Genomic DNA, 56,854 nt, shown 5'->3' with positions numbered 1-56,854 from the left:
ATGGCTTGCCCTCCGTCGCAGGTGCAGTGACGGTTGCCTTCTTTTCCTTCTTCCTGAACATCTCCAGCATCCGCCGCGTGACGAGGAAGCCGCCGAAGATGTTGACCGCCGCTAGCGCGACGGCCAGCACGCCCATGCCCTTGGCGAACGGCGTCTCGGTCAGCGCCGCGGCCATCATGGCGCCGACGATGACGATGGCCGAGATCGCGTTGGTGACGGCCATCAGCGGCGTGTGCAGCGCGGGCGTGACGGTCCAGACGACGTGGTAGCCCACGTAGATGGCCAGCACGAAGATGATCAGGTTGATGACGGTGTGATCGACGATTTCCATCTTCAGCTCCGGGTCACTTGACCGTCTTGGGTCACGCGGCAGGCCGCGACGATGTCGTCATCCAGCGGCACGTTGAATGTGCCTTCCTTGGTGATGACGAGCTTGAGGAAGTCCAGCACGTTGCGTGCATAAAGCGCCGACGCATCGGCCGCAACCAGCGCCGGCAGGTTGGTCTCGCCGACGATGACGACGCCATGCTTGATGACCGTCTTGCCAGCCTCGGTCAGCGGGCAATTGCCGCCCGCGGGCGCCGCGATATCGACGATGACCGAGCCCGGCTTCATCGCCTTGACCATCTCCTCGGTGACCAGCACCGGCGCCGCGCGGCCGGGGATCAGCGCTGTCGTGATGACGATGTCGGCCGCCGCGACGCGCTTGGCGACCTCGGCCTTCTGCCGGTCCAGCCAGCTCTGCGGCATCGGGCGGGCATAGCCGCCCACGCCTTCGGCCGCTTCCTTCTCCTCGGCGGTCTCGTAAGGCACGTCGATGAACTTCGCGCCGAGGGACTCGACCTGCTCCTTCACCGAGGGCCGCACGTCGCTGGCCTCGATGACGGCGCCCAGGCGCTTGGCGGTCGCAATCGCCTGGAGGCCAGCCACGCCCACGCCCAAGATGACGACACGCGCCGCCTTCACGGTGCCCGCCGCCGTCATCAGCATCGGGAAGAAGCGCTGGTACTTGTCGGCCGCGATCATCACGGCCTTGTAGCCGGCGATGTTGGCCTGGCTGGACAGCACGTCCATGCTCTGCGCACGTGTCGTGCGCGGCGCGGCTTCGAGCGCGAAGCTCGTCAGCCCCGCCGAAGCCATGGCGGTGAGGCCGTCGCGGTCGAAAGGGTTGAGCATGCCGACAAGGGCCGTGCCGGGCTTCATCAAGGGCAGCTCGTCGGCGCCGGGTGCGCGTACCTTGAGCACCAGTTCACTGCCGAGTGCGGCGGCCTGGTCGACGATCTCGCAACCCACCGCCTCGTAGGCCGCATCGGTCACGCTGGCTGCCACGCCCGCGCCCGACTCGATGCGCAAGCTGTGGCCTTGGGCCTTGAGTTTCTTGGCCGTCTCGGGCGTGACGGCCACGCGGGTCTCTCCGGCCGCGCGTTCGCGCGGTACGCCGATCTGCATGGAATCTCCTCCGGGGACAGGGTGCGCGGCAGCTTACACAATGCTTGCGCCCGCCCACTGCGGGAATGCGCGAGGAGGTTTCATGAGTGCCACAGATCGTTTTCGTCCCAGCGTCACTGTCGCCGCGGTGATTGCCCACGCCGGGCGCTACCTGCTGGTCGAGGAGGAAACCCCCGAGGGCCTGATGCTCAACAACCCTGCGGGCCACCTGGAGCTGGGCGAAACGCCCATCGAGGCCGTCGTGCGCGAGGCCCTGGAGGAGACGATGCGCGACTTCGTGCCGACGTCTTTTCTCGGCGTCTATCTGGCCCGCTTCGTGCGGCCGGCGCGATTAGAGGATGTCACCTATGTCCGGCTGGCCTTCAGCGGCTCGGTCGGCGAAGAGATCGCCGGCCGCACGCTGGATGAGGGCATATGCCGCACGCTGTGGATGAGCGAGGCGGAGCTGGCCGCCTGTACCGACCGCCACCGCAGCCCGCTGGTGCTGCAATGCGTGCAGGACCATGCGGCCGGGCGGCGGCTGCCGCTGGAGACGGTGTTTGCGCACGCGTCGCTGCAATCGCCGCTGATGAAGGGCTGAACCGGCAGGTCAAACGCCTGTTCGCGCCGGCTGAAGATGCTTTGGGACAATCGCCCCCATGAGTTCCCCCAAGAAGCACCGTGTCGTCGTTGGCCTGTCCGGCGGCGTGGACTCGGCCGTGACCGCCCACCTGCTGAAGCAACAGGGCCACGAGGTCATCGGCATCTTCATGAAGAACTGGGAAGACGATGACGACGACGAGTACTGCTCGACGCGGCAGGACTTCCTGGATGCGGCGTCCGTCGCCGACGTGCTGGGCATCGAGATCGAGCACGTCAACTTCGCCGCGGAATACAAGGACCGCGTCTTCGAAAGCTTTCTGCGCGAGTACCAGGCCGGCCGCACGCCCAACCCGGACGTGCTGTGCAATGCAGAGATCAAGTTCAAGGCCTTCCTCGACCATGCGATGCGTCTGGGCGCCGAGAAGATCGCGACCGGTCACTACGCACGCGTTCGCGAACTCGACGGCGAGTTCCAACTGCTCAAGGGCCTGGACCCGTTGAAGGACCAGAGCTATTTCCTGCACCGGCTGTCGCAGGCGCAACTCAGCAAGACGATGTTCCCGGTCGGCGACCTGCCCAAGACCGAGGTGCGCCGCATCGCCGCCGAGATCGCGCTGCCAAACGCGAAGAAGAAGGACTCCACCGGCATCTGCTTCATCGGTGAGCGGCCCTTCCGCGAGTTCCTGAACAAATACCTGTCGCACCAACCCGGCCCGATCAAGGACGAGCGCGGCCGCAAGCTCGGCGAGCATGTGGGCCTGAGCTTTTACACGCTGGGCCAGCGCCAAGGCCTGGGCATCGGCGGCGTGAAGGACAAGGGCACGCCACGCGGGGGCGGTGAGCACGAACCGTGGTTCGTCGCGGCCAAGGACCTTCCGAACAACACGTTGATCGTCGTGCAGGGCCATGACCATCCCCTGCTGCTCAGCCCGGCCCTCGTTGCCGATGACCTGAGCTGGATCGCCGGCCGCGCACCGTCGACAGGCCAGGCCGCGGCCAAGACGCGCTATCGCCAGACAGATGCGCCGTGCAACGTGAGCTTCGGCAGCAACGGCGATCTGACGCTGCGCTTCCCCGCTCCGCAGTGGGCCGTCACGCCCGGCCAGAGCGCCGTGGTCTATGACGGCGATGTGTGCCTCGGCGGCGGCGTGATCGCGACAGCCGTTGCTGAATGACGAAGTTCGACCGGCTGCTCGCGCGCCTGGCCGAGCCGGGCGTCGTTCTGCGGCTGGCAGCCCTCGTGTTCTGCGCGATGGAGCTGGTCAGCGCCGGTGCGGCGCTGCTGGGCGTGCGCACCGAGCCCTACGACGGCCTGGCCGCGTGGGTCTGGCGCCAGCTCGGCGGCGACGTCAACGACCGCGGCCTGGTTGTCGTCTGTGTGCTGCTGCTGCTGGCCTTCGTCGCGTTGATCTTCCTGCTGGCCCGCCAGGGCCAGACCGCCGTGCCGGTGAATCAGCGCCTGGCCTGGCTGCTGCTGGTGGACCTGCTGGCTTTCGGCGTCACGCCGGGCCTGCCCTTCCTCGTCACCGCACTGGCCGCCGTCGTGCTGCCTGCGCGGCTGGCGCTGGGCTTCGCGTCGGCGCAGGTGCTGCTGAACACCGGCATCTATGTCTATGCATCAACGACCGCCTGGCTGGACCAGTTCGGCATGCTGTTCGCGATGCTGGCCCTGCACGGCCTGGCCTTCGGTCTGGGACGCATGGCCGCGGCCGAGGGCGAAAAGCGCCGCTGGCTGCAGGCGGTGCTGGCCGAGCGCATGTCGGGCGAGCACCTGCTGGCCGAGCAGATGCGCTACAGCGAGCGCATGCAGATCGCCCGCGAGCTGCATGACCTGATGGGCCACCACCTGACCGCGCTCAACCTGCAGCTGCAGCTCGGCGGCGCGCTGCTGGCACGGGCCGACACGCCCGGCGCCGGCCAGGCACTGGGCCGTGCCGAGGGGGTGGCCGCCCAGTTGCTGGCGGACGTGCGCGATGCGGTGTCGCAACAGCGCAGCTCGCAACGCATTGACCTGTCCGCCGCGCTGCAGGCGCTGGCCGAAGGCATTGGCAGCACGCGCATCGAGCTGGCCCTGGACGAGGCCGCCCGCGACCTCGGCCCGCGTGCTGCGCATGCGCTGCTGCGCTGCGTGCAGGAGGGCGTGACCAACAGCGTGCGCCATGCCGGCGCGCGTCGCGTGCAGGTCGAACTCAGGGGTGATGGGGATGAGGTCAGCGTCAGCATCGACGATGATGGGCGCGGCGCGCCGGCCTGGCAGCCGGGCCGTGCCGAGGGCTTTGGCAACGGCCTGTCGGGTATGGCCGAGCGCATGACGGAACTGGGTGGGCAGATGCGCGTGACGCGCACCTGCCCGGGATTTCGAATCGAGCTGAGATGTCCGCGATGGATGTGATCAAGATCCTGCTGGTGGAGGACCAGCAACTGGTGCGTGAGGGCCTCAAGGGCCTGCTCGCACTGCACGACGAGCTCAAGGTCGTCGGCGAGGCCAGCGACGGTGCCGAGGCGCTGGAGTGGCTCTCCGCCGCCCCGCCCGACGACCTGCCCGACGTCATCCTGTCCGACATGCGCATGCCGCGCCTGGACGGCATCGGCCTGATCCGTGCGCTGGCCGCGCGGGCGCTGCGCCTGCCGGTCGTGTTGCTGACGACCTTCGATGACACGGCGGCCTTCGACGAAGCCGTGCGCGCCGGCGCCCGCGGCTTCCTGCTCAAGGCCATCAGCCCCGAGACGCTGGCCCAGGCCCTGCGCGACGTGCACGGCGGCAGCACGGCGCTGCGCCCGTCGCTGACGACACGCATGGAAGCCAAGGGTGGCGAGCGCGCCTTCACGGCGGCCGACCACCCCGACCCGCTGTCCCCCAAGGAACTTCAGGTGCTGCGCCTGGTCGCCAGCGGCCGCAGCAACACCGAGATTGCCGGCCTGCTGGGCAACAGCGAAGGCGTCATCAAGAACCACTGCTCGGCCATCTTCTCCAAGATGGGCGTGCGCGACCGCACGCAGGCCGTTCTGCGCGCTATCGACCTCGGCTGGATTTAGCGGGCCGGGCGCCGGGCCGCCCCGAGCCAGGCCGCCTTTGGCGATGTGCTTGCCGGTCGAGCCGGCAAGCATCGCCATCTCCTGGGTAGACCGGCCAAGGTATTCCTTGGACGACAGGCCTCACTTCTTCGCCTGCGGTGCGGCGAGGTGCAACACCCAGTAGTGCCTGAACTGCCCAGGCCCGGACACGCAGGCCAGACCGAACTCCTGGAACTCGGCCAGCATCAGGTTCTCGCAATGCGCCGGGCTGTCCAGCCATTGCGCCAAGGCCTCATCCAGAGTTTCCGGGCCGCCGGCCAGGTTTTCGCCCGACACCTTCATCGCATAGCCCGCCTCGCGCAGCCGCGTGCGCAGGGAAGAGCCGGCCGCGCCCGTGTGATCGATGCGGTCGCGCGCGGCCAGTTCCTGCGCGTAGCGGCGTGCCGCTTCGGCCAGCACAGGGCTTGCGCGCAGCCCGGTGGCGGCCGGCCACAGCCGCTCGCCGCACTGCTGGGCGCGGGCGCGCACGGCATTCAGCGCGGCCCCCGTGGCGTCAACGGACGGCTGGCAAACCGGCTCGGCCAGCGCCGGTGGTGAAAGCAGCGGGACGAGCAGCAGGGCCAGGCAAACACGCATGGTCACATCCTAGTTGCCAAGCAGCGGCCGGGCGTCGCAACATCGGCCGCATGAAATCACTGCACAGCTTGCTCGCCGCCGCACTCGCCACCACCGCCTTGGCCAGTTGCGCCCAGCCCCCGGCCGAGCCGGAATCACAACGCTTGAGCCGGGAACTGCGTGCGCTGATCGGGCCCGCGGCCTGCACCTCCGACAGCCAATGCCGCAGCCTGGCCGTCGGCGCCAAGGCCTGCGGCGGACCGGCGGGCTATTGGGCCTGGTCGACACAGGGCGTCGATGTCCAGCGTGTCAACGAGCTCGCTGCCCGGCAGGCCGAAGCTGCACGCAAAGAGGTTGAGGCCAGCGGTATGCGCTCCAACTGCGCTGTGACAGTCGACCCAGGCGCCATTTGCGTGGCCGAGCGCTGCCAGCTCGTCACCCCGGCCACCGCTCGCTGAAGCCATGAAAAAAGCCGCAGGCTTTGAGCCTGCGGCTTGGGTCGCGCTTACCGCCCGGCGCACCGGGCGGACAGCGCGCGGCTTACTGGCTCACAGCGGTTTCTGCCACCTTGGCGGGCACGTTGCTCGGCTCGTTCTGGACCGGCACGCTGCCATCGGTCGACACGCGCAGCACCGTCGTGGACTGCACGGTGCCACCGGCATCCAGCAGCTGGAAGCCGCCCATGTAGCGCTTGCCGGTGGCCAGGCCCGACCAGGCCAGGCCGACCGTCGCCGTGCTGCCGGCATAGACCGTCGACGGCACAGCCGCCCGCATGGTCGTGCCTTCGCCCGGGTTGACGATCCAGCTCGACAGCTGGTGCGTCATGGCTGCTCCGCCGTCGTAGGCGACCACGCAGACCTTGTAGGTGCCGGCAGCCGGAGAGCTGACCTGCACGGCTTCGGTCGAGCCACCGTTGCCCGAGTACACCGAGGTGGTGTTGTTCGGGTAGAGCAGCATCAGGTCGTTGTCGTCGCCTGCACCATTGACGTCGGCATCACGCAGCGCGAAGCGCGCGACGATGGCACCGGCGGGAACGGCAAAGCTGTAGACCTTGACGCTAGGCGTGTCAACGCCCGCCTGACAGATGATCTTGAGTTGGGCGCTGCTCAGGGGCTGGGGCGCCAGCGTGACGGTGTTGCCCATCGTCACTTCCTTCATGCCGCCGAACTTGACGCCCATGCGGCCGCTGAAGCCGGTGCGCACCGTGATCAGGCGGCTGCCCGACACCGTGGTAGCGGTGAACTCGGCCGGTGCCGTGATCGGCTTGCCGACGCGGGCCTGGACCGGGGCGCGGACGCTGCGCACGCCATCGCTCCAGACCAGCTGGCCATAGTTCCACACGCCTTCGGCAGCGGTCGACGCCGTCAGCCTGACCGTGAACGAAGCGGAAGCACCCGGCGCCAAAGTCAGCGAGGACGGGGTCACCGTGGTGGTGAAGCCCGGCACGTTGGCAGTGGCGGTGAAGGTTGCCGTCGTGGCGCCGACGTTGGTGACCGTGCGTGGGACGATGGCGGTGCCGAGGACGGTGCCCACTGTGATCGACGGCAGGTTGAGCTCATAGGTCTCGTTCAGCGTGCCAATGGTCGTGCAGTCGGTGGCCGGCAGGACGGCGGGGCGGTTGACCTTGCACTGGTACTTGACCCAGTCGTTCTTGCCCGCGTTGTAGACCAGGCCCGGATTGACAGCCTTGTTCGGGTCGATGTGGCCGGCGCCTTGAGACCAGGGAAGCAGGCCGTTGGACAAGCCAGCCACGCCATCGTCGAGGGTGCTGAACGCGGTGGTCATCAGCGCCGACTTGATGGCTGCCGGGCCCCAGGTCGGATTGGCCTGCTTGAGCAGCAGCGCCACGCCGGCCACATGCGGGCTGGACATGGACGTGCCCTGGTACGACGACCAAGCCGGCGGCGGCACCAGCGTGCCAGCGGCAACGGCGTCGCGCTGGGCCGGCGACAGGTCAGGCGTGACCTGGGCCAGGATGTCCACGCCAGGCGCGGTGAGGTCGGGCTTGAGGACGTTGCTGTCGCCCATGTTGGGGCCGCGCGACGAGAAGCCGGCCATCAGCGGCGCCGGCTTGGTCGTCAGGACCGCCTGCGCAATGCTGCCCTGCGCGCCAGGATTGCCAGCCACGTAGCCCTTGATGGCTGCGCCGTCGGCTGCGCTGACCTGCACCGTGGGCACCGACTGGAAGTCCGCATCGATGGTCTGGCCAGCCGCGGCATTGGCCAGGATCATGCCGACGCCGCCCGCGTTCCGGACGGCATCGCCCTTGTCGACACGTGCGTTGATGCCACGCGTGCAAACCACCAGCTTGCCAGCGACCTTGGCGGGGTCGAGCAGCACTTGGCCGGCCGGCGGATTGGCGCTGAAGCACAGGCTGGCGTCACCGCCACCCAGGCCGGCGTTCTCGGCCAGGACCATCGACGTCGGCGACAGCAGGCCGGTCTGGGTCGTCGAGCCGCCGCTGAAGGCTTGGCCATTGCCGAGCGTCACGCTGCCGGCATAGGCGCGGTCATGCGTGGACGCGGCCACGGTCGTCACCCAGGGGCTGATGTGGGCCACGGCATTGCCGGGGCCGCTGTTGCCCGCAGAGGTAGCGACGAAGACACCGGCCAGCGCGGCGCGGTAGAAAGCCTGCTCGACGGGATCGTTGACTGAGGTCTGCGAGCCGCTGATCGAGAAGTTGATGACGTTGACACCGTCCGCCACAGCGCGGTCGATGGCGGCCACCGAGTCGGAGTTGTAGCAGGTGTTCTGGCTGCCGGTGCCGTCGGTCGCGTTCGGGTTCACGAAGGTCCAGCAGACCTTGTAGGCAGCGACGCGGGCGCGCGGCGCCATGCCGGAGCCGGTGCCGACCGAGGCGCCGTTGATGTTGACCGAGACATTGGCATTGCCGGCCGCCGTCGAGGCGACGTGGTTGCCGTGGCCGCCATGGCCGAAGGGACCTGAGACTGAGTCACGGCCCGAGTCGTGAAAATCTGTCCAGTGCGGCGGCAAGCCAGAGGCCTTGAAGCCGGCGTTGTAGTGGCGGATGCCGATCAGCTTATTGTTGCAATGCTTGGCCGGGTCAATGCCGGGGCCTGGCACGCACGTACCCAGGAAGCTGGCCGGTGCCGGGCCGAAGACCTGGGTGTCGGCCGGGTTGTTGCTGGGCACGCCGTTGGCGTCGACGCGGTCGAAGAAGGCGGGGTTCTCCGGCCAGATGCCGCTGTCGACAATGCCGACGACCATGTTCTCGCCCTTGATGGCCGTGCCGCCCGCGGTCTGCGACCACAGGCCGCCGGCTTCGCTGAGCTTGAGGAACTTGGCGGTGGAGACGGTGTCGAGCTGGCGGGCTTCGTCCTGCCAGAGGCCGACCACTTGGGCGTTGGTGCTCAGCGAGAGCGCCTCTGCCTCGGTCAGGCTGGCCGCAAAACCGTTGAAGACGGTGTTGTAGGTGGCCAGCACGGGGGCGTTGCCCACCGAGGAGATCACGGTGCTCTGCTGTTGGCCCAGGTAGCTCACATAGGCCTGCACGGCAGTGCTGCCGTAGCGGAAGGTTTCGCCTGCGGCCGGCCGCGTGGCGGCGAGGCCGGGAACCGTGCCCTGGTAGGAGGCGGCGGGTTCATCCTTGAGTTGGACGATGTAGGTCTTGCGATCCTGCGCAAAGGAGCTTGTGGCCAAACCCGAGAGCAGAACCAGCGCCGCCAGTGCGGCGGGCTTGAGTGTCTTCTTCATCAATCGGTCCTTTCGATGGAAGCGGGGGGTCAGGCAGCGCGACGGCGGCTGGCGCTGAAGGCGGCAAAGCCTGCCAGGCCCAGCAGAGCGAGGCTGCCCGGCTCGGGAATGTGCTCGATGGTGATGTCGTCGAGCGTGAACTGGGCACGGTCGGTGGAGAAGGCGGAGCAGGTCGTGCCGCCACCCGGCGTCGCACAGGCGAAGCCGAAGGCGTAGACGAAGTCAAACTCGGTATTGCCGAAGGCGCCGGTGTTGATGGTGGTCTGGTTCAGGCGGCCGGAGCTGTCCAGGCCGGTCAACGCAAAGGTGGCCGTGGTCGACATGCCGCCGCGAACGCCTTGCAAGCGCACAAAACCAGGCGTGGACTGGAGCGGGTCGCCGTTGCCGAGGAAGCTGGCGTTGAAGCTCTTCACCGAGAAACGGAAGCCGTCGGTCGAGCCGAATGCCATCACGCCGTCGTTGAGCATGCCCACGTAGTTGGTCGCGTTGTTGGACGGGCAGAGGACGTTGCCGCAGGAGTCGGGAATGCTGCCGTCAATCAGGTCGCCGACCAGATCACCGGTCTGCGCAGTGGCTGCGTTGGAGAACGGGCTGAAGAACATCGTGCGACCCGCCAGGCCGGCCTGGTAGAACTCATCGCCTTGCAGCAGCAGCGGCGGGAAGAACACGTTGGTCGTGTCGACGGCTTCGAAATCGAGGACGGTGCGCAGCACGCCCGCCTGGGATGCCATCGGCGCCGTCAGAGCGGCCACGGCCAGCGCGGCCGAGGTCAAGTACTTCTTCATTTCACTACCCACTTTCTTTGCAAAGTTGATCCACGCCGCGCAGCAAGGTTGGCTGCGGGGCCCGGCAACATCCGTTTGGGATGTCGTGCATGGGCCAAGGCATTGAAGCGACCGATTCTGGGTGAGCAAAAAATCACGGCTATCCCCAGTTGCCCGAGCACTGAGGCAAGGGGGGGATGGGTTTTCACCGACGCATCAGACTTGACTGCCTCGTATGACTTTCGTCCGAATATTCACCTTGACGCGGCGCTGGCTGCCGACGCGGGCATGTCGGGGCTGGGCTGGGGACGCGCATTGACCGCGTAGTCGCGCGCCGCAAACACCAGATCTCGCGCCACCCTGACCTGGCTGCCATCGAGCCAGAACTCACGCAGCAAGGGCCGCTCGGAACGGCTGCGCACGGCGCTGAAGCTGGCTGGCTGGCTGGGCTCAGGCATCAGCTCCCAGTCCGCCTGGCCGGTGAACGGGTCCACATAAGCACGGCGCAGATGGTGTCGGGGCCGGCCGGCACGGTTGTCGGCGAGCAAGTCCTCCAGGCTCTCGGGGTATCGCTGCGGCAGGCCGGGTGACGCCTTGGCGTAGGCGTCGATCGCCCGTGCCATCTCGCCGCCACGAAAGGCCAGTTCCCGCTCGCGCTCGCGCTGCGCCGCTGTGCTCCAGGCCTGGCCCAAGGCCGCGAGGCCGGCGGCTGTCAGCGCCACCAAGAAAAGTACGGCCAGATAGCTGTAGCCGCGTTGCGCAGGCGCCATCGCAGGCTACCAATCGGCGTAAAGGCGCCCGTCGGCGCTGCGCCCCGCGGCACCGCTGCGCACATCCCAGACGCGGCCTGTGACCTGCATCTCGGTCGGGGGTGGCAGTTCGATCCAGGTCTCGCGGCTGGTCGTCAGCGGGTCTTCGGGCACACCACGGATATAGCGCGCCGTCGCCAGTTCCTGCAGCGACTCGGGGTAGCGGCCCTTGTCGGCGGCGTACTGGTCGATGGCGTCGCGCATCGTCGTCAGCGACGTGAGCAGGGCCGTCTCCTTGCTCTTCTGCAGCGAATTGAAATAGCGCGGCGCGGCAATCGACGCCAGCAGGGCCACGATGGCCATCACGACGATCAGCTCGATGAGGGTGAAGCCGCGCGGTTTGGGCACTACCAGTCCTTCAGCCTGCTGCCGTCCAGCGCCTTGCGCTCCGAACGCGAGAACACGTCGAACACATCCTTGCCGGCCCGGGGGCTGTCGGGCGGGCTGTCGTAGGCGCGCAGGCCCCAGGTCTCCGCAGCCGGCAGCTCGGCCGGCGCAAACGGGTCACGCGGCAGGCGGCGCAGGAAGTAGAGCTTGCGGCCGTTCGGTGACTTGGCGTCGGCCACGCCGTCGACCAGTTGCTCCAGCTTCTGCGGGTAGCCGCTGTCCTCGGGGCTCTGCGCGATGCTGCCGGCTTCGACGGCGCGCTTGTAGCCATCCAGCGCCTCGCGCAGCGTGCGCAGGCTCTGGCGCAGCTCGTGCTCACGGGTGCGCTGCACCGAGAGTTCGAGCAAGGGCCGGGCGGCGGATGCGAGCACGCCCAGCATCGCCAGAACGACGAGCATCTCGATGAGCGTGAAGCCTCGCGCCCGCATGGTCGGCCTTACTTCACCGCCTCGACGGTGAGAAGGCCGGAGCCGTCGACGCGCACCGGGGCCGATTCGCCGTTCAACCCGGCGGCCGACAGGCCGCTCAGGTTGATGTTGAGCACCTGGCCGGCTGCCGGTGGCAGGGCACGCAGGGCGACGACGCGTTCGCCGCGTGGCGGCAGCTCGACGGGATAGCGCCCCGGCGACGCGCCGGCCATCGGCTGGGCGGGTGTCAGGCGACTGGCGTCGTATTCGATCTCGCCCTTGACCTGCAGGCCGCTGTCGTTCTTCAGCGCGACGGACACCGTGCCGCCCGCGGGCACCTGCGGCGTCACGTCGAGCTTGAGCACGGCTTCGGTCGGCGCAGCGGGTTGCGGCTGCACAGTCGCGGCTTGCGCAGCCGGTGTGGTGGACACCGTACCGGCATTGCCACTGGGCGCCACGCCCACCCGGGCCTCGCGCCTGAGCAGGCTGCTGTAAGCCCCCGGGCTGCCGTCGGTGCCACTGGCCAAGCGCGTCAGCGACGCATCCGGCACGGCCAGGTTGCGCACCACCCGCGGCGTGATCAGCAGCACCACCTCGGTCTTGGCGCGCGTGTCGGTCGTCGTGCCGAACAGCCGGCCCAGCACCGGGATGCGCGACAGGCCGGGCACGCCGGCGGCGCTCTTGCGGTCCTCGTCGTTGATGAGGCCGGCCAGCACCTGCGTCTCGCCATCGGCCAGGCGCAGCACGGTGGAGGTGTTGCGCGTGCCGATCTCGTAGGCCGTCGTGCCGCCCGGGCCGGTGACCTGGCGGATGAGGTTGCTGACCTCCAGGCCGATCTTGATGACGACGTCGTTGTCGAGCTGGATGGTGGGTTCCACGTCCAGCTTCAGGCCGATGTCGAGGTAGCTGACCGAGGCCGCCACCGAGGTCGAGCCGGTGAAGTTGGTCGTCGTCGTGAACACCGGCAGCTTCTGGCCGATGTGGACCTTGGCCTTGTCACGGTTGCGCACGCGGATCTTGGGGTTGGCCAGGATGTTGGAGTTGCCGTTGGTGCCCCGCAGCGTCGCCACGACGGTGGGGTTGGCGATGCTGGCGCGGAAGTTGACCGGGTTGTCGCCGCCGATGAAGACCCGGCTGGGGATGTTGCCCGCCGCATCGCTGATGCCGACCTGCAGCTCCTCAGGCCACTTCAAGCCCAGCGTGTCGACCTGGTCTGTGGCCAGCTCCATCACCTCCACCTCCAGCATCACTTCGGGCTCGGGCAGGTCGACCGAGGCGATCAGCCGCTCCACCAGGCGCAGCACCTCGGGCGTGTCGCGCACGACCAGCAGGTTCAGGCGCTCGTCGATGTGGATATCGCGCACCTTGGCGATGGTGCGCACCATCGCCTGCACCTGCTTGACGTCGGCATTGGTCAGGTAGAGGGTGCGCGTGACCAGCTCCTGGTGCTCGCGCTGCTTGGCGGCCGTGTTCGGGAAGATCAGCACCGAGGTGTCGTTGAGCAGCTTGCGGTCCAACTGCTGGGTGCCGAGGATGACGCGCATGGCTTCGTCAAGCGTCACGGCGCGCAGGAAGACCGTCACTCGCGCATCGGCGCGCACGTCCTTGTCGAAGACGAAATTGATGCCGCTGGAACGCGCCAGCGCCTCGAAGACCTGGCGCAGCGGCGCCTCGCGGAACTCCAGCGTGACCGGCTTCTGGAAGGCCGGGCCCAACTCGCCGACGGCCGACTCCAGCGGCCGCGCCTGCGCGACCTGGCTGGCCAGCAGCCGTGCACCGGGATGCTGGGGCGACTCGGCCAGGATCTCGCGCGTGACGGCGTCGGCGCGTTCGATACGGCCCTCCTTCAGCGCCGCGCGGCCGGTGATCAGCTGGGCCGCCTGGCGGCGGCTGCGCTCGACCTCGGCCGTCAGCGCGGCCAGGCGCGGGTGCTTGGCGTCGGTCAGCGCCAGCTGGCTGAGCAGCGCGGCCGCCTCGTCCCAGCGCCCGGCGCCGCGCAGTGCCTCGATCTGCAGCACGAGTCGCGCCGAGGTCTGCTCGCGGGCGCGGACATGGGCGGCGCGCAGCTGCGGATCGGTCGGCTCCTTGGCGAGGGCGTCATCCAGCACGCGCAGCGCCGCCGGCCACTGGTTGCTGCGGCCGAGGTCTTCGGCCTGGCGCAGCGCCGGGTTGGCGCAGGCCGCAAGCAGCACCACGCTGAAAAGAAGGACGAGCTGCTTCATGGGATGGGCCTGAATGCGATGTTCTGGGGAAGCTGCCCGGGCAGCCAGGTCAGGCGCACGCCGCTGTCGGAAACCTGCTCGACACGCCACTGGCCGTCGATGACGTCGCCACGCTTTGCGCTGAGCGCCTTGTTCGGGCCGGTCAGCAGCGCGACTTCGACCGCCTTGGCGCCCTCGCCTTCGACGACGCGGCCGATCATCTGGTACGGCGGCGGTGGCGCCACGGGTGGCGGGGGTGGTGCAGCGGCGACCGGCGGCGGTGCGGGCGGCGCGGGTGGCGGCGGTGGCGGCTGCCAGGCGGCAAGCTGGTCGGCCGGCGCCTCGGCCCAGGGCTGGCGGTCGGCAGACGCCGGCAACGGGGCGGCGGCAGTGGCGGCTGAAGCCGCGACGCCTGACCGACGCGTCGGCGCGGCGACGGGGGCGACCTCCTCGTCGGGCCGTGTGGCCAGCCAGGCGGTCGCCGTCAGCGTGGCCACCAGCGCGCCGCCCAGCACGAGCTGTCGTCGCTGCGTCATGAGCCCGCCTTGCCATGCAGCGACCACTGCAGCTCGGCATCGACGTCTGTCGCCATGGGGCTGACGCGACGCAGCTTGAGGGCGTCCAGGCTCAGCGCAGGGTCATGAGCCAGCGCCGCGCTGATGAAGCGGCGCACCTGGGCGTAGCTGCCCGTGACCGGCATGGTCACGCGCAGCCGCTCCAGGCCTTCGCTTGTCGCCAGCCGATGCTCGGTGCGCGCACCGCTGACGTCCAGGCGGATGCTCAGCTCCAGCAGGTCGGCCAGGCGCTGCTGGCGGCTGCCTGCTGGCGGCAGCGTGGCCTGCCACTGCTGCACGCTGACCGGCACGGCCGCCACGACGGCGGCCGGCCGCGCCTTGGCGCGCAGCTCACGCGCCTCGGCCTGCAGTGCGGCGGCCCGCTCGTCCCAGCGCTGGCCGAGCACGACCGCGGCCACGGCCAGCAACAAGGCGGCGATGCCGACGAGGCCGGGCCAGCCCAGCAACCTGGCGACGCGATCAAGGCGCTGCTTCAAGAGCCGCCTCCTGTCGCCACGCGGGCGTTGATCTCGAAGCGCTGGCCGACGAGGCCCGTCTCGGCGGCCGAGAAGCGCGACAGCACGACCTGACCCCAGCCCGGCGTCATGCCCAGCTGCTCGGCCAGTTGCAGGGCCAGCAGCTTGTCGGGCGTCAGGCCTTCCAGCCGCACTTCACCGCGGCCGGCGCTGGCGTCCAGGCCCAGCCAGGCGATGGTCTTGGCGTCGGCGCCCGCCGTCTCGATGCGCGTCAGCAGCGGCTCCCAGGGCATGGCCAGCAGCGCCCGCGCTTCGCTGGCCGAGCGGTTCTCGACCGGTGCGGCCGCGCGGCGCGCCTGCGGCTTGAGCGCCGTGGGGCGCAGCTGCGCGACCCGGTCGCGCGCGGCCTGGGCGGCGTCCAGCAGACGGTAGCTGTCCACCGCGCTCCAGGCGGCGGTGGCCAGCACCAGCGCGCCCGTGGCGGCCAGCGGCCAGGCCAGCGGCGAGCGCGCACTGCGGGGCAGGAAGTCGGGCTGTGGCGTGGCCGGACCGGCCTGCGGCACGAGTTCGTCGGCGGGCGTGCCGACGGCGAGCGGTGTCTCGGCGCCCAGGTCGGCGAGGCTTTGCACGCGGCGCGACTGCAGGGCGGTGACGCGGCCTCGGTCGAGCTGGATGACGACGGCGACGTCTTCCTCGTGCCAGACCGCGCGGCCCGAGCCCGCGCGTGCCGCGACGGGCAGCGAGGCCAGCCAGACGGCCCAGGCCGGGCGCACGGCGACGAGACGCACGCGAGCGGCATCGGCCTGCGCCCGCAGCGCCGCGAGCTCCAGCCCGTGCAGCGCCGACGCACCGGCCGCATCACCCAGCCGCCATGGCGCGAGCGCGAAGCGTTGCGCCGCCGCGCCGAAGTAGTGGGCGAACTGCTGCTGCGCATAGGCCTGCACGGCATCCAGGTCGGCCAGCGGCAGGCCGGGCTCGATCATCAGCTCGTGCAGGGCCTTGGCGCTCACCACCAGTTCGACCGCCGTGCCGGGCATGTCGCGGCACCAAGTGGCGAACTCGTCACCACCGGGCGTGACGAACAGGCGCCGCGGCTTGGCCAGCCGCGCGCTCAACTGCTGGCGCAAGCGCTCATTCATCGAGGGTGACACGTTCCAGCTCCTCGAAGGTGGTGTCGCCACGGCAGACGGCCGCAAGGGCCATGTCTCGCAAGGACTTCATGCCGCGGGCTTTCGCGGCGGCCTTGATCTCGGACATCGGCGCACGCGCGGCGATCAGGTCGCGCAGGCCGTCGTCGAGCTTGAGCAGCTCGGCCACCGCGCGGCGGCCCTTGTAGCCGGTGCCACGGCAATGTCCGCAGCCCTCGCCCTTCAGAAAATTGCCGTTGATCACGCCGTGACGGGTGAGTGTGGCGGCATCGGGCGCGAAAGGCTGGGCGCAGTGCTTGCACGTCAACCGGACCAGGCGCTGGGCCAGCACCGCGTTCAGCGCCGAGACAACGTTGTAGAGGTCCAGGCCCATGTGCATGAAGCGGCCGATGACGTCGAAGGCGTTGTTCGCATGCACGGTGCTGAAGACCAGGTGGCCGGTCAGCGCGGCCTGCACGGCGATCTGCGCGGTCTCGGCGTCGCGGATTTCGCCGACCATGACGCGGTCCGGGTCGTGGCGCAGGATGGAGCGCAGGCCGCGCGAGAAGGTCAGGCCCTTCTTCTCGTTGACGGGGATCTGCACGACGCCGCTGAGCTGGTACTCGACCGGGTCTTCGATCGTGATGATCTTGTCGGCGCCGGTGTGGATCTCGGCCAGCGTCGCATACAGCGTCGTCGTCTTGCCGGAACCGGTCGGGCCGGTGACCAGCAGCATGCCGTGGGGCTGGCGCGCCTGGTGGCGGATGGCGGCCCGCTCCTCGTCGCCGAAGCCCAGTGAGTCCAGCGTCAGCGAGCCGGCGCGCGCGATGGCCGCACGGTCGAGGATGCGGATGACGGCGTCTTCGCCGAACACGCTGGGCATCACGCTCAAGCGGAAGTCGATCTCGCGGCCCTGCACGCGCAGCTTGAAGCGACCGTCCTGCGGCAGGCGGCGCTCGCCGATGTCGAGTTCGGCCATGACCTTCAAGCGCGACACCAGTTGCTCGGCCACCTGCGGGCTCTCGACCTGGCGCACCACGGCCATCACGCCGTCGACGCGGAAGCGGATCGCCGCGCCGCGGGCGGTGCATTCGATGTGGATGTCCGACGCGGTGTCCTGCAGCGCGTCGTAGATGGTCGCGTTGAGCAGGCGCACGACCGGGCTGGCCTGCTCGCTCAGCGCCAGCGCCGACAGCTCCTCGGTGTGGTCCTCGACGGCGGTCAGCGCATCTTCAACGTCGGACAGCGCGCGGAAGTCGGCCTCTCCCGCGCCGAGGAAATGGGTCACGGCTTCGGTCGACGCACGCTGCCAGCCGACCGGCGCGTTCAGGCGCGACTCGACGCTCTGCAGCAGCATCGCGTCCTCGTCGCGCTCGGCGAGCAGCACGCGCTTGTTGCCCGCGCCAATCGCCAGCACAGCACGCCAGCGCTGGGCCTGGGCCTGCGGCCATTGCTCGAAGTCGAGATGCCAGGGGCCCTGCTCGGCCGGCAGCCAGTCGGCAAGCGTCGTGCTCATTGCACCTGCTCCACCAGCTGGAAGATCGGCAAATACATCAACACGATGATCCCGCCGATCAGCACGCCCATGATCAGCATCAGCGCCGGGTTGACGAGGCGCGACAGCAGATCGGTCAGCCGCGCGGCCTCCTCATCGTGGAAAGCCGCCGCGCGCTCCAGCATGGCCGCCACCTCGCCGCTGCGCTCGCCGACGCGCAGCATGCGGCGCGCAACCGGCGTGGCCAGGTCCTGTGAATCGAAGGCCGCGGACAGGCGCTCGCCGCGCTCGATCTGTGCGGCCGCGGCCTGCACGGCAGCGCGCCAGGGCGCTGCCACCACATCGACAACGATCCGCAGCGCGGCCAGCGCCGGCACGCCCGACGCCAGCAGCATGGCCAGCGACCGATACAGCCGCGCCAGCGCCAGCACGCGCAGCCGCGGGCCGAGGCCGGGCAGCGTCCACAGCGCAGCCTGCGCACGCTGGCGCACGGCCGGTTGGCGCAGCAGCGTGAAGATCGCGAACCCGACCGCCGCGATCCCGCTGATCACCAAGCCCGGATGCGCGCCGGCGGTCTGGCCGAACTCGATCAGCACGCGAGAGGCCCAGGGCAGGTCGGCGCTGGTCGCCTCCAGGATGCCGGCGAAGCGCGGCAGCACATACAGCAGCAGGAAGAGGATGACGGCGCCGCCCACGCCCAGCAGCATCAACGGATAGACCAGCGCCGCGACGAGACGCGAGCGCAGCGCATCGACCCAGCCGAGATAGCGCGCATGCTGGGCCAGCGCCGTGGACAACTGGCCGGTGCGCTCGTTGGCCGCGACGATGGCGCAGATCAGCTCGTCGAAGGCCTGCGGCTGCTGGCGGAGCGCGACGGACAGCGGCTGGCCCTGCTCGATCTGGCCGATGACGGCGTCCAATGCCGCGCGCACACCGGGCTGGCCTTCCTTCTCGCGCAGCGTGTTCAGCGCCTCCAACAGCGCGATGCCGGCGTCCAGCAGCACGGCCAGCTCCTGGCTGAAGAGCTGCAGCGGGGATTTGCTGTTGCGGCGCCAGGGCTTGCTGTCGCCCGCCACGGTGACCTCGCGCACCTCCAGCACATGCTGGGGCGGCACGCCAAGCACCGCGGCGACGGCCGTGCGGTCGGGCGCTTCGACCCGTTCGGTGCTGACGGTGCCCGCGCGCAACACGCGGGTCTGGAATTGGGCCACGGCCAGGGTCACCAGCTCGTGAGGTCGGCGTCTTCGCCCTCGCCGCCCGGGCGGCCGTCCTTGCCGAGGCTCAGCAAGTCATATTCGCCATGCTCGCCGGGGCTGCGGTACTGGTAGTCATTGCCCCAGGGGTCCTTGGGCACGGCCTTGCTCAGGTAGGGCCCGGCCCACTTGGGTTCGTCGGCCGGCTTGGTCACCAGCACGGCCAGGCCCTGCTCGGTGCCGGGGTAGCGGCCAACATCGAGGCGGTACTGGTCCAGCGATTTGGTCAGCGCGTCGATCTGCGCGCGGGTCGCCTTGACCTCGCTCTTGCCGATCTGGCCGAAGAACTTCGGGCCGACGTAACCGGCCAGCAGGCCGATGATGACCATGACGACGAGCAGTTCAAGCAGCGTGAAACCGCGGCTGGCGGGAGAAGGACGGCACATGGTCTGGCAGGGTACAGCGGGAGGGCGACTGTTCAACGACGGGCGGCGCCGGGCAATCGGGATTTGACCGACCCGCATTCTCAGGGGGCCGTCACGGCGACTGGGCCAGCGTACAGGTACTCGCCACGTTGTCCGGACAGGGCCCTTGCCAACGGATGCGCGTGGCCGCGGCCGGCGGCAACGGCGCACGGCCATCGAGCGGCTGGCCGCGCACGCCGGTGAAGCTGGCCAGCGTCGTCCATGTCGATCCCTGCAGGTATTGCAGGCTGTAGGGGGCGCCAGGTCGCAAGGCCCTCGTCTTGATCTGGTATTCGCCCGCCACGATGGCAAAGCTCGGGCTGTCGCGGAAGGGCTGCGCCAGGGGCTCACCGACGAACAGGCCCTGGCCGGGCCACTGCACGGACTTCCAGTAGGCCTCGATGGCGGTCGCGCCGCGCCAGTACTGGTCGATGAGTACCGAAGCACGCGAGAACTTCTGCTGCAGGTTGCAGGGCTCTTCGACGGTGCCATAGCTGGCCGTCGCGCCCGCGTCCAGCCAGGCGGTGATGGGCATCTGGCCGGCGCCATTCGGTAGCAGGCCGCCGCTGGAAGTCAGCGTGTCGGCCAGGGCGCCCGGGCGGAACTGGATCGTCGATAAGTGGTCGACGCTGCTCAGGCCGGTCAGGTAAAAGAGCACGCCGCTTTTGCCAGACAGAGAGTTGGCGCTGGCCGGGCCGGCGCTGTTGTCGACATAGTTCAGCGTCAACGCGCTGCCCCATGCCGCCGGCAGGCCGTTGAAGTTTTCCCAGCGCACGGCACGGTTGGCATCCGTCGTGCGTACCAGCCAACCGTCTCCGGATGGGTAGGTGGCATCCGCCGCCACACCGCGGCTGATCAGTGCCTGTGCCGCCACCAGCGTGCGAGCGCCCAACAGCATGGCGGGCCGCACCTGCGCGTCGGCCTGCGGTCGTCGGACTTCGCTGTCGTACAGCGGCGACGCCGTCGTCGTCGCGCAGGCGTTGGTGGTCGGGTTGACGTTGCAGTAGCGTTCGTCGTAGCCGAAGGCCATCGCGCTGGTGATGCCCATGTTGCAGTTGCCGACCACTCGGCTGGGGGCGGCCCAGGTCAGCAGCGTGGCCTGGGTGCCGGCCGGCAATTTTGAGTCGATGTCGGTTTTCAGCAACGCAAAATCGGCCGCTGAGATAGCCTCGTTGGCCGTATTGACCCGAACGCGAACCAGGTTAGCCGCCGGCACGCCACGCGCGGCCAGGTAGGCCGCGCCGACCGCTTCGCTGAGCGGATCGCCCTCGGCAACGACAACGGCGAGATCGGTCGGCGACAGGCCGGTCGACGGCAGGCTCAGGGTGAGCGTCTGCCCTATGCCACCGCTCCCGCCGCCGTCCCCACCGGGGCTGCCGCCACCGCCCCCGCCGCAGGCGCTCAGCAGGGCCAACAACAGCAGCGATAGTCGTCCGGTGAGGCAGCGCATGGGGTGATTCTGACCGCCTCCGCGAACCGGTCGGATGCACAAAAATGGGGCGGAACGCACCTTTCGTGGACCGCGAACCCGGACTTACCCCAGTGACATGCACCGCGGCGGGGCAATACATTCTCGGCACTCGACGCGGTTCCGGGCTCCGGTCCAGGACCGCCGGGCGGGTTGTGAGGAGACAAGACAAGCGGCAAGCGCACAAGGTTGCTTCGTAACCCCGAAGACAATCACACCGGCCACCAAGGCACCCCTTGGTGGCCGTTTTCTTTGGGCCCCTCGCCCGGCTTGCCGCGCTGGACGCGGGCAAGGCCAGTCGGCCCCCCGAGGGGGCGGCGATGCTCGCGGGGCGTGCCCCACTCGCACATCGCCAGACGGCCCGGCTTGGGAGCGGCCCGGCGCTCGGCCCGCGCAAGACACTACGTCCGCGCTTTTCCGTTTTCAAAGACATGCTTGACCTCGTTACCGTTGCCCTCGCCTCCCTGCTTGCAGGCTTTATCGATGCCGTGGCGGGTGGCGGCGGGCTGGTGCTGGTGCCGGCCTTGTTCAGCACCTTCCCTAGCGCCTCGCCGGCCACGCTGATGGGCACGAACAAGGGCGCGGCGATCTGGGGCACGGGTTGGGCGACGCTGCAATACGTCAAACGCGTCAACCTGCCCTGGAAGCGCCTGATGCCAGCGGCAGCGATGGCGGGGCTGGGGAGTTTTGCAGGGGCCTGGGTGCTGACCGTCGTCAGTGCCGACGGCTTGCGCAAGGCGCTGCCGCTGGTGCTGGCGGCCGTGCTGATCTACACGCTGGCCAAGAAGGACCTGGGCCGTGAGCACAAGCCGCGCTTTGCAGGACGGGCCGAGGCGTGGGTGGCTGGCGGCATCGCGCTGGCGGTGGGCTTTTACGACGGTTTTTTCGGCCCCGGCACGGGGAGCTTTTTCGTCTTCCTGTTCGTGCGGTTGCTGGGTTACGACTTCCTGCACGCATCCGCCACCGCCAAACTGATGAACCTGCTGACGAATGCGTTCGCGATCACGCTTTTCGTCAGCAAGGGGCATATCTGGTGGCATGTCGCGGCTGTCATGGCGGTGACCAATGTGGCCGGCAGCCTGCTGGGCACGCGCCTCGCGCTCAAGCACGGTGCCGGTTTCGTGCGCGGCGCTTTCGTCATCGTCGTCAGCGCCCTCATCCTCAAAACAGCCTGGGATGCCTTCTTCCGCTGAACTACGATCACGCACCCACCAGAGACAACATCACCATGCCCGTCGATCCTCAACTGCGCAATCTGGACATCGAGATCCCGACCCAGCCCGAGGTCCTGGTCAAGCTCTCGCTGCTGATGGCAGCCGAGGACATTGACCTGCAGGCCATGTCCTCCCTGGTCGAGACCGACATGGCCCTGGCGGCCGCCGTCATGAAGGCGGTCAACTCCTCGCTCTACGGCCTGCGAGGCCGCGTCCAGACCGTGCACCAGGCGCTGACCTACCTGGGCATGCGCGAAGTCGCCGCCATCACCTTCGAGATGGGCCTGCGCGCCGCCTTCCCCGCTGCGGCCGAGCTGGAATCGGTGTGGTCGCGCGCCTCGCAGCGCGGCCTGCTGATGGGCCGCATGGGTCAGATGCTCGGCGTGGACCCGTGGGCTGCCCACTCGGCCGGCCTGTTCGAGGAATGCGGCAAGGCGGTGCTCTACCGCCATGCGCCCACCCACTACCCGGCCATGCTGCGCGCCGCGACGCGCGATGCCGAACTCGTCGAACTCGAGCGCACCGCCTTCGGCGTCAGCCATGACGCGCTCGGCGCAGCGCTTTGCGAGAGCTGGGGCCTCGCGCCGGCCGCTGTGGCCAGCGTGCGCCATCACGTCGAGATCCAGACGACGCTGACGATGCCCGAGAGCCTGGCGCGCCGCAGCGTCGCCGCGATTTCGACCGTCGCCTGGGCGCTCTTGACACTCCCAGAGCAGCTTGACGAAATCGCCAGCCAGATCGCGCCGCAGGCGCAGCTGGATGAGACGCTGGTGCTGCGCGCCGCGCGCCGCGTCAACGAACAGCTCCTGGCTGCCCAGGAACACGGTCGCTGAATTTCAGGCCGCCAGGCTGAGGCGGTCTCTTCCGGCGTGCTTGGCGATGTAGAGCGCCTCGTCGGCAGCCTGCAGCAAGGCCTGCGCACTCAAATACGGATGCGCCGGACTGGCCGCCGCCAAGCCGACGCTCAACGTCAAGCTGCCTTGGCCGTCGGGCAGGCGCAAGGCGCGCAGTTCGTCGCGCAGTGACTCCAGCACGCCCTGGGCCTCGGCCATGCCGAAGCCGGGCAGCAGCGCGACGAACTCCTCGCCACCCAGGCGGGCGACGACATCGGTGTCGCGCTTGAAGCGCTCGCTCAGCAGCACCGCGACGCGCTGCAGGGCCGCATCGCCGACGGCCATGCCGTGGACGAGGTTGAACTGCTTGAACTGGTCCAGGTCCAGCACGGCCACGGCAAGCAGGCCGCGCTGGCGCTGGGCGCGCTTGAACTCCCGGCGCAGCGCCTCGTCGAAGGCGCGCTGATTGGCGATGCCGGTCAGCGCATCGGTGCGCGCCAAGCTGGCCAGTTCACGCTGGTTGGCCTGCAGCGCGGCATGCGCCTCCTCCAGCAGATGGCGCTGCTGGGCCAGCTCGCGCCGCAGTTCGCGCGCGTCCTGGTCCTGCTGCCACAGCGAGCCGCGGGCGCGCTGCATCGCATGACCGATGCGGTCCAGCTCGGCAGCAAGGCCGGACCTTGGCCCCACCGCTTCGGGCGTCAAGGGCACCGGGGCAGATTCCATCGCCTCGCAGCCGGCCGCGAGCTGGCGCAGCGGCCTGAGCAGCAGCGATTCGATGAGGACCAACTGGGCGGCACTGATCAGCAACACCTGCCACGCCGTGCGCGCCAAGCCCTCGCGCAGCGGCTCATAGCCGCTGGCGCTCCATTCGAAAACCGCGACGATGACGGTGGTCAGTAGCGGCACCGCCAAGCTCAGCCGCAGCCGCAGCGACCCCAGCCGCCGTGGGCTGACACGGTCCAGGGGTTCGGCGAGGGAATCGGTGCTCATGGGTCGGCGCTGACTGTGCACAAATTGTCACGGCCGCGCCGAGTGCCTTCGCTCGGGGTTTGTCTGGGCGTTCCCAGTGCCGAGAAGCTGGCGCAGCCTCCAGGAGCTCAGTACGGCACCTGGTCGGACGGGTACTTCCAGAAATCCTTGAGCAGGTAGTTCATCGGCAGGTTCAGCGCCGTGTTCTTGGGCGGAATCGGCTTCATGAACCAGCGCTCGTAGATGGCATGGGTCTCGCGGCTGGCGATGAGGCGTTTCATCTCCTCGTCGACGATGGCCTTGAGTTCGGCATCGCCCTTGGGCAGCACGATGGACAACGGCTCGATGGTCAGGAACTTGCCGACGACACGGAACTTGGCCGCGTCGGGGCGGCCGGCGACGATGCCATAGAGCAGCACGTCATCCATGACGAAGCCGTCGGCCTGGCCGGAAGCGAGCATCTCCATCGCCTTGGCATGGTCGGGCGCCTCGACGACGTTGATGCGCAGGGCGCGCTCGGTGTTGGCCTGGGTGATGGACTTCAGCGGCGTCGTGCCCTTGGTTGACACCAGGGTCTTGCCCTCGAACTGCGCCAGCTCGGCAATGCCGCTGTCGGTCCTGACCAGGTAGCGCGCGCCGGTGATGTAGTGCGGCACCGTGAAGGCGACCTTTTCACGTCGCTCGGCATTGTTGGTGGTGGAGCCGCACTCCAGGTCGGCCTTGCCGTCGGCCACCATCTGGATGCGGTTGGCCGGCGTGACCAGCAGGAACTGCGGGTTCAGCGTGGCCATCTTCAGCTTCTTGCGCAGGCCTTCCGCGATCTTGAGGCAAAGGTCCACCGCATACCCGACAGGTCGGCCGTCGGGCAGCAGATAGCTGAAGGGGACGGAAGATTCCCGGTGGGCGAGCACGATGCGGCCACTGGCCTGGATGCGGTCAAGCGCAGGCCCGGCATGGGCGGTGGTGACAAGACCCAGGGCAAGAAGGAGTGGCGGCAGGGTTTTCATGGCGGTTCATTGTGGGCCAGCGGCCCAGGCGTCTGCAGCGTAGCGCGATCATGTGTCGCCCAGGGGTGCACACCGTCGCTGCATGCCACGGGCGCCGCCGAGCCGGTGTATTCAGCCGGCGGCCAGCATGGCGGCGCTGTCGGCCGCGACCGTGCGGTTGCGGCCCGCGCGCTTGGCGTCGTAGACGGCGCGGTCGGCCGCCGACAGCAGGTCGGCAAAGCTCGTCGCTTCAGCCGGCAGCATGGCCAGGCCGACCGACAGGGTCGCGTTGATGGTGCCGCCCTCGGGCGTCACGAAGGGCGCGTCCTGCACCATCAGCCGAATGCGCTCGGCCACCTCGCAGGCGCCCACCATGTCGGTGCGCGGCAGCAGCACGACGAATTCCTCGCCCCCATAGCGCGCGGCCAGGTCGCCGGTGCGCAGCGAGCGCAGGATCAGCCCGCCGACCTGGCGCAGCACCTCGTCGCCGGTAGGGTGGCCGTGGCGGTCATTGATGGCCTTGAAGTGGTCGATGTCCAGGAACAGGCAGGCCAGCGGGTAGCGGTGCCGCACCGCCTGACTGAACTCGATAAGGCTGCGGTGGTCGAAATAGCGGCGGTTATGCACGCCGGTCAAGCCATCGGTCATGCCGGCGCGGCGCAGGCGCTCGCGGTTGAGCATGCTCTCGATGGCGATGGCCGCGATGGCCGACAGCCGGTCCAGAAACTTCGTGCCCGATGCCGTGTCATAGCGCTCGGGGTCCCGCGAGCCCAGGTGCAGACTGCCGATCAACAGACCCTGGCGGATCAGCGGCAACAGCGCGGCCGAACGCACACCGGCCTCCGCGCTGAAGGCCCTGGCCAGCAGGCTTTCGTCCGGCCCGGGGCCGATAAGGCGCGTGGTGCGTGCGGCGCCGAACAGGTCCTTCAGCGGGCCGTGGCTGTCCAGCAGCTTGGGCGCCTTGACCATCGGCAGCGCCGGCAGCGCGCGGCGCAGCTCTTCCTCAGGGTCGAGCAGCCACAGCTCGGCGGCATCCAGGCCGAAGTCGTCGCGGCAGTCGACCAGCAGCAGGTTGACCAGCTCCTCCATCGACGTCACGGCCATCAGGCGGCGCTCCAGCGCGTCGAAGCGGTCCAGCTTGCGCTCGTTGGCCGTCGCGGCGTCGAGCAGGGACTGCAGCTGGCGCCGCAATTCCTGGACCTGGGCTTGAGGGTCGGGCGCGTTCATGACGGCGGGATTGTGAGGGCGGCGCGCTCGAAACTCCTGCGCAGGCCTGTCACCGGGTCGGTGAACGCAATCGCGCGGGCCACCAGCTGCAGCGGCGCATCGAAGCGCGGCGGGCTTTCATGCGGCTGCAGCACGGGGTAGATGCGGTCGCCAACGAGCGGCAGGCCGATGGCGCTCATCTGCGCACGCAGCTGATGCTTGATGCCGGTACGCGGGCGCAGCTCGTAGCGCGCGAAGCCGTCGGGCAAGGTGTCGACCAGGTCGACCCGCGTCTCGGCATTCGGCTCGCCATCCACCGCCTGCATCTGCATGAAGGCCTCGCCGTCGCGTTCGGCCAGACGGTGGCGCAGCAGGCGCGGCCACGGCCCTTGCCCGAGCGGCGCCATCGCCTCATAGACCTTGTCGACGGCACGATCCCTGAACAGGTTCTGGTAGGCGGCGCGTTCCTCGGGCCGGACGCTGAAGACGACGAGCCCCGCGGTCTCGCGGTCCAGCCGGTGGATGGGGCTGAGGTGAGGCAGGCCGGTCGTGCGGCGCAGCCGCGTCAGCAGCGTCTGCTGCACATAGGCGCCGCCGGGCGTGACGGGAAGGAAGTGCGGCTTGTCCGCCACCAGCAGGTGCTCGTCCTCGAAGACGATGCGCTCCGCGAACGGAATCACGGGCTCGGCGTCCAGCTGGCGCCAGTAGAACGCCCTGCGGTTGGGCTGGTAGGGCGCGTCGACCAGCGGCCGACCGGTCTCGTCGACGACGTCGCCGCGGGCGATGCGGCCCGGCCAGTCGGCCACCAGCGGCAGGCGCTCGGCCAGGAAGACCGACAGCGTCGCCCAGGGCCCGGGCGCGCAGAAGACGGCACTGGCGCCCACGCCGTCGCGCAAGGGCAGCGCCGGCTTGCGCGCCCGGCTCACTCGACCCGCGCGCTGCCGCGGGCGCGCTCGTCCATGTAGGCGTTCAGGCGCTTCATGTCCTGCGGTTCGGCGCGGTCGGCCCGCCATTCACGCACCCAGGCCTCGCGGTTCGGATCGCGCGCCAGCGCGCGCACCGCGGCGTCGATGGCCTCGATGTGGCGCCGCCCCTCGGGCGTGCGGCTGCAGGACACCGTGGCCAGCAGCGTGCTCAGGCCCTCGGCCACCGGCAGCGCCACCAGCGCGCCCGGCTCACCCACACGGGCGAGGTAATCCTTGACGACGGCCGGGTACTCCAGCGTGTAGTCCATGCGGCCGGCACGCAGCATGTCCAGCAACTGCGTGCTGAGCTGCGCGCCGACGGACTGTCGCGGCACGGGCCGCTGGGCCAGCAGCTTGTCGATCTGCGCCCCGAAGGCCCGGTCACGGGCGAGCAGCGGGCGCAGGTCCGGGCGCTTCAGCAGCTCGGCCAGCAGCAGGCGCCCGTCCTGCGGACGCGCACCGTCGGATAACCTGGGCAGCAGGTCGCGGCGCACGATGACGTGAATCTCACGCGAGGCCAGCGGCGGGTAGAGATGGGAGAAGTACAGCCACTTCATGCGCTCGGGCGTACGCACATGCAGGGTCGAGCACAGCGTCTGACCGCGCAAGCTTTCGCGCTCGTAGCGCGCCGTGCTGGCCTCGATGAACTCGTGCCGATAGCCGGGCATGCGCGCCAGCAGCACGCGCATGAAGCCGTCCACCTCGCCACGGCCGAGCTCGGCAACGGACTGCGGCGCCCGGCCCTGAACGAAGCTGAAATGAGGCGGCACGTCCTGCGCCACCCAGCGAATGGTCTCGGCGTGCGCTGCGACAGCAGCCATCCAAGCCGCCAGCAACCAACCTGCGCGCATTCAGCGCCCCCGGTATTCGGGCCGAGCGCCGGGCCGCTCCCAAGCCGGCCCGGTGGGCGATGTGCGGGCGGGGCATTCCCCGCGCGCATCGCCGTCCCCTTGGGGGACCGGCTGGACTCGCCCGCGTTCAGCGGCGAGAGACCGGACGAGGGGCTTCACGTTCTAATCGCCCTCGACCCATTCCATGCGCGCACCCAGCTCGCCGATGTGCTCGACGAAATTCGGGTGGGCGCGGCGGATCGGCGTCGCGTTCTTGATCACGCTCTTGCCCGGGATGCTGGCCGCCACCATCAGCAGCGCGATGGCCACACGGATGATGTAGGGGCTGTCCACTTCGGCCGGACTCAACGGCTTGCCGCCGAAGGTGATCATGCGATGCGGGTCACTCAGGAAGGCATGCGCGCCAAACTTGGCCAGCTCGCTGGTCCAGCCCATCGCGCCGTCGTAGATCTTGTTCCAGAACATCACGCTGCCCTCGGCCTTGACGCCGAGCGCGACGAAGATGGGCAGCAGGTCCACCGGCACATACGGCCAGGGCGCGGCTTCCACCTTCTGCAGGATGTTGCGGGTGAACGGCTCCTTGACCTTCAGCGGGCCGTCGGTGACGCAGCGGCTCCAGCCGTCCTCGTGCACGATCTGCACGCCGAACTTGGCGAACGTACGGTCCAGCAGCGGGAACATCTCCGGCGCGCCGTTCTTGACCTGCACATTGCCACCGGTGATGGCGCCCAGCGCCAGGAAGGTGACGATCTCGTGGAAGTCTTCGGTGAAGGTGTAGTCGGCGCCGCCCAGCTCGTGCACGCCGGTGATCTTCAGCTTGGACGTGCCATGACCTTCGATCTTGGCGCCCAGCAGCGACATGAAGTTGCAGAACTCCTGCACATGCGGCTCGCTGGCGGCATTGGTCAGCGTGGAGACGCCGTCGGCCAGCGCCGCGCAGAGGACGAAGTTCTCGGTCGTCGTGACGGAGGCGTAATCGGTCCAGTGGTCGTTGGATCTCAGGGGCCGCTTGACATGCAGCACCAGGCCATCGGGCAGCCGCTCGACATCGGCGCCGAAGCGCTGGAACACCTCCACGTGCGGGTCGATCTCGCGCGCGCCCAGCGTGCAGCCCTTGACGTCGTCCTCGATGCGCGCCGCGCCGAAGCGTGCCATCAGGCCGGGCACCAGCATGATGGAAGAGCGCATCTCCTCGGGCAGGCGGTCGGTGGCCGGGTCGAAGTGGGTGTCGCGGTGGTGGACGTCGAGGATGCCGGTCTTGAAATCCAGCTCGACCATCGAGCCGAGCTTGCGGAAGACCTCGACGATCTTCTTCACGTCGGTGATCTCGGGCACGCCGCGCAGGCGCACGGGCTGCCTGGTCAGCAGCGTGGCGCACAGGATGGGCAGGACGGCGTTCTTGTTGGCCGAGGGGGTGATGCGGCCCGAGAGGGGCGTGCCGCCGTGGACGATCAGGTGGGACATCGAATGAGGGGTTTCGGTGCACGCAAGCGGCGCGCAGTGGCATTGTCGACGTTTGCGACACGGCACAGGCGCCAGGGCCCGGAAGCTTTGTTCCGCGATGTGGGAATCAATCTTCCGCAGTGCTCGGCGGCGGTCCGGTTCGACCGGCGCGGCCACGTCGCGTCCCACGGATCGCGTTGTTATGCTGGTGCGGCCCGTCCGGGCCATTTCAGAGCCCGGACCATAGGGAGGTGATCCGTGCGCCAGCCAACTGACGAGGACGATCCTTGCCCCATCCACCGCCGGGCTGGCGGTGGCGTTGCGTTGCTCGCGCTGCTGGCGCTGCCGGTCGCCCCAGTAGCGGCGCAGGATCTGAGCGAGCTGTCGCTGGAGCAGCTGTCCAACATCGAGATCAGCTCCTTGTCGCGGCGCCGCGAGAAGCTCGCGCAGGTGCCGGCTGCGCTGTATGTGATCAGCGCCGATGCGATACGCCGCGCCGGTGCGCGCACCCTTCCTGAGGCGCTGCAGCTGGCGCCGAACCTGCAAGTCGCGCGGGTCAATGCCACCCAGTACGCCATCAGCGCACGCGGGTTCAACAATGCCATCGGCAACAAGCTGCTGGTGCTGATCGACGGCCGAACGGTCTACGCGCCCTATTTCTCCGGCGTGCAGTGGGACCAGCAGGACGTGCTGCTGGACGACGTCGCCCGCATCGAGGTCATCAGCGGGCCAGGTGGCAGTGTCTGGGGCACGAACGCGGTCAATGGGGTGATCAACATCATCAGTCGGCCGGCGGCAGACGCCGGGCCGATGCTGCGCGTGGACGCGGGCACCGACGAGCGCGCCGCCGCGCTGCGCCACGGCGGCGCGCTTCCCCTGCAAGGCCACTGGCGCGCTTATGCCAAGCTGCAGCAGCACGACGCGAGCGAGACCGAAGCCGGCGCGGTCCTGAGGGACAAGTCGCGGCGCTGGCAGCTGGGCTGGCGCGCCGACTGGCTGAGCGGCGAGGACGGGCTGACCGTGCAGGGCGACGTCTACCGCGGGGACACGGCCGACCGCATGAGCGGCGCACAGAACCTGGGCGGCGTGCGCACGTCCGGCGAGAACCTGCTGGCGCGCTGGACCGGCCGGCTGAACGGCGGCTCGCGCCTGCGCGTGCAGGCCTACTACGACCATGTGCGGCGCGAGGACGCGATCCTGTACAGCCCGCGCTTCACGGTGGTGGACCTGGAGGCGCAGCACAGCCTGAGCTGGGGTGCGCACAACATCGACTGGGGCGGCGGCTGGCGGAGTTCGCGCGACCACATCGCGCCTGGGCTGCTGTTCGGCTTCGTGCCCGAGCGCGCGAGGCAGCAGTGGCAGAACCTGTTCGTTCAGGATGAGCTGCGCCTGGCAAACGGCTGGCGGCTGACGGCCGGCACGAAGTTCGAGCACAACGACTACACGGGCTGGGAGACGCTGCCTTCGCTGCGCCTGGCATGGTCGCCATCGGCGCGCTGGCGATGGTGGACCTCGCTGTCGCGGGCGGTGCGCGCGCCGGCCCGGCTGGACCGCGACCTGCGCCTGCCGTCGAAGCCGCCGTTCATCATTGCGGGCGGCCCCGGCTTCGTGTCGGAGGTGGCGCGCGTCATCGAGCTGGGCCACCGCGGCCAGCCGAGCGGCACGCTGAGCTACGCGCTGACGCTCTACCACCACGACTGGCGACGGTTGCGCAGCGGCCAGCCGCCGCCGAACGCCATGGTGCAGAACATGATCGCCGGCAACAGCTGGGGACTGGAAGCCTGGGGGCACTGGCAGCCGCTGCCCTGGCTGCGCTGGAGCGCCGGCTTTAACCGGTTGCAGCAAGACCTGGCCGCTCAGCCAGGCAGCACCGACCCGGTGGGGCCGTCCGCGCTGGGCAACGACCCGCCGCAGCAATGGCAGCTGCGCGCCGCGCTGCAGCCGGCGGACCGACATGAGCTGGACCTGACGCTGCGCCGCGTCGCCGCACTGCCACAGCCGGCCGTGCCCGGCTACACGGTGCTGGACGTCAACTATGGCTGGCGCGCCACCCCGCAGCTGGCGTTGACGCTGGGCGGCCGCAACTTGCTGCACGGCCGTCACGCCGAGGCCAATGCCGCGCCGGGCCGCAGCGTCTTCGGACCGGAGGCCTACGCGCAGCTGCGATGGACGCCGTGACGGCAGCACAGCGCCGGCCGCTGCTAAAACTCGGCAGGTTGCTGGCCGGCATCGCTCGCCGCCAAACCGATGATGCCGGCTGCTCTGAGCCTGTCAGGCCGCGCCGTCTTCGGGATCCAGCCGCCGCGCACGCGCCAGCCGCCAGACGTCGGCCGGGTCGGTGAAGACGTCCTCCGCCGTCGTGCCGGTCTCGCGACCCATGGCATCGATGGCGATGCGCTTGTCGAAGACATAGCACTCGCCCTGCCAGTCGGTCGCGGCGTCGTCCGGAAAGGCTTCGAGGAAGCCCAGGATGCCGCCGTCGAGCTGGGCGACGTTGAGGCCGCGCTGCTGCATCCACGCCGCCGTCTTTTCGCAGCGGATGCCGCCGGTGCAGTACATCGCCACGGTCTTGCCCTGCCAGACCTCTAGGTGCGCTTCGACATAGGCCGGGAAGTCGCGGAAGTGCGCGACGCCGGGGTCGACGGCGCCACGGAAGCGGCCGAGCTTGAACTCGAAACTGTTGCGGTTGTCGAGGACGACGGTGTCGGGGTGGGCCAGCAGTTCGCGAAAGCGCTGAGGGCTGACGTGAGTGCCCGTGTCTTCTCCGCTGACGCCCGGCACGCCAAAAGCGACGATTTCGCGCTTGACGCTGACCTTGAGGCGGCTGAAGGGCCGGCGCTCGCAGATGTTGTGTTTGAAGTGCAGGCCGGCCAGACCCGGCTGCGCCCGCAGCTCGGCCTCGAAGGTGCGGACCGCATCCGCTTCGCCGGCGATGGCTGCGCTCAGGCCTTCTTGTGCCACCAGCACGACGCCACCGAGGGCCAGCGCCGCGCCGCGTTCGCGCAGCCATTCGGCAGATCCGGGTGGGTCCGGCATCGGGGTAAAACGGTAGAAGGAGCTGTGCAGCAAGGCCATGCCGCGAATTGTCGGCTCGTACACTGGCCCGCCTATGTCCCGCCTCAAAGTCCTTCCCCAATACCTGATGCCCAAGGGGGCGATGACGCGCCTGGCTGGGCGCATTGCGAGCAAGCCGCGCGGCGGCATGACGACGTCGACGATCCGGCGCTTTGTCGCGCGCTACGGCGTCAACATGGCCGAGGCGGCCGAGCCCAACATCACGGCTTACGCCACCTTCAACGACTTCTTCACGCGCGCGCTCAAGGCCGGCGCCCGGCCGCTGGCCGACGCTCCGCTGATCTGCCCGGTGGACGGCGCGATCAGCCAGGTCGGCCGCATCCAGGGCGACCAGGTTTTCCAGGCCAAGGGGCAGGCCTTTTCGACAACGGCCCTGGTTGGCGGCGACGCGCAGTTGGCGGCCAAGTTCCAGGACGGCCTGTTCGCCAACCTCTACCTCAGCCCGAAGGACTACCACCGCATCCACATGCCCGCCGACGGGCGCCTGGTGCGCATGGTTCACGTGCCGGGCGCACTGTTCTCGGTGAACCCGACAACGGCGCGCGGTGTGCCTGGGCTGTTCGCGCGCAACGAGCGCGTCGTCTGCGTGTTCGAGAACGACACCTTGGGCACCTGGGTGCTGGTGCTTGTCGGCGCCACCATCGTCGGCAGCATGACGACCGTCTGGCATGGCCCCGTCAACCGGCGCGGGCCCGTGCGGGAGTGGGACTACCAGCCCGGCCAGGTCACGCTGGCCCAGGGCGACGAGATGGGCCGCTTCCTGTTGGGCTCCACCGTCGTCATGCTGTTCGAGAAGAGCGAGCTGCAGTTCAACCCGACCTGGCAGCCCGGTGGCGCCATCCGCATGGGTGAGTGGATGGCGCGCTAGGCGTCCGCGTCACCAAGTTAACGTCACGACCCCGCTGGCTGGCAATTCATAGCCGAAGCGCTGGCCCGGCGCCTGCACCGTGAAGCGGCGCGCCTCGGCAGCCGAGTTGCTGACGATGAGGGCCGTGCTGCCGTCCGGGTTGGTGAAGGCCACATGGTCGAGCCCGGTCTTCTTGCTGTCGACGCCGCTGGACTCGACGCGTCGCGCGTCGCGCAGCACGAAGCGGCTGGCATGGCCGAAGGCGTAGTACTCGATGTTGCGCGTGACCTTGCCCGTCTTGGGGTCGATGGTGACGACGCCGCGGCAGTCCTTGCAGCCGCCCAAATGCGGGCCGTGCTGCGGGTCCAGCGCAAGGTTCCACATCAGCACACCGCGCGCACCGTGGCGGGTGCTGCCGATGATGAGATTGCGCATCATCCAGGGCAGGGTCTCGGCCCATTGCGGCTTCCATTCGCCGCCCGAGCATTCGGTGAACCAGACGTCCAGCTCCGGGAAGTGCTGGGCCACCTGGGATTGCGCCGACACGTCGCCGCCGTAGCAATGCCAGGCCACGCCGGACACGTACTGGCGCGCGGTCGCGTCGGACAGCATGGACAGCGGGCTCCAGGGCTCGTCCCAGTTGTGGTCCCACTCCAGGAGCTGGGTCTTCATGCCTTTGCTTTTCAGCAACGGTCCCAGATGCTGGCCGACGACGGTGGCGCGGGTGCGCGGCGTCATGCGCATGCCGGGATAGTCCGGCGGCTCGAAGTGGGGCTCGTTCTGCAGCGTCAGCGCAAAGATCGGCACGCCCTCGGCCTTCATCTCTTCCACATAACGCACCATGTAGCGGGCGAACGCGCCGTAGAACTCGGGCTTGAGTTGGCCCTGCACCAGGCTGTCGGTCGTCTTCATCCAGCCGGGCGCGCTCCAGGGCGAGGCCATGACCTGCAGCTGGGGGTTCAGCGCCAGCGCCTGCTTGGTTGCAGGGATGACGTCGGCGCGCTCGGGGTCGAGCGAGAAGTTCTTCAGCGCCGGGTCGGTCTGGCCCGGCGGCATGTCGTTCAGGCTGTAGTGGCGGCGCGAGAAGTCGGAGGCACCGATGGTCAGCCGCGTCAGGTCAAAGCCGACGCCGCCGTTTTCGCGCGTGAACAGCTCGCGCATCAGCGCCTCGCGCTCCCCGTCCTTCAGGCCGTTGCGGAGCAGCCAGGCCGAGGCCTCGCTGATGGCCGCGCCGAAGCCTGCCATGTGCTGGTACTGACGCCTGGGATCGACGCGGATGACCGCATCGGCCTTGGCCGCAGGCTTGGCGACCTGGCTGGGCGCCAGCAGGTTCTGCTGGTCGGCCGTGGTCAGAAAAGCCCGTACAGGTGCGGCGTTAGCACTCAGGGCGAATGCAGCCGTCAAGGAGAGGATGAATGTTTTCATGCGGTTGTTGGGGTCAGAGACGCTGTTCGCTGACGGCATCGAAGACGCTCAGCGCCGACTCGTCGACGTCGAACGCCAGCTCATCGCCGGCCGCGATGCGGCGGCCGTCGTGCACCAGCACCGAGAAGCCCTGCTCGCCCAGCTTCATCCAGACGACCTGGTGGTTGCCCATCGGCTCGACCAGCTGCACCGTGGCCCGCCAGCGTCCGTCGGACTGCAGGCGCACATGCTCCGGGCGCACGCCGAGCACGAGGCCCTGGCCGGCCTTCGCGCGGCCCTCGGCCAGCTGCAGCGGCAGCGCGCCTTCCAGCGAGCGACCGTCGGCGCCGACCTTGGCCGGCACCATGTTGATGGCGGGCGAACCCAGGAAGCCGGCGACGAAGAGATTGGCCGGGCGCTCGTAGACCTCGCTGGGCGTGCCGATCTGCTGGATGACGCCGCTCTTCATGACGACGATGCGCGAGGCCAGCGTCATGGCCTCGACCTGGTCGTGGGTCACGTAGATCATCGTGTTGCCCAGCGTGTGGTGCAGCAGCTTGAGCTCGCGGCGCAGCTCGGCGCGCAGCTTCGCGTCGAGGTTGGACAGCGGCTCGTCGAACAGGAAGACGCCAGCCTCCCGCACCAGGGCACGGCCGATGGCGACGCGCTGGCGCTGGCCGCCCGACAGCTGGGCGGGCTTGCGGCCCAGCAGCGGCGTGAGCTGCAGCATCTCGGCCGCGCGCGTCACGCGGCGTTCGATCTCGGCCTTGGGCACGCCGGCCACGCGCGGGCCGAAGGACATGTTGCGCTCGACCGTCATCGTCGGGTACAGCGCATAGCTCTGGAACACCATGCCGATGCCGCGCTCGGCGGGCTCGGCGTCGGTCATGTCCTGGCCGCCGATGTGGATGCGGCCGGCACTGACGTCGATGAGGCCGGCGATGCTGTGCAGCAGCGTCGACTTGCCGCAGCCCGAGGGGCCGAGCAGCACGAGGAACTCGCCCTCGACGACCTGGAGGTCCAGGCCCTTGATGACTTCGTTGTGGCCGAACTTGATGCTCAGGCTCTGGATATTGACGCCACTCATTTCACTGCCCCGGCGGCGATGCCGCGAACGAACCACCGACCTGAAATCAGGTAGACAAGAAGAGGAACGGCCGACGTCAGGATGGTCGCGGCCATGTTGAGGTTGTAGAGGCGCTCGCCCGTCGTCGTGTTGATGACGTTGTTGAGCTGCACCGTCATCGGCTGGTTATCGCGGCCGGCGAAGGTCAGGCCGAGGATGTAGTCATTCCACACGCCAGTAATCTGCATGATGGCCGCGACGATCAGCATCGGCGTGGACATCGGCAGCACGAGCTGGATGAAGATGCGCCAGAAGCCGCCGCCATCCACGCGCGCCGCCTTGAAGAGCTCGGTCGGCAGGCTGGCGTAGTAGTTGCGGAACAGCAGCGTCATGATGGGCATCGCGAAGATGACATGCACGAGCACGATGCCGGGCAGGCTGCTGTAGATGCCGATGGCGGCCTCCAGCTTGACGAGCGGGAAGATCATCACCTGGATGGGGATGAAGGCGCCGATCATCAGGACGGCGAACAGCCACTCGCCGCCCTTGGGCTTCCACCAGCTGAGCGCATAGCCGTTGATGGCGCCGAGCAGGATGGGCAGGATGACGGACGGCACCGTGATGGCGACCGAGTTCCAGAAGCCACCGCGGATGCCCTCGCAGTTCACCCCCGTGCAGGCCTCGCTCCAGGCGGCGTACCACGCGTCCAGCGAAGGCGCCGACGGCAGCGCGAAGATCTCGCCGAGGCGGATTTCCTCCATGCTCTTGAATGACGTCGTCAGCATGACGTAGAGCGGCAGCAGGAAGAAGGCGGCGGCGAACAGCAGGAAGGCATAGACGCCGAACCGGGCCCAGCGCGCCGTGGCTTTGGTGCGCTTGCTCATCAATGGCCTCCCTGCGTCTTCTGGCGGCTGCGCGCATAGGCCAGCGGCGCGATCAGTGCGAGCACCGTGATCAGCAACACGACCGCGCCGGCCGAGGCCAACGCGAGGTTCGCACGCGCGAACAGGTGATCCATGATGAATTTGGCCGGCACATCGCTGGCCGTGCCGGGACCGCCCTGCGTCATCGCGACGACCGTGTCGAAGACCTTGACGACGCCAACAGCCAGCAGCGTGAAGACGGTCGCCAGCGTCGGGCCCAACATGGGCAGCACGACGCTGAGGTAGGTGCGCCAAGTCGGGATGCCGTCCAGCCGCGTGGCCTTCCAGATTTCCTCGTCGATGCCGCGCAGGCCCGCCAGCATCAGCGCCATCACCAGCCCTGCGCCTTGCCATGTGCCGGCGATGGCCACGGTGTAGATGACCATGTCCTGGTCGACGATCCAGTCGAAGGTGAAGCTCGTCCAGCCCAGCTGCTGCATCGCGTTCTGCAGGCCGCTCTCGGGGTTGAGCACCCATTGCCAGACCAAGCCGGTGGCGACGAAGGACATCGCATACGGATACAGGAAAGCCGTGCGCAGCACGCCCTCGCCACGCACCTTCTGGTCGATGAAGACGGCCAGCAGAAAGCCGATGACCATGGCCGCGGTGATGAAGAGCACGCCGTAGACCGCCAGGTTCTGGATGGCGTGCTGCCAGCGGTCGTTGTCCAGCAGGCGCTCGAACTGCTGCAGGCCGACGAAGTCGTCCTTGGGGAAGGTGCGCGAGCTGGACATCGACGTCCGCACGGTCCACAGCACCGTGCCGATGTAGCCGACGCAGACGATCAGGGCCAGGGGCAGCAGCGCACCCCAGGCCGCGAGGGAGCGGCGCTTCATGTTCAGGACTTCAACGCGTTGACGATGTCCTTCTGGACCTTCTCGACCGGCACGTTGCGGTTCCAGAACGACGTCAGCACGTCCTGCAGCGCGCCGTTCTGGTCGGGCGTGATGTAGATCTCGCCGTTGCCGAGCTGGCGGGCCTTGTTCTTCATTGCCGCCACACCCATCTGCGCGCACAGGTCCATCTTGCTGACGTCGACGTCGGTGCGGATGGGGATGGAACCCTTCTTGATGCTGAAGGCGACCTGCGTGGCCGGCTGGGTGATGACGCTGGCCAGCAGCTGCTGGGCCTTGACCTGGTCGGGCTTGCTGGTCTTGGGGAAGACCATCACATCGCCCTGGATGATGTAGGGCGCGTTCGGGCCGAAGCCGGGCGCGCAGCCGAAGTCCTTGCCCGCCTCCTGCTTGGCCTGGGCGAATTCGCCCTTGGCCCAGTCGCCCATGATCTGCACGCCGGCGCGGCCGCTGATCAGCATGGCGGTGGCGTCGTTCCAGTTGCGGCCGGGCGAGCCCTTGTCGGTGTACCCCTGCAGCTTCTTGTAGGCGAGCAGCACCTTCTTGAAGTCCTCGCCCATGATGGCCTTGGGGTCACGGTCGCGGAAGACCTTCAGGTAGAGGTCGCGGCCGCCGTAGTGGGCCAGCGTGGCGGTGAAGACGATGCCGTCCTGCCAGGGCTGGCCGCCGTGGGCCAGCGGCACGAGGCCGGCGGCCTTGAGCTTGTCCAGCGCGGCGAAGAGTTCGTCGAAGCTCTTGGGTTCCTCGGCGATGCCGGCCTTCTTGAAGGCGGCCTTGGAGAACCAGAACCAGCTCATGTTGTGGATGTTGACCGGCGCGGCGTAGTAGTGGCCGTTGACGCGGATGGCGCTCAGCACCGTCTCCGGAAGGAACTTGTCCCAGCCGTCGCGCTTGGCGACTTCGTCGACGTTGTTCAGCAGGCCCTGGTCGACGATGTCGCGGAACTGCTGCGTGGTGTTGAACTGTGCGGCGGTCGGGGGGTTGCCGCCGGCAATGCGGTTGATGGCGACCGAGCGGGCCTGTTCGCCAAGGGCGATGGCCGTGTCCACCCACACGCCGCCTTGGGCCTTGTAGGCCTCGGCCAGGGTCTTGGCGGCGGCGGATTCGCCGCCGGAGGTCCACCAATGGATGACTTCGGCCTTCAGCGGCGCGGCCGACTGGGCGGAGGCGGGAACGGCGGGGATGGTGGCGGCGGCGAGAACGGCGGCGGCCAGGGCGTGGTGGGGGAAGTTCATCTTGTCTCCGGATCTTGTAGTGCGGCGGGCGCAGTGTGCCCCGGTCAGGCGCGCGGCGCTTTAGGGACGACCCTGTAATATTTCATTTAGAAACCGCCTGTACCCCTTAACAAGCGGTCACTTTGGTGTTAATTATTCGTTCAGGAACTGGCCATACCAGAGGCCGCTGTCCTTCAGCGTGCGCTGTTGGGTGGCGTAGTCGACATAGGCCAGGCCGAAGCGGCGCAGATAGCCCTCGGCCCACTCGAAGTTGTCCAGCAGGCTCCACGCGAAGTAGCCCTTGACCGGCACGCCGACGTCCATGGCCTGCTTCACGGCCGCCAGGTGGCGCTGCAGATAGGACAGGCGCTGGGTGTCGTGCACGCGGCCCTCCGGCGTCAACACATCTTCGAAGGTGGAGCCGTTCTCGGTCAGCTGGATGACGGCCGGGTTGTAGTCGCGCTGGATGCGGGTCAGCAGGTCGACCAGGCCCTGCGGCGACACCTCCCAGCCGAAGCCGGTGCGCTCGACGCCTTCGCGATCAACCAGGCTGGCGCGCATCGGGCCGCCCTTGTCGCTCGGGTCGTCGGCCACCATCTCGGGGAAGTAGTAGTTCACGCCGAGGAAGTCGGTCGGCGCGGCGATCTCGTCCAGATCGCCCGGCTGCACCTTGGGGGCGGCATCGCCGAGCAGCTCCAGCGTGTCGGCCGGGTAGCCGCGGCCGAACAGCGGGTCCAGGAACCAGCGGTTGCGCAGGCCGTCGTGGCGCTTCAGCGCGGCCGCGTCCGCGGGGCTGTCGGACGCGGCGGCGATCGGATGCAGGCTCAGCGTGATGCCGACCTGGGCGCCAGTCGAGTTCTTGCGGATCAGCGGGATGGCCTGGCCATGCGACAGCAGCACGTGGTGGCAGGCCTGCATCGCATCGGCCAGGCTCTTGCCGCCGGGGGCGTGCACGCCCTCCCAGTAACTCATCATGCAGGAGCACCACGGTTCGTTGTGCGTGATCCAGTGCTTGACGCGGTCGCCCAGGCGGCGAGTGACGATGTCGGTGTATTCGAGGAATGCGCCGATGGTGTCGCGGTTGACCCAGCCGCCTTGTTCCTGCAACGCCTGCGGCAGGTCCCAGTGGTAGAGCGTGGCCCAGGGGTCGAGGCCGCGCGCCAGCATGCCGTCCACCAGGCGGTCATAGAAGGCCAGGCCGGCTTCGTTCACCCGGCCGCGCCCCTCCGGGAGGATGCGCGGCCAGGCGATGGAAAAGCGGTAGGCGTTGACGCCCAGCGCCTTGGCCATGTCGAGGTCTCGCGGCCACAGGTGATAGTGGTCGCAAGCCACCAGCGCGTGGGAGCCGTCGCGGATGCGACCAGGCTCGCTGCAGAAGCGGTCCCAGATGGACTCGCCCTTGCCGTCCTCGCGGCCGGCGCCTTCAATCTGGAAGGATGAGGTGGACACGCCCCAACGGAAGTCGGCGGGGAAGTTCTTGCGGGTCGGGGCGGTGTGAGAGCTCATGGGCGTGGGGTCAGGGTCAGAATTTGTAGCTGCCACCCACCAGCAACTGGCGCCCATAGGACGTGTAGCGCTCGGGCAAGGTGGCGGTGGGGTCGACGGAACCAGTGGAGATGCCGACGCGGGTGCGGTAGGGCCGATCACGCAGATTGTTGACCTGCAGCGTCAGTGACAGCCCCTTGAAGGCCCCCGATTCGAACGCGTAGCCGACCTGTGCGTCCATGATGGTTTCGCTGGAGATCATGCTCGGCACGTTCTCGCCGAAGGTGCCGCGCACCGTCGTGACGAAGGCCGAGCGGTGGCGGCTGCCGATGCGCGCCGAAACGCCGTGGCGCTCGTAATAGATCGTGAAGTTGGTCGCCTTGCCAGACAGGCCGTCAAGCGGCTTGGTCACGTCGTTGCCCTCGTGCAGCGAGCTGCGCGTGTCGGAGTAGCTCAGCGAGACGCCGATGCCGTCCAGCGCCGGACTGATGAGAGATCCGTCGAGCGAGCCGCTCAGTTCGGTGCCGGCGATCATGCCGCCCTTGCCGTTGGACTGGGTGCTGAGCGTGCCGATGTTGCTGTAGGGCGTGAAGGCGGTCGGGTTGGGGAAGCCGGTGAAGTCGAAGTCGATGGACTGCGAGTAGACGAAGTTCTTGATGTTCTTGTGGAAGGCCGCTGCCGCCACGTAGCTGCGCTTGCTGAAGTAGTGCTCGATGGACAGGTCCACCGCATCGGCGCGCCAGGGCTCCAGCCTGGGGTTGCCGCCGTTGGCCGACCACAGGTGCGGCTCGGTCGTGCTGACGCTGATGCCCGAGAAGCCGGCGCGCATGTCTTCCATGTTGGGCCGCGCGAGCACCTTGGCCAGGCCGAAGCGCAGGATGGTGTGGGGCGTCAGGTCGGCCGCGATGTTGAGGCTGGGCAGGGTGTCGGTGTAGCTCGTGCCGCCGGTGGCAGGCTGGGTGGTGCTGGTCTTTGAATCCCACAGCAGGCCGTCGCTCCACTGCTTGGCGTGCACCACGCGCAGGCCGAGGCTGCCGTGAATGGGCACGCCCCAGTCGAACTCGAAGCCGAGCTTGGCGTGGGCGGCCGTGACCTTCTCGTGCACCTGCCAGATGCGGCCGGGCGCCTGGTCGGCCGAGGTGGGCAACACATCGTAGAGGGGCAGCGCGCTCGGCAGGTCGAAATTGACCATGCGGATGTTGCTGCCGGCAAAGCTGAGGTCGGTCGGGTCGCGCAGCAGGTTGGCGGGCACCAGCATGGGCGCGCGGCCGTTCTTGAGGGCGTAGTTGACCTCGGTGCGGTTCATGTCCTTGTCGCGCTCCGAGTAGTCCACGCCGGCCTCGATGCTGCTGAGCCAGCCGTCGAAGACACGCCCGGCCGTCAGCTTGAGCGCCTTGATCTCGTCGCCCACCTTGGGGAACTGGCTGCGGCCGTCGCGGCCCCAGTTGGCGGGGTCGCGCAGATAGACGGCGCTCTGATTAGCGAAATCGAAGGTCGGCGCAAACGTCGAGCGGCCGTCCCCAGTGACGATGTTGACCTGACCCAGGCTGACACGGTTGAGCGAGCCGGCCTGCAACTCGGCGTTCTGTTCATCCCGTTTGGCCTGGGACCAACTCAGGTCGCCGGCAAGTTTCCAGTCGGCCCACTGCAGCTCGGTGTTCCAGCCGACAGCGCGGACGTCGTCCTGGCGCTTGTTGAAGGTGGTCAGCGCGACCGGCGTGGTGTCGTTGACGACGCCGCTGGTGATGATCTTGTCGCCATTGACCTGGCTGGTCTGCGCATTGCTCCAGGTCGCACCCGACCAGGTGGACATGTCGGACATCACCGTACGGCGCGCCTCGGTCTGGTCGAACTTGGAGTAGTAGAGGTCGAGCGTGCTCTGGAAGGCAGCGCTGGGCTTGTACTGCAGCACGGCCATCAGGCCATCGCGCTTCTGGCGCGACGAGGCCGCACCCAGCTCGAAGCCCTGCAGCGCGACAGCGTCCAGCGGCGCGCCGGGCAGGGGCGCGCCCCAGTTGTTGGTATTGGCCCACCACCAGCTCTTGTAATGCTTCTCCTGGTTGGGCGAGTCCAGATGCGCAAAGCCGACGGCCGCGCCCCAGCGGCGGTCGGCCGACTGCGTCACATAGGAAGCGCTGAGGCGATTGCCGTTGCCCGAGATCTCGGGGTTCAGCGAGCCGTTGGAGTTGCGCTCCATGCGCCCACCGATGACGGCCCGCGTACCGGCGAAGTCCAGCGGTCGCAGCGTCTTCATGTTGACGGTGCCCGACAAGCCTTGGGACGCCAGGCTGGCGTCGGGCGTCTTGTAGACGGTGGCGGCATTGATCAGCTCGGAGGGGAACTGGTCGTACTCCACCGAGCGGTTGTCGCCCGTGGAAACGATCTCGCGGCCGTTCAGCAGCGTCACGCCATAGCGCGGCGCCATGCCGCGGATGCTGATGACCGACGAGCGGCCGTTGACGCGCTGAGACGTGAGGCCGGGCAGGCGCGAGATGGCGTCGGCGATGGACACGTCGGGCAGCTTGCCGATGTCCTCGGCCGAGACGGACTCGACGATGGCATCCGCATTGCGCTTGGTGCTGATGGAGGATTCCAGGCTGGCGCGAAAGCCCGTGACCGTCACGGTGTCGAGCTTCTGCTCGCCAGCCGGCGCGGCCTGGGCGAACGCCAGCAAGGGCGCGCTCAGCAGGCCGGCACAAACGGCGGCGACCGGCGTGAGTTGGGTGCGCCGCTGGGGCGAAGGCATGAACGCGCGCCGTGCAGCGCGCAGCTTGAGCTGAGTTGTCATTTCTTGTCTCCTGGTTCGTCTTGTTCGCTGCTTGGGAGGCCTCAAGGGCGTGCAACCACTGTCGGGTGCATCGCGCAATGGAACCGGTTCCAAAAGCGACGCAAATCTAATGCGTCACAGTTCGGCTTGTCAATCTCGTCGGCCCGGGGGTTGACGTTTTTTTGTCTCAACCACTACCGTCGCGGCCCCAACTGACAAGCTCACGATGACCCGCCCATCCCTCCTACGAGCCGCCCTGCTCACACTCGCTGCAATCGCCGGCCCTGCGCTGGCGACTGAAGCCGATTCCATCCTGCAGGCCTGGCCGGCGCGCAAGCCCGTGCGGGACGCGGCGCTGGAGGCGCGTGTGGAAGCCGCGCTGAAGACGCTGTCGCTGCGCCAGAAGATCGGCCAGATGACCCAGCCCGAGATCCGCGCCATCACGCCGGAGCAGGTGCGCGAGTACGCCATCGGCACCATCCTGAACGGCGGTGGCGGCTGGCCGGGCGATGACCGTGCGGCGACACCGGCACAGTGGCGAGAGCTGTCCGACAAGTTCCAGGCTGCGGCCCTGCAGGCCACGCCGGGCATCCCGCTGATCTGGGGCACCGACGCCGTGCACGGTCACAACAACGTCCGCGGCGCGACGCTCTACCCGCACAACATCGCGCTGGGTGCGACGCGCAATGCCGACCTGGTGCGCGATATCGGCCGCGCCACCGCGCGCGCCGTGCGCGCCTCGGGCCTGCACTGGGCCTTCGCGCCCACACTGGCCGTCGTGCAGGACGTGCGCTGGGGTCGCACCTATGAAAGCTACGGCGTCGACCCGACGCTGGTGAAGCGCCTTGGCACCGCTGCCGTCGAAGGACTCCAGGACGGATTGAAGGATGGCCGCGGCGTACTCGCGACGGCCAAGCACTACATCGCCGACGGCGGCACCCGCCGCGGCATCGACCAAGGCCTGGCGCAGACTTCGCCGGCCGACCTCGCCAACGTGCACGGCGCCGGCTACCTTGGCGCGCTGGACGCCGGCGTGCTGACCGTGATGGCCTCGTTCAACAGCTGGACCGACAGCGCCAGCTTCACCCCCCACGGCAAGATGCACGGCAATGCCACGCTGATGACGGGCGTGCTCAAGGAGCGCCTCGCCTTCGACGGCCTCATCGTCAGCGACTGGGATGGCATCGGTCAGGTGGCCGGCTGCACGGACGAGGACTGCCCGCAAGCCATCAACGCCGGCATCGACGTGGTGATGGTGCCGTTCAAGTGGAAGGCCTTCTTCGACAACACGGTGCGCGCCGTCGAGCAGGGCCGCATCCCGATGGCCCGCATCGACGACGCGGTGCGCCGGATCCTGCGCGTCAAGTTCAGCATCGCGATGACGCCGGCCGTGCCGGCCACCGTCGAGGCCCTGCAAGCGCCGGCGCTGGCGCGCCAGGCGGTGCGCGAGTCTCTCGTGCTGCTCAAGCACAAGCCCCGCCTGCTGCCGCTCAAGCGCGACGCCCGCGTGCTGGTCGTCGGCCCTGCGGCCGACAGCCTGGCGCACCAAAGCGGCGGCTGGAGCGTGACCTGGCAGGGCCGCGACACGACGAATGTCGACTATCCGCAGGCCACCTCGCTGCTGGCTGCGCTGCGCCAGCGCCTCGGCGCGGCCAATGTCACGTTCGACGCCGACGGCAGCAAGAGCGATCCCAAGGGCTTCGACGCCGTCATCGCCGTACTGGCCGAGACACCCTATGCCGAGGGCGAGGGCGACGTACGCATCACCGAGAACTTGCGCCACAGCCGCCGCCACCCCAGCGATGCGCAAGTGCTGCAGCGCGTTGCCGGCCGCGGTGCCCCGGTCGTGACGCTGCTGTATTCGGGCCGGCCGCTCTACATCAATGATCTGGCCAACAAGAGCGACGCCTTCATCGCCGCCTGGCAGCCCGGCACCGAGGGTGCGGGCCTGACGGATGTGCTTATCGCGCCGGCCGACGGCAAGCCTTGGGCAGGCTTTACCGGCCGCCTCTCCTTCCCGTGGCCGGCCGGCCCCTGCCAGTTCAGCAGCCACGAGACCAAGCCCTGGTGGCCGGTCGGCGGCGGCCTGAGCGGCAAGGAGACCCAGGCCAGTGCCAAGCGCCTGCCCGAGCCGGCCGACCCGCAACCCATTTGCCCCCTCTGAGTGCCGCTGTGATTCAATCCGCGCCGACACGAGCAGAGGGCGAATGGCAACGATCAAGGATGTAGCGCGGCTGGCGGGCGTGGGCGTGGGCACCGCGTCGCGCGTCGTCAGTGGAAACGGTTCCGTCGCGCCCGCCACGGCCGAGCGCGTGCGCAAGGTGATCGCGCAGCTGAAATTCAGGCCTTCGCACACGGCGCGCGCGCTGGGCGCCGGCACCTCCAAGCTGATCGGCGTCTACATCCCCTTCCTCCGCGGCACCTACTACACACCCATCCTGCGCGCCATCGACCTGACCTTGCGCGCGCAGGGCCTGCACATGGTGGTGGCCTTCGGCGAGGGCATCGAGGACGAGCGCGTCGAGACCAACGACGGCATGCGCTTCCTGCTCGACCGCGACTGCGACGGCCTCATCGTGCTGTCCAACGCGCTGCAGGACGAGGACATCAAGGCCCTCGGCCCGGCGTCGCGCCAGGTCGTCGTGCTGAACCGCCACTTCGACCGCATCAAGGACCAGTGCTTCACGGCCGACCATGTGCAGGGCGGCGTGCAGGCGGCGCGTGCGCTGCTGCAGCACAAGCACAAGGACATCGCCGTCGTGTCGGGGCCGACGACCTCGCCCGACAACATCGCGCGCCTGAACGGCTTCATGGGCGAGCTGGCGCTGCGCGGTCTGGACACGTCCAGGATCGTCACCGTGCCGGGCGACTTCTCCAACCAGGCGGGCTGGGATGCGGCCGACACGCTGCTGGCCCAGAAGCGCCTGCCCACCGCCGTCTTCTGCGCCAACGACGAAATGGCCATCGGCCTGCTGGCGCATTTCCAGGAGCGCGGCGTGTCGGTGCCGCACGAGGTTTCGGTGCTGGGCTACGACGACTCGCCAAGCGCCGAATTCGCCGCCCCTAGGTTGACCTCGGTGCACATCCCCAGCCACGAGGTGACGTTGGCCGGCCTGCACTGGCTGCTGAACCGCTGCTATGGGCAGGAGCTGCCCATCTCGCGGCAGTTCGACATCACCGTCACCTGGCGCGCCTCGGTAGCTGCACCTCCTTCGCGCAAGAGAAGCTGAGGCCACAATCCGGGCTGGTTACTTTTCACCTCGCCCAAACTTTTTTGCCCCTACGCCCGTTCCACGAGCTGCCCCCGAGGGGGCGCGTCAGTGGCTACGGGCGGCCGGGCACCACTGACATGCCCGCCCAACGCGTCCTGACCGGTATCACCACCACCGGCACCCTGCACCTCGGCAACTACGTCGGCGCCATCCGCCCGGCCATCGAAGCCAGCCGCGCACCCGGCGTGGAGAGCTTCTTCTTCATGGCCGACTTCCACGCGCTGATCAAGTGCGACGAGCCTGACCGTCTCGCGCACTCCAGCCGCGCCATCGCCGCGACCTGGGTCGCCGCCGGCCTGGACACCGACCGCGTCACGCTCTACCGCCAGAGCGACATCCCCGAGATCCCCGAACTGACCTGGCTGCTGACCTGCGTGACGGCCAAGGGTCAAATGAATCGCGCCCATGCCTACAAGGCCGCGGTGGACGCCGCGACTGCCGCTGGCGAGGACCCCGACGCCAACGTGACGATGGGTCTGTTCAGCTACCCGGTGTTGATGGCAGCGGACATCCTGATGTTCAACGCGCACAAGGTGCCGGTGGGCAAGGACCAGGTCCAGCACATCGAGATGACACGCGACATCGCGCAGCGCTTCAACCACCTGTTCGGCCAGGGGCAAGCGCTGTTCACGCTGCCCGAGGCCGTGACCGACGCCGAGATGGAGCTGCTGCCCGGACTGGACGGCCGAAAGATGAGCAAGAGCTATGACAACGTCATCCCGCTCTTCGAGGGCGGCGCCCAGGCGCTGAAGGACGCGGTCGCCCGCATCGTCACCGACTCCAAACTGCCCGGCGAGCCCAAGGACCCGCAGGGCCAGGCCATCGTCACCCTCTACGACGCCTTTGCGACGGCCGAGCAGCGGGCCGCCTTCCGCGCCGCGCTGCGCGGCGGCCTGGGCTGGGGCGAGGCCAAGCAGCAGCTCGTCGCGCTGATCGACGGCCAGATCGGCCCGATGCGCGCGCGCTATGCCGATCTGATGGCCAACCCGGACCAGCTCGAAGCCATCCTGCAAGCGGGCGCCGCCAAGGCCCGCGCGATTGCCACGCCCTTCCTGAAGCAGCTGCGCGCCGCTGTGGGCCTGCGTCCCTACACGGCCACCGCGACGACCACCGCTTCCAAGGCGGAGAAGGCGGCGCTGCCGGTCTTCAAGCAATACCGCGAGGCCGACGGCAAGTTCTATTTCAAGCTGCTGTCCGCGGGCGGCGAGCTGCTGCTGCAAAGCAGCGGCTTCGAGCAGGGCCGCGAGGCCGGCCAGTGGGTCGCGCGGCTGAAGCGCGAAGGTCTGGTGGCCGACGCGCCGGTGCAGCGTGAGGCCGCCGACACCGACATCGCCGCCGCCCTCGCCGCCTTCAAAGAAGACTGACGTGATCGCGCAGCCCGACATCACCGAGCTGCTGATCGGCACCTCACGTGGCGACGCGGCCTCGCTGCAGCAGCTCTATGCGCTGCTCTATCCCGAGATCAAGCGCGTCGCGCGCATCCGCCTGGCGCAGAGCGGCCACGCTGCGGGCTTGAACACGACGGCCCTGGTGCACGAGGGCTTCCTGCGCATGGCCGACCAGCAGGGCCTGCAGGGCGAAACGCGCGGCCAGTTCTTCGCCTATGTGGGCCGGGTGCTGCGCTCTGTCGTCATCGACCACCTGCGCGGCGAGGGCCGTGACAAGCGCGGCGGCGATGCCGTCATGGTCACGCTGTCGGCCGCCAGCGACGTGGCCGCCGTGCAGAGCCAGGCCGTCGACATGCTCGGCCTGGACCGCGCGCTGGAGCGCATGCGGGCGCTGGACAACGGCCTGTACGAACTCATCGAGATGGTCGGCTTTGCCGGCCTCTCCATCGCCGAAGTGGCGACGCTGCGCGGCCTGTCGACGCGCAGCATCAACCGCGAATTGCTCAAGGCGCGCGCCCTGCTGCAGGAGCTGCTCGGCGACAAGCCCGACACGGTCTATTGATGCAAGCCGACGACTGGCAGCGGATCTCCGCGCTGTTCGACGAGCTTGCCGACCTGCCCCGGCCCGAGCGGCTGCAGCGCCTGGCGGCCATCGAGCCCGCCGAGCTGGCCGAGCGCCTGGCCCGCATGCTGGCCTCGCTGCCCGACGATGACGCCACCGTGCTGGCCGCGTTGCCCGGCTTCGACGCCCACCTGGCCATGGCCCTGGCCGAGCCCACCGGTCTGCCGGCGCCGCAGGCCGGCGACCGCTTCGGGTCCTGGTGCCTGGCCGAGCTGCTGGGCGAGGGCGGCATGGGCCAGGTCTGGCGCGCCGAGCGGGCCGACGGCCTCTACCAGGGGGAGGCCGCCATCAAGCTGCTGCGCGACGACCTCGCCACACCGGGCCTCGCCGCCCGCTTCGCCCGCGAGCGCGCGCTGCTCGGCCGCCTGACCCACCCGGGCATCGCCCGGCTGCTGGACGCCGGCGAGCAGAACGGTCGGGCCTTCCTGGTGCTGGAGTACGTGGCCGGCCGAACGCTGTCCGAGCATGTGCGCGAAAGCGAGCTGCCGCTGGCTGCGCGCGTGAAGCTGCTGGTCGACGTGGCGCGCGCCGTCGAGCATGCGCATGCCCAGCTCATCGTGCACCGTGACTTGAAGCCAAGCAATGTCATGCTGGACGAGAGCGGCTGCACCAAGCTGCTGGATTTCGGCATCGCCGGGCTGCTGGACGACTCGGGGCAGCAGTCCGACCACCAGCTGACCATGGTCACCGGCCGGCGCCTGACGCCGGCCTATGCCGCGCCCGAGCAGATCACCGGCGAGGCGGTCGGCGTCGCCAGCGACATCTATTCGCTGGGCGTCATGCTTTACGAGTTGGCGAGCGGGGCGCTGCCCTTTGGCCGGCGCGGCCTGAGCCGCACGGCGCTGGAGCATGCGGTGCTGCACGGCGAGGCCCGGCGCATCGCCCGCACTACCGCGTCAGCCTCGACGACGACGGGCAGTGCCAGCGCTAGCCAGGAAGCCGGCCCTGGCCGCCCGCCCGATGCCGAGCGCGCTAGCGGCGACCTGGAAGCCGTGGCCGCCAAGGCCATGCGCAGGAGCCCCGCCGAGCGTTATGCCAGCGTCGGCAGCTTTGTCGACGACCTGGAGCGCTGGCTGACGCAGCGCCCCGTCAGCGTGCGCGCCGAGGACTGGCGCCATCGCGTCTACCTGTGGACGCGGCGCAATGCGGCGCTGGCCATTGGCGCCTCGCTGGTGTTCGCTGCGCTCAGTGCTGGCCTAGCCGTCAGCCTGTGGCAGCGCAGCCAGGCGCAGGCGTCCGCGCGCCAGAGCGAGGCCGTCACGCGCTACCTGACGGAGCTGCTGGCCTCGGCCAACCCCGACAGGCACGGTGGCCACATCCCCACCATCTTCGAGGTGCTCGAGCAAAGCCGCGCCGAGGTTCGCCAGCGCTTCGCAGGCGACGACCTGACCTACGCGCGCGTGCTCGACGTCATGGTGGCGACCTACTCCGACATGAACCGCCACGACATTGCCATCCCGCTGGCCAAGGAGCTGATCGATGTCAGCGCCCGGCACTGGGGCGAGGCTGACGAACGCACGCTGATCGCCAAGCTGCGGCTGGCCCGCATCTATACGGCACTGAATTCGCCGCTGGAGGTCATTGCGCTGGGCGAACCCATCCTGCCGGTGCTGGCCCAGGCTGGCATCGGCACGGAGATGGAGAACGACTACGTCAACCTGCTCTACCAGCTCATCGTCGCCTATGCCGGCGCGGCGCGCTTTGCCGATGCCGAAGCGATGCACGTGCGGGCCTGGCCCATCGTGCAGCGCCAGTTCAAGCCGAGCGACTACGAGTACCCGTACTACAACGTCTACCTGTACCAGCTGCGCGTGGCCGAAGGCCGGACGCTGGATGCCGAACAGCTGATCGAAGGCACGCGGGCCTCCTGGGCCACCGCGCCGTCGCACCGCGGGCGCTTCGTGCTGCGCTCGCGTCAGCACCTGTGGAATATCCAGGCCCGGCTCGGCCGGCCGGAAGGCAGCATCGAGAACGCGCGCCTGATCATCCGGGATATGGACGCCCTGCTCGGCGCGGGCAACTCCAGCAGCCAGCGTATGCGGGCAGACTTGGCGCGTCACTTCGTTGAGTTGGGTGACTACGCACAAGCCGTGCAGATCCACGAGGAGCTGGAGGCCGGCCTGCCGGCCGAGGCCGCCAAGCACCCGACGCTGCGCCTGCCGCGTGAGAGCGCCGGCCTGCTGGCGCATGCGCTGGCGCAGCCCGAGCGCGCGGCGGACTGGCTGCTGGTCGCCCGGCGCATGGCAGATGAACTGGCGCACACGGCGGACATCAGCGGCCCACCCTGGGCGGAGGCGGGCCTTGCCGTCGCGCGTGCGGCGCTGCGCCTGGGCGACCTGGCGCTGACCCAGCGCGCCCTCGCGCCGCTGCAGGACCTGCAGGCGCAGCCCTGGCTGGCGCAGCATCTGCAGCTGCAAAGCCGCGTCGGTCAATTGGCAGGGGAACTGGCTCGTGCACGCGGGCAGCGCGAAGCGAGCCTGCGGGCGCTGCGGAAGCGCGTCGCATTGCTCGACGCGCTGCCGCAGCCCCAAGGTCTGCCGCATTGGCGCGCGCAGCTGGACCTCGCGGCCAGCCTGGTCGGCACGCCCGAGGCGGCCGAGGCGCTGAAACGTGCCGATGCATTGCGCCCGAACTGGCTGGCGCCGCATCCGCTCGACGAACTGCGAACCGAGCTGGGCCGGGGTCAGTGGCGTGCGGCCTGGGCCGGCCAGTTCTAGAGCCCTCCCTCTAGGCTCTGTAGGCAGCAGGTCACGCCGCAGGGTGTTTTCCCGTAGGGGCGGGCTGGTTACGCGCGGTTAACTTTGCGGCTCCCGAAAAGAACCGCCCAGGAGACTCAACCCATGGCCACCATCGCCGCCGACACGCTCGCCCTGCAACGCCTCTATCACTGGGAGCGCACCGCAGGCAGCACGGTCTCCTTGACCCAGCCGATGGGCGGGCCCGAGGTCGTCGACTTCACCTGGGCCCAAGTCGGTGACCAAGTGCGCCGCATGGCCGCCTTCATCAAGGCCCGCGGCGAAGCCGAGGGCTGGCCGGCAGACGCCAAGGTCGCGTTGCTGTCCAAGAACTGCGCCTGGTGGCTGATGACCGACCTGGCCATCTGGATGGCGGGTTATGTCAGCGTGCCGCTCTACCCGACGCTGGCGGCCGAGACCATCACGCAGATCCTCACGCACAGCGAGGCCCGCTTCATCTTCATCGGCAAGCTCGACGGCTGGGAGGGCATGAAGCCCGGCGTGCCCGCCAGCCTGGCCGGCGCCAGCTATGCACTGTCGCCCGACGACGTGAAGAAGAAGTACGAGGGCTGGGACGCCATCTGCGCCCGCACCGAGCCGCTCAAGGGCGAGATCACGCGCGGTGCCGACGAGCTTTGCACGCTGATCTACACCTCGGGCACGACGGGCAATCCCAAGGGCGTGATGCACAACTTCGGCGGCTTTGCCTGGGCGGTCGGCGAAGGCCTGGAGCGCTTCCCGATGACGGCGCAGGACCGCATGCTGTCCTATCTGCCGCTGGCCCACGTGGCCGAGCGCGTGCTGGTCGAGCACGGCTGGCTCAAGACAGGCATGCGCCTGTACTTCGCCGAGTCGCTGGACACCTTCACGACCGACCTGCAACGCGCCCGACCGACCATCTTCTTCAGCGTGCCGCGCCTGTGGGTCAAGTTCCAGCAGGGCGTGCAAGCCAAGATGCCGCCGCAGAAGATGAACAAGCTGCTGCGCCTGCCCATCATCGGCGGCCTGGTGCGCAAGAAGGTGCTGAAGGCGCTCGGCCTGGACCAGTGCCGCATCGCCGTCGGTGGCGCCGCGCCCATGCCCATCGCGCTGCTGGAGTGGTACGACAAGCTCGGCCTGCCCATCAACGAGGGCTATGGCATGACCGAGAACCTGGCGCTGTCGCACATGACGCTGCCGGGCAAGAACCAGCGCGGCACCGTCGGCCCGGCCTACCCCGGCGTGCAGACGCGCATCGACCCGGCCAACGGCGAGCTGCAGATGCGCAGCCCGGCTCTGATGCTGGGCTACTACAAGGAACCCGGCCTGACCGCCGACGCACTGACCCCCGACGGCTGGCTGCACACAGGCGACAAGGTCACGCAGGACGCCGATGGCTGCGTGCGCATCACCGGCCGGGTCAAGGACCTGTTCAAGACCAGCAAGGGCAAGTACGTGGCACCCGCGCCCATCGAAGACAAGCTGGGCATGAACCCCAACATCGAGGCCTGCTGCGTGGCCGGCGCCAACATGGGCCAGCCGCTCGGCATCGCGATGCTGTCGCCGCAGGGCATCCAGCGCGCCAGCACCGAGGCCGAAAAGACGGCGCTGATGGCCGAGCTGAGCAAGCACCTGGACGACGTCAACGCCCGCCTGGACCCGCACGAGCAACTCGACACCCTGGTGCTGATCAAGACGCCGTGGACCGTGGACAACGGCTTCATCACGCCGACCTTCAAGGTCAAGCGCAACCGCATCGAGGAGGCCTATGCGGGCAAGTTCGATGCGTGGGCGGGCAAGCGTGCGAAGGTACAGCTCGGCGATTGAGGCGATGGGGCGTAGCCTGCTGTTTGCACTGCTGGGCAGTGCGCACGCGGCCTGCTGCGCTAATGTGACCGAGACGGGCCAGCGCCTGACCTACGAGGTCAGGCAACGCCCGGGCGTGGACTTGCTGCAAGCACTGAACCACGCAACACCGATCCGGGGCGAAGCCGGCAGGCCCTTTTTCGGCCACACCCAATGGCGGGTCAACTGGAAGTACCGCTACGGCGTGCGGCCGGACGGCCTATGCGGCATCACCTCTGTCGACGTCACGCTCGCCGTGACGACGACCCTGCCTGTCCTCAAAGAGAGCACGGCTGACGTCGCCGCGCAATTCGCGTCGTATCTGGCAGCGCTGATCGAGCACGAGGAGGGCCATCGACGCGTGGGGCAAACCGCTGCCCAGCAGGTCGATTCAACCATCACGCAAATGGCGCCGATGGTCAGCTGCCGACTGTTGGAAGCTGAGGCCAACCGCCTCGCCACTGACCTGGTTGAGCGCGCCAAGCGCAACGACAAGGCCTACGACGCTGCCACGCAGTACGGCTGCACACAGGGCGCCTGCCTGCAGCGCTAGGCTTTCGAGCTTCGCCAGTAGTCGCTGCGGCGGTAGTGGGCGCGCAGATGCTCCACCCACAGCCGCGTCCTCAGCGGCAAATGGCGTGACTGCGGGAACACCGCGTAGATGCCGTTGGGCGGCGCCGCGAAGTCGTCCAGCACGCTGACCAGCCGCCCCTCGGCCAGATCGGCCTCGACCTCCCAGGTGCTGCGCCAGGCGATGCCCAACCCTGCCACGCACCAGTCGTGCAGCACTTGGCCATCGCTGCAGTCCAGCCGTCCCTGCACCCTCGTCTCGGGGCGCAGGTGCTGCACCGTGCCATCAACCTGGAAGGCCCAGCCGCGCACCTGGCTGGCCTCGGAACTGAGCGTCAGGCAGGCATGGCGGCCGAGTTCATCCGGATGTTTCGGGCTGCCCGCGCGCTTCAAATAGCCGGGCGCGGCAACGCACAGACGCCGGTTGTCGGCCAGGCGCGTGCTGACCAGGCTGGAATCGGGCAGATCGCCGACGCGCACGGCGCAATCAAAGCCCTCGTGGACGATGTCGACGACACGGTCACTCAAGTTCAGCGACAGGCTGAGGTCGGCATGCTCGGCCAGGAAGCCCGGCACCAGCGGCGCCACATGGCGGCGACCGAAGCCGGCCGGGGCCGTCACGCGCAGGTGGCCGCTGGCCTTGAGACCGCCGGCGCTGACCGCGGCCTCGGCGTCGGCTAGCGCGGCGATGAGGCGCTGGCAGTCCTCCAGGAAGGACTGCCCTTCGGGGGTCAGCGTCAGCCGGCGCGTCGTGCGCAGCATCAGCTTGACGCCCAGGCGCGCTTCCAGCGCGTCCAGCCGCCGGCCCATCACCGCCGGCGCCACGCCCTCGGCCTGGGCCGCAGCCGTCAGGCTGCCCTTGGCCGTGACGAGCACGAAGGACTCGATCTGCTTGAGCTTGTCCATGCCGGGCATTGTGCTGGCGAGCAGGCGCAGTGGCGGCTGATTCAGTCGGCATCTTTGCGTTTGGGTCACAGATGAATGACGCGGCGAACAGCCAATCCGACCCGCAGCCCGGCTAGATTTCGACATCTGTTCTTGCCGGAGTTCGCCATGCCTCGCACCCCCCTCCACCGCCTGCAGGTCGACGCCGACCTGGCTCGTTTCATCGACGTCGAGGTGCTGCCCGGCACCGGCATCGCCGCCGATACCTTCTGGGCGGGCTTCAGCGCGCTGGCGCATGAACTGGCGCCCAAGAACCGCGCGTTGCTGGACGAGCGCGACCGCCTGCAGGCCGAGCTGGACGCCTGGCACGAGGCCCATCCCGGCCCGATCACCGACATGCCGGCCTACCGCGCCTTCCTGCAGCGCATCGGCTACCTGGTCGAGGCGCCCGAGCAAGTGCAAGCCACGACGGCCAATGTGGATGCCGAACTGGCGCTGCAGGCCGGCCCGCAACTCGTCGTTCCCATCCTGAATGCGCGCTATGCGCTGAATGCGGCGAATGCGCGCTGGGGTTCGCTGTACGACGCGCTCTACGGCACGGACGCGATTCCCGAGACGGACGGTGCCACCCGCGCCGGTGCCTACAACCCGGTGCGCGGCGCGCGTGTCGTCGCCTATGCGCGGCAGGTGCTGGACCAAGCCGCACCGCTGGCCGAAGGGTCGCACGGCCAGGCCGTGGCCTATCGCATCGAGGGCGACCAACTGTCCATCACGCTGGCCTCGGGCGACGTGACCGGCCTGGCCGACGCGGCGGCCTTCGCCGGCTACCAGGGCGCGCCGGAAGCGCCCAGCAGCGTGCTGCTGGTGCACCACGGCCTGCACCTGGACATCCGCATCGACCGCTCGACGCCCATTGGCAAGACCGATCCCGCCGGCATCGCCGACATCGTGCTGGAGTCGGCCCTGTCGACCATCCTCGACCTGGAAGACTCGGTCGCCGCCGTCGACGCCCAAGACAAGCTGCTGGCCTATCGCAACTGGCTGGGCATCCAGCAGGGCACGCTGACCGAGGAAGTCGCCAAGGGCGGCAAGAGCTTCACGCGGCGACTGAACGCTGACCGCGTCTATACCGCGCCCAACGGCGGCAAGGTCACGCTGCATGGCCGCTCGCTGATGTTCGTGCGCAATGTCGGCCACCTGATGACCAACCCGGCCATCCTCTTGGACGATGGCAGCGAGATTCCCGAAGGCATCATGGATGCGGTCGTCACGACGACGATTGCCATGCACGACCTGAAGCGCCGGGGCAATTCCCGGACGGGCTCGGTCTACATCGTCAAGCCCAAGATGCACGGGCCCGCCGAGGTGGCCTTCGCCGCCGAGCTGTTCACGCGCGTCGAACAGCTGCTGGGCTTGCCCGACAGCACGGTCAAGCTGGGCATCATGGACGAGGAGCGCCGCACCTCGGTCAACCTGAAGGCCTGCATCGCCGCCGCCGCCAGCCGCGTGGCCTTCATCAACACCGGCTTCCTGGACCGCACCGGCGACGAGATGCACACCGCCATGCGCGCCGGCCCGATGCTGCGCAAGGGCGACATGAAGACGACGAGCTGGATCACCGCCTATGAGCGCAGCAACGTGCTGACGGGCTTGGCTTGCGGCCTGCGGGGCCGCGCCCAGATCGGCAAGGGCATGTGGGCCATGCCCGACCTGATGGCCGCCATGCTGGAGCAGAAGATCGGCCATCCCAAGGCTGGCGCCAACACCGCCTGGGTGCCGTCACCCACCGCCGCGACGCTGCATGCGCTGCACTACCACCAGGTCAACGTGGCCGCGGTGCAGCAGAACCTGGAGAAGGTCGACTTGGCCGCCGAGCACGAAGGCATCTTGAATGCGCTGCTGACCATTCCCGTCGCGCCGAAGGCGGATTGGACGGCCGAACAGCGCCAGCAGGAGCTCGACAACAACGTGCAGGGCATCCTCGGCTATGTGGTGCGCTGGATCGACCAGGGCGTGGGCTGCTCCAAGGTGCCCGACATCAATGGCGTCGGCCTGATGGAAGACCGCGCGACGCTGCGCATCAGCAGCCAGCACATCGCCAACTGGCTGCGCCACGGCGTCGTCAGCGCGGAGCAGGTGCGCGAGACCTTTGCCCGCATGGCCAAGGTGGTGGACGGCCAGAACGCGGGCGATCCGCTGTACCGGTCGCTGGCGGACAGCCCGCAGGGCGCGGCGATGCAGGCGGCGCTGGATCTCGTGTTCAAGGGTGAGGCGCAACCGAGTGGATACACCGAGCCGCTGCTGCATGCGTGGCGTTCGAAGGTGAAACAGGGCTGAGACGCGCGCCTTGGTAGGCTAGGTGACCTGATGCGTCAAAAAAACGCTGCGAGTGTTGCGACGCAACTACGTCTGCGTCCGCGTAGACGCAAGCCGCGCCATGACTTCGCACACTGGCAGAAAGGCCCGCAATAGGTGTCCACGACGCGAGTCAACTCAATTGGGGCGAACCCTCAGCAGCGCGGTTGAAACTTTCCTCACACTTTATGCGCTCTTCCCGGCACACGGCCGGGCTAGACCTTGCCTGCCGCCCATCAGGTGTGCAAGCCGCCATCAAATGTTAGGAGTTCATCGATGTTCAAACGTCATGCCGTCGGCGCAGCCGCGCTTGCTTGTCTTGCCGCCGCCACCCAGCCGGCTTTCGCTCAGCAAACATTGGAGCGCGTGGAAATCACGGGC

At 68.7% G+C, this 56,854-nt stretch carries 50 protein-coding genes (3 of these 50 running past the window's edge); 18 read left to right on the top strand and 32 right to left on the bottom strand.

What is annotated here, in order from left to right; all coding sequences use genetic code 11:
* Positions 1-2 carry a 2-nt sliver of an NAD(P)(+) transhydrogenase (Re/Si-specific) subunit beta gene (locus ASC81_RS14910; protein ID WP_056268621.1) on the bottom strand. Its footprint begins 1,423 nt before the window's first position, so only 2 of the gene's 1,425 nt are visible here; the start codon is cut by the window's left edge — 2 of its three bases fall inside, at positions 1-2; its stop codon lies off the left edge, out of view.
* A protein-coding gene (locus ASC81_RS14905; protein ID WP_056268618.1) for an NAD(P) transhydrogenase subunit alpha crosses the window boundary here: on the bottom strand, positions 1-331 show its 5' portion. 2 nt of this gene lie to the left of the window's left edge; the window shows 331 of its 333 coding nt (coding positions 1-331); it begins with the start codon at positions 329-331; the stop codon is cut by the window's left edge — 1 of its three bases falls inside, at position 1. The genes ASC81_RS14910 and ASC81_RS14905 overlap by 4 nt, the downstream gene beginning before the upstream one ends.
* A 2-nt stretch (positions 332-333) precedes the next feature.
* Positions 334-1,449, bottom strand: coding sequence for a Re/Si-specific NAD(P)(+) transhydrogenase subunit alpha (locus ASC81_RS14900; protein ID WP_056268615.1), 1,116 nt, complete (start codon positions 1,447-1,449; stop codon positions 334-336).
* Between the two features lie 82 nt (positions 1,450-1,531).
* On the opposite strand from ASC81_RS14900, the gene ASC81_RS14895 reads away from it, so the two are divergent.
* Genes ASC81_RS14895 through ASC81_RS14880 form a run of 4 tightly spaced genes read left to right on the top strand, consistent with a single transcriptional unit; the run spans position 1,532 to position 5,067 of the window.
* A complete protein-coding gene (locus tag ASC81_RS14895) occupies positions 1,532-2,029 on the top strand; it encodes an NUDIX domain-containing protein (RefSeq protein ID WP_056268613.1) in 498 nt (165 codons plus the stop codon).
* A 58-nt stretch (positions 2,030-2,087) separates the two neighbouring features.
* The gene (mnmA, locus tag ASC81_RS14890) at positions 2,088-3,206 is read left to right on the top strand and encodes a tRNA 2-thiouridine(34) synthase MnmA (protein ID WP_056268609.1); all 1,119 of its coding nucleotides are present in this window, start codon (positions 2,088-2,090) and stop codon (positions 3,204-3,206) included.
* A complete protein-coding gene (locus tag ASC81_RS14885; RefSeq protein WP_056268606.1) occupies positions 3,203-4,423 on the top strand; it encodes a sensor histidine kinase in 1,221 nt (406 codons plus the stop codon). The genes mnmA and ASC81_RS14885 overlap by 4 nt, the downstream gene beginning before the upstream one ends.
* A complete protein-coding gene (locus ASC81_RS14880; RefSeq protein ID WP_235533665.1) occupies positions 4,414-5,067 on the top strand; it encodes a response regulator transcription factor in 654 nt (217 codons plus the stop codon). Before ASC81_RS14885 ends, ASC81_RS14880 begins: the two co-directional genes overlap by 10 nt.
* Positions 5,068-5,187: 120 nt before the next feature.
* On the opposite strand, the gene ASC81_RS14875 is transcribed toward ASC81_RS14880, so the two are convergent.
* Positions 5,188-5,682 carry a CAP domain-containing protein gene (locus tag ASC81_RS14875; RefSeq protein WP_056268600.1) on the bottom strand — a complete coding sequence of 165 codons (495 nt, stop codon included), beginning with the start codon at positions 5,680-5,682 and terminating at the stop codon, positions 5,188-5,190.
* A gap of 50 nt (positions 5,683-5,732) precedes the next feature.
* On the opposite strand from ASC81_RS14875, the gene ASC81_RS14870 reads away from it, so the two are divergent.
* Positions 5,733-6,119 carry a hypothetical protein gene (locus ASC81_RS14870; protein ID WP_056268597.1) on the top strand — a complete coding sequence of 129 codons (387 nt, stop codon included), beginning with the start codon at positions 5,733-5,735 and terminating at the stop codon, positions 6,117-6,119.
* A gap of 82 nt (positions 6,120-6,201) precedes the next feature.
* On the opposite strand, the gene ASC81_RS14865 is transcribed toward ASC81_RS14870, so the two are convergent.
* From ASC81_RS14865 to ASC81_RS14805, 13 genes are all read right to left on the bottom strand, one after another.
* On the bottom strand, positions 6,202-9,375 hold the full coding sequence (locus ASC81_RS14865) for a S8 family serine peptidase (protein WP_056268594.1): 3,174 nt from the start codon (positions 9,373-9,375) through the stop codon (positions 6,202-6,204).
* A gap of 29 nt (positions 9,376-9,404) precedes the next feature.
* On the bottom strand, positions 9,405-10,160 hold the full coding sequence (locus tag ASC81_RS14860; RefSeq protein WP_056268591.1) for an NF038120 family PEP-CTERM protein: 756 nt from the start codon (positions 10,158-10,160) through the stop codon (positions 9,405-9,407).
* Positions 10,161-10,393: 233 nt separating this feature from the next.
* Positions 10,394-10,909 (bottom strand): hypothetical protein, encoded by a 516-nt coding sequence (locus tag ASC81_RS14855; RefSeq protein ID WP_056268589.1) that lies wholly within the window; start codon positions 10,907-10,909, stop codon positions 10,394-10,396.
* Between the two features lie 6 nt (positions 10,910-10,915).
* On the bottom strand, positions 10,916-11,296 hold the full coding sequence (locus tag ASC81_RS14850) for a type II secretion system protein (protein WP_056268586.1): 381 nt from the start codon (positions 11,294-11,296) through the stop codon (positions 10,916-10,918).
* Positions 11,296-11,763 (bottom strand): type II secretion system protein, encoded by a 468-nt coding sequence (locus ASC81_RS14845; RefSeq protein WP_056268584.1) that lies wholly within the window; start codon positions 11,761-11,763, stop codon positions 11,296-11,298. Before ASC81_RS14845 ends, ASC81_RS14850 begins: the two co-directional genes overlap by 1 nt.
* Before the next feature lie 8 nt (positions 11,764-11,771).
* Positions 11,772-13,964, bottom strand: coding sequence for a secretin N-terminal domain-containing protein (locus tag ASC81_RS14840; RefSeq protein WP_056268581.1), 2,193 nt, complete (start codon positions 13,962-13,964; stop codon positions 11,772-11,774).
* Positions 13,961-14,479, bottom strand: coding sequence for a hypothetical protein (locus tag ASC81_RS14835; RefSeq protein WP_056268578.1), 519 nt, complete (start codon positions 14,477-14,479; stop codon positions 13,961-13,963). The genes ASC81_RS14840 and ASC81_RS14835 overlap by 4 nt, the downstream gene beginning before the upstream one ends.
* Positions 14,476-14,994: a hypothetical protein gene (locus ASC81_RS14830; protein WP_056268576.1), complete on the bottom strand. Its 519-nt coding sequence runs from the start codon at positions 14,992-14,994 to the stop codon at positions 14,476-14,478. The genes ASC81_RS14835 and ASC81_RS14830 overlap by 4 nt, the downstream gene beginning before the upstream one ends.
* Positions 14,991-16,112 carry a hypothetical protein gene (locus ASC81_RS14825; protein ID WP_056268573.1) on the bottom strand — a complete coding sequence of 374 codons (1,122 nt, stop codon included), beginning with the start codon at positions 16,110-16,112 and terminating at the stop codon, positions 14,991-14,993. Before ASC81_RS14825 ends, ASC81_RS14830 begins: the two co-directional genes overlap by 4 nt.
* Positions 16,105-17,616: a GspE/PulE family protein gene (locus ASC81_RS14820; protein WP_056268571.1), complete on the bottom strand. Its 1,512-nt coding sequence runs from the start codon at positions 17,614-17,616 to the stop codon at positions 16,105-16,107. The genes ASC81_RS14825 and ASC81_RS14820 overlap by 8 nt, the downstream gene beginning before the upstream one ends.
* Entirely contained in the window at positions 17,613-18,818 is a 1,206-nt protein-coding gene (locus ASC81_RS14815; RefSeq protein WP_056268568.1) for a type II secretion system F family protein, read from the bottom strand. Before ASC81_RS14815 ends, ASC81_RS14820 begins: the two co-directional genes overlap by 4 nt.
* A complete protein-coding gene (gene gspG, locus ASC81_RS14810) occupies positions 18,815-19,234 on the bottom strand; it encodes a type II secretion system major pseudopilin GspG (RefSeq protein ID WP_056268565.1) in 420 nt (139 codons plus the stop codon). The genes ASC81_RS14815 and gspG overlap by 4 nt, the downstream gene beginning before the upstream one ends.
* Positions 19,235-19,325: 91 nt before the next feature.
* Complete coding sequence (locus ASC81_RS14805) at positions 19,326-20,702, bottom strand: TIGR03790 family protein (RefSeq protein WP_056268564.1); 1,377 nt, start codon at positions 20,700-20,702, stop codon at positions 19,326-19,328.
* A 449-nt stretch (positions 20,703-21,151) separates the two neighbouring features.
* On the opposite strand from ASC81_RS14805, the gene ASC81_RS14800 reads away from it, so the two are divergent.
* Positions 21,152-21,913, top strand: a complete 762-nt coding sequence (locus ASC81_RS14800; RefSeq protein ID WP_056268561.1) for a TSUP family transporter — start codon at positions 21,152-21,154, stop codon at positions 21,911-21,913.
* A 35-nt stretch (positions 21,914-21,948) separates the two neighbouring features.
* Complete coding sequence (locus ASC81_RS14795) at positions 21,949-22,767, top strand: HDOD domain-containing protein (RefSeq protein ID WP_056268558.1); 819 nt, start codon at positions 21,949-21,951, stop codon at positions 22,765-22,767.
* Positions 22,768-22,770: 3 nt separating this feature from the next.
* Here the strand turns inward: ASC81_RS14795 and ASC81_RS14790 are convergent, their stop codons facing one another.
* From ASC81_RS14790 to ASC81_RS14765, 6 genes are all read right to left on the bottom strand, one after another.
* On the bottom strand, positions 22,771-23,757 hold the full coding sequence (locus tag ASC81_RS14790; RefSeq protein ID WP_056268554.1) for a GGDEF domain-containing protein: 987 nt from the start codon (positions 23,755-23,757) through the stop codon (positions 22,771-22,773).
* Positions 23,758-23,864: 107 nt separating this feature from the next.
* On the bottom strand, positions 23,865-24,743 hold the full coding sequence (locus tag ASC81_RS14785; RefSeq protein WP_056268552.1) for an amino acid ABC transporter substrate-binding protein: 879 nt from the start codon (positions 24,741-24,743) through the stop codon (positions 23,865-23,867).
* A 111-nt stretch (positions 24,744-24,854) separates the two neighbouring features.
* On the bottom strand, positions 24,855-25,949 hold the full coding sequence (locus ASC81_RS14780) for a diguanylate cyclase (protein ID WP_056268548.1): 1,095 nt from the start codon (positions 25,947-25,949) through the stop codon (positions 24,855-24,857).
* Positions 25,946-26,854, bottom strand: coding sequence for a pseudouridine synthase (locus ASC81_RS14775; RefSeq protein ID WP_056268545.1), 909 nt, complete (start codon positions 26,852-26,854; stop codon positions 25,946-25,948). Before ASC81_RS14775 ends, ASC81_RS14780 begins: the two co-directional genes overlap by 4 nt.
* Entirely contained in the window at positions 26,851-27,744 is an 894-nt protein-coding gene (locus ASC81_RS14770) for a TIGR02285 family protein (protein WP_082536533.1), read from the bottom strand. Before ASC81_RS14770 ends, ASC81_RS14775 begins: the two co-directional genes overlap by 4 nt.
* A gap of 162 nt (positions 27,745-27,906) precedes the next feature.
* Complete coding sequence (locus ASC81_RS14765) at positions 27,907-29,208, bottom strand: UDP-N-acetylglucosamine 1-carboxyvinyltransferase (protein ID WP_056268540.1); 1,302 nt, start codon at positions 29,206-29,208, stop codon at positions 27,907-27,909.
* Between the two features lie 237 nt (positions 29,209-29,445).
* Between ASC81_RS14765 and ASC81_RS14760 the strand changes: the two genes are divergently transcribed.
* A complete protein-coding gene (locus tag ASC81_RS14760) occupies positions 29,446-31,365 on the top strand; it encodes a TonB-dependent siderophore receptor (protein WP_082536532.1) in 1,920 nt (639 codons plus the stop codon).
* A 93-nt stretch (positions 31,366-31,458) separates the two neighbouring features.
* On the opposite strand, the gene ASC81_RS14755 is transcribed toward ASC81_RS14760, so the two are convergent.
* Positions 31,459-32,262 carry a rhodanese-like domain-containing protein gene (locus ASC81_RS14755; RefSeq protein WP_082536531.1) on the bottom strand — a complete coding sequence of 268 codons (804 nt, stop codon included), beginning with the start codon at positions 32,260-32,262 and terminating at the stop codon, positions 31,459-31,461.
* Between the two features lie 34 nt (positions 32,263-32,296).
* Between ASC81_RS14755 and asd the strand changes: the two genes are divergently transcribed.
* Positions 32,297-33,130: an archaetidylserine decarboxylase gene (gene asd, locus ASC81_RS14750; RefSeq protein ID WP_056268534.1), complete on the top strand. Its 834-nt coding sequence runs from the start codon at positions 32,297-32,299 to the stop codon at positions 33,128-33,130.
* Between the two features lie 9 nt (positions 33,131-33,139).
* On the opposite strand, the gene ASC81_RS14745 is transcribed toward asd, so the two are convergent.
* The 7 genes from ASC81_RS14745 to ASC81_RS14715 all read right to left on the bottom strand — a co-directional run bounded on the left by ASC81_RS14745 (position 33,140) and on the right by ASC81_RS14715 (position 42,843).
* A complete protein-coding gene (locus tag ASC81_RS14745) occupies positions 33,140-34,534 on the bottom strand; it encodes a glycoside hydrolase family 30 beta sandwich domain-containing protein (protein ID WP_056268530.1) in 1,395 nt (464 codons plus the stop codon).
* A 13-nt stretch (positions 34,535-34,547) separates the two neighbouring features.
* The gene (locus tag ASC81_RS14740; protein WP_056268528.1) at positions 34,548-35,600 is read right to left on the bottom strand and encodes an ABC transporter ATP-binding protein; all 1,053 of its coding nucleotides are present in this window, start codon (positions 35,598-35,600) and stop codon (positions 34,548-34,550) included.
* Positions 35,597-36,463: a carbohydrate ABC transporter permease gene (locus ASC81_RS14735; RefSeq protein WP_056268525.1), complete on the bottom strand. Its 867-nt coding sequence runs from the start codon at positions 36,461-36,463 to the stop codon at positions 35,597-35,599. Before ASC81_RS14735 ends, ASC81_RS14740 begins: the two co-directional genes overlap by 4 nt.
* The gene (locus ASC81_RS14730) at positions 36,463-37,338 is read right to left on the bottom strand and encodes a carbohydrate ABC transporter permease (RefSeq protein WP_056268522.1); all 876 of its coding nucleotides are present in this window, start codon (positions 37,336-37,338) and stop codon (positions 36,463-36,465) included. The genes ASC81_RS14735 and ASC81_RS14730 overlap by 1 nt, the downstream gene beginning before the upstream one ends.
* A gap of 2 nt (positions 37,339-37,340) precedes the next feature.
* A complete protein-coding gene (locus tag ASC81_RS14725; protein WP_056268520.1) occupies positions 37,341-38,591 on the bottom strand; it encodes an ABC transporter substrate-binding protein in 1,251 nt (416 codons plus the stop codon).
* Between the two features lie 132 nt (positions 38,592-38,723).
* Complete coding sequence (locus ASC81_RS14720) at positions 38,724-40,076, bottom strand: GH1 family beta-glucosidase (RefSeq protein ID WP_056268516.1); 1,353 nt, start codon at positions 40,074-40,076, stop codon at positions 38,724-38,726.
* 16 nt (positions 40,077-40,092) lie between these two features.
* Entirely contained in the window at positions 40,093-42,843 is a 2,751-nt protein-coding gene (locus ASC81_RS14715; RefSeq protein ID WP_056268514.1) for a TonB-dependent receptor, read from the bottom strand.
* A 205-nt stretch (positions 42,844-43,048) separates the two neighbouring features.
* On the opposite strand from ASC81_RS14715, the gene ASC81_RS14710 reads away from it, so the two are divergent.
* From ASC81_RS14710 to ASC81_RS14680, 7 genes are all read left to right on the top strand, one after another.
* Positions 43,049-44,986 (top strand): glycoside hydrolase family 3 protein, encoded by a 1,938-nt coding sequence (locus tag ASC81_RS14710; RefSeq protein WP_056268510.1) that lies wholly within the window; start codon positions 43,049-43,051, stop codon positions 44,984-44,986.
* 43 nt (positions 44,987-45,029) lie between these two features.
* Positions 45,030-46,052 (top strand): LacI family DNA-binding transcriptional regulator, encoded by a 1,023-nt coding sequence (locus ASC81_RS14705; protein WP_056268508.1) that lies wholly within the window; start codon positions 45,030-45,032, stop codon positions 46,050-46,052.
* A gap of 119 nt (positions 46,053-46,171) precedes the next feature.
* Positions 46,172-47,458 carry a tryptophan--tRNA ligase gene (locus ASC81_RS14700; RefSeq protein WP_056268504.1) on the top strand — a complete coding sequence of 429 codons (1,287 nt, stop codon included), beginning with the start codon at positions 46,172-46,174 and terminating at the stop codon, positions 47,456-47,458.
* Position 47,459: 1 nt separating this feature from the next.
* Positions 47,460-48,044, top strand: a complete 585-nt coding sequence (locus ASC81_RS14695; RefSeq protein ID WP_056268500.1) for an ECF-type sigma factor — start codon at positions 47,460-47,462, stop codon at positions 48,042-48,044.
* Entirely contained in the window at positions 48,044-50,821 is a 2,778-nt protein-coding gene (locus tag ASC81_RS14690) for a serine/threonine-protein kinase (RefSeq protein ID WP_056268498.1), read from the top strand. The genes ASC81_RS14695 and ASC81_RS14690 overlap by 1 nt, the downstream gene beginning before the upstream one ends.
* Positions 50,822-50,944: 123 nt before the next feature.
* Positions 50,945-52,645, top strand: coding sequence for an AMP-binding protein (locus ASC81_RS14685; RefSeq protein ID WP_056268495.1), 1,701 nt, complete (start codon positions 50,945-50,947; stop codon positions 52,643-52,645).
* On the top strand, positions 52,587-53,216 hold the full coding sequence (locus tag ASC81_RS14680) for a DUF922 domain-containing protein (RefSeq protein ID WP_082536529.1): 630 nt from the start codon (positions 52,587-52,589) through the stop codon (positions 53,214-53,216). Before ASC81_RS14685 ends, ASC81_RS14680 begins: the two co-directional genes overlap by 59 nt.
* On the opposite strand, the gene ASC81_RS14675 is transcribed toward ASC81_RS14680, so the two are convergent.
* A complete protein-coding gene (locus ASC81_RS14675) occupies positions 53,213-54,139 on the bottom strand; it encodes a LysR family transcriptional regulator (protein WP_056269067.1) in 927 nt (308 codons plus the stop codon). The two genes, ASC81_RS14680 and ASC81_RS14675, sit on opposite strands and share 4 nt — an antisense overlap.
* Positions 54,140-54,286: 147 nt before the next feature.
* Here ASC81_RS14675 and ASC81_RS14670 point away from each other — a divergent pair, with 147 nt between their 5' ends.
* Together ASC81_RS14670 and ASC81_RS14665 are read left to right on the top strand one after the other, a co-directional pair.
* The gene (locus tag ASC81_RS14670) at positions 54,287-56,455 is read left to right on the top strand and encodes a malate synthase G (RefSeq protein ID WP_056269065.1); all 2,169 of its coding nucleotides are present in this window, start codon (positions 54,287-54,289) and stop codon (positions 56,453-56,455) included.
* Between the two features lie 294 nt (positions 56,456-56,749).
* Positions 56,750-56,854: the 5' portion of a TonB-dependent receptor gene (locus ASC81_RS14665; RefSeq protein WP_056268488.1), read on the top strand. The gene runs 2,613 nt beyond the window's last position; the window shows 105 of its 2,718 coding nt (coding positions 1-105); it begins with the start codon at positions 56,750-56,752; the stop codon falls past the right edge of the window.

It is taken from the genome of Pelomonas sp. Root405 (genome assembly GCF_001425165.1).
GTDB lineage: Bacteria > Pseudomonadota > Gammaproteobacteria > Burkholderiales > Burkholderiaceae_C > Pelomonas.
This window is presented reverse-complemented; position numbering and strand designations above follow the sequence as displayed.

Bases quoted from the DNA above. Each gene is read 5' to 3' on its own strand.
- ASC81_RS14900 (WP_056268615.1), bottom strand. From the start codon at position 1,449: ATGCAGATCGGCGTACCGCGCGAACGCGCGGCCGGAGAGACCCGCGTG.
- ASC81_RS14895 (WP_056268613.1), top strand. From the start codon at position 1,532: ATGAGTGCCACAGATCGTTTTCGTCCCAGCGTCACTGTCGCCGCGGTG.
- mnmA (WP_056268609.1), top strand. From the start codon at position 2,088: ATGAGTTCCCCCAAGAAGCACCGTGTCGTCGTTGGCCTGTCCGGCGGC.
- ASC81_RS14885 (WP_056268606.1), top strand. From the start codon at position 3,203: ATGACGAAGTTCGACCGGCTGCTCGCGCGCCTGGCCGAGCCGGGCGTC.
- ASC81_RS14880 (WP_235533665.1), top strand. From the start codon at position 4,414: ATGGATGTGATCAAGATCCTGCTGGTGGAGGACCAGCAACTGGTGCGT.
- ASC81_RS14875 (WP_056268600.1), bottom strand. From the start codon at position 5,682: ATGCGTGTTTGCCTGGCCCTGCTGCTCGTCCCGCTGCTTTCACCACCG.
- ASC81_RS14870 (WP_056268597.1), top strand. From the start codon at position 5,733: ATGAAATCACTGCACAGCTTGCTCGCCGCCGCACTCGCCACCACCGCC.
- ASC81_RS14865 (WP_056268594.1), bottom strand. From the start codon at position 9,375: ATGAAGAAGACACTCAAGCCCGCCGCACTGGCGGCGCTGGTTCTGCTC.
- ASC81_RS14860 (WP_056268591.1), bottom strand. From the start codon at position 10,160: ATGAAGAAGTACTTGACCTCGGCCGCGCTGGCCGTGGCCGCTCTGACG.
- ASC81_RS14855 (WP_056268589.1), bottom strand. From the start codon at position 10,909: ATGGCGCCTGCGCAACGCGGCTACAGCTATCTGGCCGTACTTTTCTTG.
- ASC81_RS14845 (WP_056268584.1), bottom strand. From the start codon at position 11,763: ATGCGGGCGCGAGGCTTCACGCTCATCGAGATGCTCGTCGTTCTGGCG.
- ASC81_RS14840 (WP_056268581.1), bottom strand. From the start codon at position 13,964: ATGAAGCAGCTCGTCCTTCTTTTCAGCGTGGTGCTGCTTGCGGCCTGC.
- ASC81_RS14835 (WP_056268578.1), bottom strand. From the start codon at position 14,479: ATGACGCAGCGACGACAGCTCGTGCTGGGCGGCGCGCTGGTGGCCACG.
- ASC81_RS14825 (WP_056268573.1), bottom strand. From the start codon at position 16,112: ATGAATGAGCGCTTGCGCCAGCAGTTGAGCGCGCGGCTGGCCAAGCCG.
- ASC81_RS14820 (WP_056268571.1), bottom strand. From the start codon at position 17,616: ATGAGCACGACGCTTGCCGACTGGCTGCCGGCCGAGCAGGGCCCCTGG.
- gspG (WP_056268565.1), bottom strand. From the start codon at position 19,234: ATGTGCCGTCCTTCTCCCGCCAGCCGCGGTTTCACGCTGCTTGAACTG.
- ASC81_RS14805 (WP_056268564.1), bottom strand. From the start codon at position 20,702: ATGCGCTGCCTCACCGGACGACTATCGCTGCTGTTGTTGGCCCTGCTG.
- ASC81_RS14800 (WP_056268561.1), top strand. From the start codon at position 21,152: ATGCTTGACCTCGTTACCGTTGCCCTCGCCTCCCTGCTTGCAGGCTTT.
- ASC81_RS14795 (WP_056268558.1), top strand. From the start codon at position 21,949: ATGCCCGTCGATCCTCAACTGCGCAATCTGGACATCGAGATCCCGACC.
- ASC81_RS14790 (WP_056268554.1), bottom strand. From the start codon at position 23,757: ATGAGCACCGATTCCCTCGCCGAACCCCTGGACCGTGTCAGCCCACGG.
- ASC81_RS14785 (WP_056268552.1), bottom strand. From the start codon at position 24,743: ATGAAAACCCTGCCGCCACTCCTTCTTGCCCTGGGTCTTGTCACCACC.
- ASC81_RS14780 (WP_056268548.1), bottom strand. From the start codon at position 25,949: ATGAACGCGCCCGACCCTCAAGCCCAGGTCCAGGAATTGCGGCGCCAG.
- ASC81_RS14770 (WP_082536533.1), bottom strand. From the start codon at position 27,744: ATGCGCGCAGGTTGGTTGCTGGCGGCTTGGATGGCTGCTGTCGCAGCG.
- ASC81_RS14765 (WP_056268540.1), bottom strand. From the start codon at position 29,208: ATGTCCCACCTGATCGTCCACGGCGGCACGCCCCTCTCGGGCCGCATC.
- ASC81_RS14755 (WP_082536531.1), bottom strand. From the start codon at position 32,262: ATGGCCTTGCTGCACAGCTCCTTCTACCGTTTTACCCCGATGCCGGAC.
- asd (WP_056268534.1), top strand. From the start codon at position 32,297: ATGTCCCGCCTCAAAGTCCTTCCCCAATACCTGATGCCCAAGGGGGCG.
- ASC81_RS14745 (WP_056268530.1), bottom strand. From the start codon at position 34,534: ATGAAAACATTCATCCTCTCCTTGACGGCTGCATTCGCCCTGAGTGCT.
- ASC81_RS14740 (WP_056268528.1), bottom strand. From the start codon at position 35,600: ATGAGTGGCGTCAATATCCAGAGCCTGAGCATCAAGTTCGGCCACAAC.
- ASC81_RS14735 (WP_056268525.1), bottom strand. From the start codon at position 36,463: ATGAGCAAGCGCACCAAAGCCACGGCGCGCTGGGCCCGGTTCGGCGTC.
- ASC81_RS14730 (WP_056268522.1), bottom strand. From the start codon at position 37,338: ATGAAGCGCCGCTCCCTCGCGGCCTGGGGTGCGCTGCTGCCCCTGGCC.
- ASC81_RS14725 (WP_056268520.1), bottom strand. From the start codon at position 38,591: ATGAACTTCCCCCACCACGCCCTGGCCGCCGCCGTTCTCGCCGCCGCC.
- ASC81_RS14720 (WP_056268516.1), bottom strand. From the start codon at position 40,076: ATGAGCTCTCACACCGCCCCGACCCGCAAGAACTTCCCCGCCGACTTC.
- ASC81_RS14715 (WP_056268514.1), bottom strand. From the start codon at position 42,843: ATGACAACTCAGCTCAAGCTGCGCGCTGCACGGCGCGCGTTCATGCCT.
- ASC81_RS14710 (WP_056268510.1), top strand. From the start codon at position 43,049: ATGACCCGCCCATCCCTCCTACGAGCCGCCCTGCTCACACTCGCTGCA.
- ASC81_RS14705 (WP_056268508.1), top strand. From the start codon at position 45,030: ATGGCAACGATCAAGGATGTAGCGCGGCTGGCGGGCGTGGGCGTGGGC.
- ASC81_RS14700 (WP_056268504.1), top strand. From the start codon at position 46,172: ATGCCCGCCCAACGCGTCCTGACCGGTATCACCACCACCGGCACCCTG.
- ASC81_RS14690 (WP_056268498.1), top strand. From the start codon at position 48,044: ATGCAAGCCGACGACTGGCAGCGGATCTCCGCGCTGTTCGACGAGCTT.
- ASC81_RS14685 (WP_056268495.1), top strand. From the start codon at position 50,945: ATGGCCACCATCGCCGCCGACACGCTCGCCCTGCAACGCCTCTATCAC.
- ASC81_RS14680 (WP_082536529.1), top strand. From the start codon at position 52,587: ATGCGGGCAAGTTCGATGCGTGGGCGGGCAAGCGTGCGAAGGTACAGC.
- ASC81_RS14675 (WP_056269067.1), bottom strand. From the start codon at position 54,139: ATGGACAAGCTCAAGCAGATCGAGTCCTTCGTGCTCGTCACGGCCAAG.
- ASC81_RS14670 (WP_056269065.1), top strand. From the start codon at position 54,287: ATGCCTCGCACCCCCCTCCACCGCCTGCAGGTCGACGCCGACCTGGCT.